The sequence below is a fragment of the Caldicellulosiruptor morganii genome, assembly GCF_026810225.1.
Classification (GTDB): Bacteria; Bacillota; Thermoanaerobacteria; order Caldicellulosiruptorales; family Caldicellulosiruptoraceae; genus Caldicellulosiruptor; species Caldicellulosiruptor morganii.
In genome coordinates, this window is the sequence record NZ_CP113865.1 from 2,103,432 (window position 1) to 2,161,102 (window position 57,671).

At 34.3% G+C, this 57,671-nt stretch carries 44 protein-coding genes, 8 pseudogenes and 1 riboswitch (2 of these 53 cut by a window edge); of the genes and pseudogenes, 17 read left to right on the plus strand and 35 right to left on the minus strand.

From position 1 onward, the window contains the following. The 9 genes and pseudogenes from OTK00_RS10520 to crcB (OTK00_RS10560) form a co-directional block, all read right to left on the minus strand. Positions 1-24, minus strand: the 5' end (the start) of a protein-coding gene (locus OTK00_RS10520; protein ID WP_045168866.1) for a carbohydrate ABC transporter permease. The gene continues 882 nt to the left of window position 1, outside the view; 24 of the gene's 906 nt are visible here — the first part of the coding sequence; the start codon lies at positions 22-24; the stop codon falls past the left edge of the window. A gap of 31 nt (positions 25-55) precedes the next feature. Further along, complete coding sequence (locus OTK00_RS10525; RefSeq protein WP_045168865.1) at positions 56-997, minus strand: ABC transporter permease; 942 nt, start codon at positions 995-997, stop codon at positions 56-58. Positions 998-1,266: 269 nt separating this feature from the next. Further along, positions 1,267-2,388, minus strand: a pseudogene (locus tag OTK00_RS10530) (cellulase family glycosylhydrolase); the annotation flags it as partial. Between the two features lie 249 nt (positions 2,389-2,637). Then, positions 2,638-4,425 carry an aspartate--tRNA ligase gene (gene aspS, locus OTK00_RS10535; RefSeq protein WP_082054599.1) on the minus strand — a complete coding sequence of 596 codons (1,788 nt, stop codon included), beginning with the start codon at positions 4,423-4,425 and terminating at the stop codon, positions 2,638-2,640. Between the two features lie 24 nt (positions 4,426-4,449). Further along, entirely contained in the window at positions 4,450-5,709 is a 1,260-nt protein-coding gene (hisS, locus tag OTK00_RS10540) for a histidine--tRNA ligase (protein ID WP_045168863.1), read from the minus strand. 196 nt (positions 5,710-5,905) lie between these two features. Continuing rightward, positions 5,906-6,136: a type II toxin-antitoxin system MqsA family antitoxin gene (locus tag OTK00_RS10545; RefSeq protein ID WP_045168862.1), complete on the minus strand. Its 231-nt coding sequence runs from the start codon at positions 6,134-6,136 to the stop codon at positions 5,906-5,908. A 3-nt stretch (positions 6,137-6,139) separates the two neighbouring features. Continuing rightward, entirely contained in the window at positions 6,140-6,454 is a 315-nt protein-coding gene (locus OTK00_RS10550; RefSeq protein WP_045168861.1) for a DUF4258 domain-containing protein, read from the minus strand. 104 nt (positions 6,455-6,558) lie between these two features. Further along, complete coding sequence (crcB, locus tag OTK00_RS10555; protein WP_045168860.1) at positions 6,559-6,915, minus strand: fluoride efflux transporter CrcB; 357 nt, start codon at positions 6,913-6,915, stop codon at positions 6,559-6,561. Further along, positions 6,912-7,313, minus strand: a complete 402-nt coding sequence (gene crcB / locus OTK00_RS10560) for a fluoride efflux transporter CrcB (protein WP_045168859.1) — start codon at positions 7,311-7,313, stop codon at positions 6,912-6,914. Before crcB (OTK00_RS10560) ends, crcB (OTK00_RS10555) begins: the two co-directional genes overlap by 4 nt. Before the next feature lie 99 nt (positions 7,314-7,412). After that, positions 7,413-7,477: riboswitch (Fluoride riboswitch) on the minus strand. Positions 7,478-7,612: 135 nt separating this feature from the next. Here crcB (OTK00_RS10560) and OTK00_RS10565 point away from each other — a divergent pair. Next, positions 7,613-8,743: a DUF58 domain-containing protein gene (locus tag OTK00_RS10565; protein ID WP_045168858.1), complete on the plus strand. Its 1,131-nt coding sequence runs from the start codon at positions 7,613-7,615 to the stop codon at positions 8,741-8,743. 46 nt (positions 8,744-8,789) lie between these two features. On the opposite strand, the gene pulA is transcribed toward OTK00_RS10565, so the two are convergent. Then, the gene (pulA, locus tag OTK00_RS10570) at positions 8,790-11,267 is read right to left on the minus strand and encodes a type I pullulanase (protein WP_045168857.1); all 2,478 of its coding nucleotides are present in this window, start codon (positions 11,265-11,267) and stop codon (positions 8,790-8,792) included. A 220-nt stretch (positions 11,268-11,487) separates the two neighbouring features. Between pulA and OTK00_RS10575 the strand changes: the two are divergent. The 3 genes and pseudogenes from OTK00_RS10575 to OTK00_RS10585 form a co-directional block, all read left to right on the plus strand. Further along, positions 11,488-11,709 (plus strand): annotated as a pseudogene (locus tag OTK00_RS10575) (flavin reductase family protein); the annotation flags it as partial. 240 nt (positions 11,710-11,949) lie between these two features. Then, positions 11,950-13,227, plus strand: coding sequence for an RNA-guided endonuclease IscB (gene iscB, locus OTK00_RS10580; RefSeq protein WP_045168856.1), 1,278 nt, complete (start codon positions 11,950-11,952; stop codon positions 13,225-13,227). Continuing rightward, positions 13,202-13,414, plus strand: a complete 213-nt coding sequence (locus OTK00_RS10585; protein ID WP_241765448.1) for a hypothetical protein — start codon at positions 13,202-13,204, stop codon at positions 13,412-13,414. Before iscB ends, OTK00_RS10585 begins: the two co-directional genes overlap by 26 nt. Positions 13,415-13,550: 136 nt before the next feature. Here OTK00_RS10585 and OTK00_RS10590 read toward each other — a convergent pair whose 3' ends face one another. Next, positions 13,551-14,795 carry an IS110 family RNA-guided transposase gene (locus OTK00_RS10590; protein ID WP_045168518.1) on the minus strand — a complete coding sequence of 415 codons (1,245 nt, stop codon included), beginning with the start codon at positions 14,793-14,795 and terminating at the stop codon, positions 13,551-13,553. Between the two features lie 511 nt (positions 14,796-15,306). Here OTK00_RS10590 and OTK00_RS10595 point away from each other — a divergent pair. The 4 genes from OTK00_RS10595 to OTK00_RS10610 all read left to right on the plus strand — a co-directional run bounded on the left by OTK00_RS10595 (position 15,307) and on the right by OTK00_RS10610 (position 19,726). Then, on the plus strand, positions 15,307-15,798 hold the full coding sequence (locus OTK00_RS10595) for a Csac_0668 family 2Fe-2S cluster-binding (seleno)protein (RefSeq protein ID WP_045168854.1): 492 nt from the start codon (positions 15,307-15,309) through the stop codon (positions 15,796-15,798). Between the two features lie 69 nt (positions 15,799-15,867). Continuing rightward, the gene (locus tag OTK00_RS10600) at positions 15,868-17,580 is read left to right on the plus strand and encodes a hypothetical protein (protein ID WP_045168853.1); all 1,713 of its coding nucleotides are present in this window, start codon (positions 15,868-15,870) and stop codon (positions 17,578-17,580) included. 103 nt (positions 17,581-17,683) lie between these two features. Continuing rightward, the gene (locus tag OTK00_RS10605; RefSeq protein ID WP_241765447.1) at positions 17,684-18,193 is read left to right on the plus strand and encodes a nitroreductase family protein; all 510 of its coding nucleotides are present in this window, start codon (positions 17,684-17,686) and stop codon (positions 18,191-18,193) included. Between the two features lie 192 nt (positions 18,194-18,385). After that, the gene (locus OTK00_RS10610; protein WP_045168852.1) at positions 18,386-19,726 is read left to right on the plus strand and encodes a glycoside hydrolase family 28 protein; all 1,341 of its coding nucleotides are present in this window, start codon (positions 18,386-18,388) and stop codon (positions 19,724-19,726) included. Between the two features lie 90 nt (positions 19,727-19,816). Here the strand turns inward: OTK00_RS10610 and OTK00_RS10615 are convergent, their stop codons facing one another. Beyond that, on the minus strand, positions 19,817-21,172 hold the full coding sequence (locus OTK00_RS10615) for a glycosyl hydrolase (RefSeq protein ID WP_045168851.1): 1,356 nt from the start codon (positions 21,170-21,172) through the stop codon (positions 19,817-19,819). 244 nt (positions 21,173-21,416) lie between these two features. On the opposite strand from OTK00_RS10615, the gene OTK00_RS10620 reads away from it, so the two are divergent. The 4 genes from OTK00_RS10620 to OTK00_RS10635 are packed head-to-tail and all read left to right on the plus strand — an operon-like array spanning position 21,417 to position 24,753. Further along, complete coding sequence (locus OTK00_RS10620) at positions 21,417-21,815, plus strand: sigma-70 family RNA polymerase sigma factor (protein ID WP_268760782.1); 399 nt, start codon at positions 21,417-21,419, stop codon at positions 21,813-21,815. Positions 21,816-21,818: 3 nt separating this feature from the next. Beyond that, positions 21,819-22,970, plus strand: coding sequence for an anti-sigma factor family protein (locus tag OTK00_RS10625; RefSeq protein WP_241765445.1), 1,152 nt, complete (start codon positions 21,819-21,821; stop codon positions 22,968-22,970). Between the two features lie 35 nt (positions 22,971-23,005). Next, the gene (locus OTK00_RS10630; RefSeq protein ID WP_241765444.1) at positions 23,006-23,899 is read left to right on the plus strand and encodes an ABC transporter ATP-binding protein; all 894 of its coding nucleotides are present in this window, start codon (positions 23,006-23,008) and stop codon (positions 23,897-23,899) included. After that, positions 23,899-24,753 carry an ABC transporter permease gene (locus tag OTK00_RS10635; RefSeq protein WP_045168847.1) on the plus strand — a complete coding sequence of 285 codons (855 nt, stop codon included), beginning with the start codon at positions 23,899-23,901 and terminating at the stop codon, positions 24,751-24,753. The genes OTK00_RS10630 and OTK00_RS10635 overlap by 1 nt, the downstream gene beginning before the upstream one ends. A 45-nt stretch (positions 24,754-24,798) precedes the next feature. Here the strand turns inward: OTK00_RS10635 and OTK00_RS10640 are convergent, their stop codons facing one another. The 3 genes from OTK00_RS10640 to OTK00_RS10650 form a co-directional block, all read right to left on the minus strand. Next, complete coding sequence (locus tag OTK00_RS10640) at positions 24,799-27,030, minus strand: ABC transporter permease (RefSeq protein WP_045168846.1); 2,232 nt, start codon at positions 27,028-27,030, stop codon at positions 24,799-24,801. Beyond that, a complete protein-coding gene (locus OTK00_RS10645; protein WP_045168845.1) occupies positions 27,030-27,728 on the minus strand; it encodes an ABC transporter ATP-binding protein in 699 nt (232 codons plus the stop codon). The genes OTK00_RS10640 and OTK00_RS10645 overlap by 1 nt, the downstream gene beginning before the upstream one ends. Before the next feature lie 84 nt (positions 27,729-27,812). Next, positions 27,813-28,448, minus strand: a complete 636-nt coding sequence (locus OTK00_RS10650) for a TetR/AcrR family transcriptional regulator (protein ID WP_045170083.1) — start codon at positions 28,446-28,448, stop codon at positions 27,813-27,815. Positions 28,449-28,811: 363 nt separating this feature from the next. On the opposite strand from OTK00_RS10650, the pseudogene OTK00_RS10655 reads away from it, so the two are divergent. Then, positions 28,812-30,253, plus strand: a pseudogene (locus OTK00_RS10655) (transposase). Between the two features lie 255 nt (positions 30,254-30,508). Here OTK00_RS10655 and OTK00_RS10660 read toward each other — a convergent pair. Continuing rightward, positions 30,509-32,401, minus strand: coding sequence for a [Fe-Fe] hydrogenase large subunit C-terminal domain-containing protein (locus OTK00_RS10660; RefSeq protein WP_045168844.1), 1,893 nt, complete (start codon positions 32,399-32,401; stop codon positions 30,509-30,511). A gap of 17 nt (positions 32,402-32,418) precedes the next feature. Then, positions 32,419-33,654 (minus strand): annotated as a pseudogene (locus tag OTK00_RS10665) (IS1634 family transposase); the annotation flags it as partial. Between the two features lie 230 nt (positions 33,655-33,884). Between OTK00_RS10665 and OTK00_RS10670 the strand changes: the two are divergent. Beyond that, positions 33,885-34,976: pseudogene (locus OTK00_RS10670) on the plus strand (IS481 family transposase); the annotation flags it as partial. 769 nt (positions 34,977-35,745) lie between these two features. On the opposite strand, the gene OTK00_RS10675 reads toward OTK00_RS10670, so the two are convergent. From OTK00_RS10675 to OTK00_RS10685, 3 genes are all read right to left on the minus strand, one after another. Continuing rightward, positions 35,746-37,038, minus strand: a complete 1,293-nt coding sequence (locus tag OTK00_RS10675) for an IS110 family RNA-guided transposase (protein ID WP_045168742.1) — start codon at positions 37,036-37,038, stop codon at positions 35,746-35,748. 517 nt (positions 37,039-37,555) lie between these two features. Further along, complete coding sequence (locus tag OTK00_RS10680; RefSeq protein WP_045170080.1) at positions 37,556-37,903, minus strand: hypothetical protein; 348 nt, start codon at positions 37,901-37,903, stop codon at positions 37,556-37,558. 141 nt (positions 37,904-38,044) lie between these two features. Beyond that, positions 38,045-38,329 carry a hypothetical protein gene (locus tag OTK00_RS10685; protein ID WP_045168843.1) on the minus strand — a complete coding sequence of 95 codons (285 nt, stop codon included), beginning with the start codon at positions 38,327-38,329 and terminating at the stop codon, positions 38,045-38,047. 309 nt (positions 38,330-38,638) lie between these two features. Between OTK00_RS10685 and OTK00_RS10690 the strand changes: the two genes are divergently transcribed. Continuing rightward, positions 38,639-39,961, plus strand: a complete 1,323-nt coding sequence (locus tag OTK00_RS10690; RefSeq protein WP_045168842.1) for an ATP-binding protein — start codon at positions 38,639-38,641, stop codon at positions 39,959-39,961. Positions 39,962-40,015: 54 nt separating this feature from the next. On the opposite strand, the gene OTK00_RS10695 is transcribed toward OTK00_RS10690, so the two are convergent. The 3 genes and pseudogenes from OTK00_RS10695 to OTK00_RS10705 all read right to left on the minus strand — a co-directional run. Further along, positions 40,016-40,441, minus strand: a complete 426-nt coding sequence (locus tag OTK00_RS10695) for a PD-(D/E)XK nuclease superfamily protein (RefSeq protein WP_045168840.1) — start codon at positions 40,439-40,441, stop codon at positions 40,016-40,018. A 15-nt stretch (positions 40,442-40,456) separates the two neighbouring features. Next, on the minus strand, positions 40,457-41,329 hold the full coding sequence (locus OTK00_RS10700; protein WP_045168839.1) for a DNA adenine methylase: 873 nt from the start codon (positions 41,327-41,329) through the stop codon (positions 40,457-40,459). Positions 41,330-41,843: 514 nt separating this feature from the next. After that, positions 41,844-42,257 (minus strand): annotated as a pseudogene (locus OTK00_RS10705) (transposase); the annotation flags it as partial. A gap of 803 nt (positions 42,258-43,060) precedes the next feature. On the opposite strand from OTK00_RS10705, the gene OTK00_RS10710 reads away from it, so the two are divergent. After that, a complete protein-coding gene (locus OTK00_RS10710; RefSeq protein ID WP_045168838.1) occupies positions 43,061-44,320 on the plus strand; it encodes a glycosyltransferase family 4 protein in 1,260 nt (419 codons plus the stop codon). Between the two features lie 78 nt (positions 44,321-44,398). On the opposite strand, the gene OTK00_RS10715 is transcribed toward OTK00_RS10710, so the two are convergent. From OTK00_RS10715 to OTK00_RS10735, 5 genes are all read right to left on the minus strand, one after another. Next, positions 44,399-45,409, minus strand: coding sequence for a polysaccharide pyruvyl transferase family protein (locus tag OTK00_RS10715; RefSeq protein ID WP_045168836.1), 1,011 nt, complete (start codon positions 45,407-45,409; stop codon positions 44,399-44,401). Between the two features lie 113 nt (positions 45,410-45,522). Continuing rightward, the gene (locus OTK00_RS10720; RefSeq protein ID WP_045168835.1) at positions 45,523-47,238 is read right to left on the minus strand and encodes an IS1634 family transposase; all 1,716 of its coding nucleotides are present in this window, start codon (positions 47,236-47,238) and stop codon (positions 45,523-45,525) included. 504 nt (positions 47,239-47,742) lie between these two features. Further along, positions 47,743-48,243 carry a VanZ family protein gene (locus OTK00_RS10725; protein WP_045168834.1) on the minus strand — a complete coding sequence of 167 codons (501 nt, stop codon included), beginning with the start codon at positions 48,241-48,243 and terminating at the stop codon, positions 47,743-47,745. 501 nt (positions 48,244-48,744) lie between these two features. Further along, positions 48,745-49,917, minus strand: a complete 1,173-nt coding sequence (locus OTK00_RS10730; protein WP_045168833.1) for a Coenzyme F420 hydrogenase/dehydrogenase, beta subunit C-terminal domain — start codon at positions 49,915-49,917, stop codon at positions 48,745-48,747. A gap of 136 nt (positions 49,918-50,053) precedes the next feature. Beyond that, on the minus strand, positions 50,054-51,334 hold the full coding sequence (locus OTK00_RS10735) for a polysaccharide pyruvyl transferase family protein (protein WP_052670832.1): 1,281 nt from the start codon (positions 51,332-51,334) through the stop codon (positions 50,054-50,056). A 73-nt stretch (positions 51,335-51,407) separates the two neighbouring features. Between OTK00_RS10735 and OTK00_RS10740 the strand changes: the two are divergent. Then, a pseudogene (locus OTK00_RS10740) lies at positions 51,408-51,746 on the plus strand (transposase); the annotation flags it as partial. A 170-nt stretch (positions 51,747-51,916) separates the two neighbouring features. Here the strand turns inward: OTK00_RS10740 and OTK00_RS10745 are convergent. The 7 genes and pseudogenes from OTK00_RS10745 to OTK00_RS10775 all read right to left on the minus strand — a co-directional run. Beyond that, positions 51,917-52,234, minus strand: a pseudogene (locus OTK00_RS10745) (ATP-binding protein); the annotation flags it as partial. Positions 52,235-52,468: 234 nt separating this feature from the next. Then, positions 52,469-52,927 carry an integrase core domain-containing protein gene (locus tag OTK00_RS10750; RefSeq protein ID WP_052670830.1) on the minus strand — a complete coding sequence of 153 codons (459 nt, stop codon included), beginning with the start codon at positions 52,925-52,927 and terminating at the stop codon, positions 52,469-52,471. A 19-nt stretch (positions 52,928-52,946) separates the two neighbouring features. Further along, positions 52,947-53,066 carry a helix-turn-helix domain-containing protein gene (locus OTK00_RS10755; RefSeq protein WP_157841005.1) on the minus strand — a complete coding sequence of 40 codons (120 nt, stop codon included), beginning with the start codon at positions 53,064-53,066 and terminating at the stop codon, positions 52,947-52,949. Positions 53,067-53,148: 82 nt separating this feature from the next. Then, positions 53,149-54,270 carry a glycosyltransferase family 2 protein gene (locus OTK00_RS10760; protein WP_052670827.1) on the minus strand — a complete coding sequence of 374 codons (1,122 nt, stop codon included), beginning with the start codon at positions 54,268-54,270 and terminating at the stop codon, positions 53,149-53,151. Next, positions 54,261-55,745 carry an O-antigen polysaccharide polymerase Wzy gene (wzy, locus tag OTK00_RS10765; protein ID WP_045168832.1) on the minus strand — a complete coding sequence of 495 codons (1,485 nt, stop codon included), beginning with the start codon at positions 55,743-55,745 and terminating at the stop codon, positions 54,261-54,263. Before wzy ends, OTK00_RS10760 begins: the two co-directional genes overlap by 10 nt. Positions 55,746-55,909: 164 nt before the next feature. Beyond that, entirely contained in the window at positions 55,910-57,052 is a 1,143-nt protein-coding gene (locus OTK00_RS10770; RefSeq protein ID WP_268760784.1) for a glycosyltransferase family 1 protein, read from the minus strand. 55 nt (positions 57,053-57,107) lie between these two features. Then, positions 57,108-57,671: the end of a glycosyltransferase family 4 protein gene (locus tag OTK00_RS10775; RefSeq protein WP_045168830.1), read on the minus strand. 606 nt of this gene lie beyond the right edge of the window; the window shows 564 of its 1,170 coding nt (coding positions 607-1,170); its start codon lies beyond the right edge, outside the window — the gene reads right to left on this strand; it ends in the stop codon at positions 57,108-57,110.

Here is a 57,671-nt window from a genome sequence, read left to right on the forward strand (position 1 = left end):
TAAAAACCTGCTCTTTGAATGCATATATCATCACGCCTTTCCACGTTATTGGTTGTTAAAAGAGCGCTTTTTCAGGATCAAGTCTTCGAACAATAAGATTTGAAGTCAAAACAAGTATAAATCCCATAATGGACTGGTAAAAACTTGCTGCCGAAGCCATTCCTATGTCATTCATTCCCATAAGTGTCCTGTACACATATGTATCAATGACGTTTGTAACATCATATAGCGCTCCGCTGTTCATGGGAAGCTGATAGAAAAGCCCAAAGTCTGCATAAAATATTCTTCCTATGCCAAGCAAAACAAGCACAACAACAAGCGGTGACAAAAGTGGAAATGTAATATGTCTTATTTGCTGCCATTTTGTTGCCCCATCTATGAGCGCTGCTTCATAGTATTCAGGATCAATACCTGTAATTGCAGCCAGATAAATAACCGCATTGTACCCTGTGTATTTCCAAAGATTTGCCAAAATAATTATCACAGGCCATGGCTTTGGCTCAACATACCATGCAATTGGCTCTATCCCGAGCTTCGGCAATACCAGTGTATTGAGTATCCCAAGGTCAACACTTAAAAACGCAAACGCCATGTAAGCAACAACAACCCATGATAAAAAATAGGGTAGAAACATTACCGACTGGTAGAACTTTGCCATAAACCTTGCCCTCATCTCACTCAGAGCAATTGCTGTTGCTATCGCAGCTAAATTGCCAAAAACAATGAATGCAAAGTTATACAAGAGAGTATTTCTTGTGATTACGAACGCATCCGGTGTTTTAAACAAAAATTCAAAGTTTTTAAAGCCAACCCATGGACTTTTTAAAATCCCCACATCGTAATGTACATCTTTAAATGCTATGATAAGTCCAAACAGTGGAAGGTAGGAAAAAGCAATTAGAAGAATTACCCCCGGCAGTGCCATTACAAATAAGGGAAAATTTTTGTCAAGTTCTTTAAAAAATTCACTTCGATAAGTGCGCTGATTGTTTTGCATACCATTTATTTCCCCTTTCCTTTACTCCGGCTATTTTTCCTGTTTTTAATGCTTAGATTTGCTTTTGATTATAGTTTACTAACACTTATAGCAAAAATGAATTAAATAAATTGCGCTCTTTTTGTTAAATCTTGATATATAAATTTGCATTATTTTGACCTGTTAAATGGCAAAATAGTATAATTGAGTTGTAATACAAAACAAAAAAGGAGCTATATTGAAATAGCTCCTCAGTTTTCTTCAAATAAATAAGTTTCTGCACGTGTTCATCTTTTTACCGGTTGATAGGGAATACCCTTAATTCTGCATCTTACATACTCACCTGAAATACTGAGCTCTTTAATTTCCCATTTTTTGTCATTCCCGGGGTCCAGGCTTGTTCCCTTTGACCTGCCCTGAATAGCCGGCAAAAATGCCGCAGATACCTCTTTTTTGTTTGATAAAGACCAGTTTACCCAGCTTATATTGTTTGCATTGAGGTACTCAAGCCACTTATCAGCTTCATCAAGATACGGTCCACCATCGCCGCTTGCCTCACTTGTTCCCCACTCTGTGACAAACACAGGTACACCTGCATCTATTGCCCTTTTTAAGTTTTCAAACACAATTCCATCTGCAAAATGCGTTCCTGCATAAAAGTGAAGAGAGTACATAACATTGCTGTCTTTTATCGGATCATCTATGGCAAAGTCCGGACGCTGGGACCAGTTTGGAGTCCCTACAATTATGAGATTTTTATTCCCCATAGATCTTAGCATCTTTATTATGGGCTCAGCATAAGCCTTTATTTTTTTCCACCCTTTTTCATCATTTGAAACTCCCGGCTCTGTTGGGTTTGGCTCATTACAAAGCTCATAGATAATGTGATAATCATTCGGGAATTTCCGGGCTATCTCTTTGAAAAATTCTTTTGCACCTCTGTAAACAGGTGCATTTGGGTCACCGGGATTTAAAACATGCCAGTCCACAATTACATACATGTCATTCTTAATTGCCAGTTTTATACCTTCGATAACCCTGTCTTTAATTTTGGGATTTGTAGCATATCCTCCTTCACCCACATACATTGCCAGTCGAATAACGTTGCATCCCCAGTCCCTGGAGAGAGCCGCAAATGCATTGGGGTTTATTATCTGACCAAACCATTGAAGTCCATGTGTACTCATACCACGAAGCTGAATGGGATTGCCTTTTTTATCAACCAGAATACTTTTCCTGTTTTTCTTTTGCACTCTTAGCATTCCTGCAACAGAAGGTTTTTTAACAGATGCATTCCCAAGCAGATGAGGATACTTTTGTTTTTCATATGGCACGGTTTTGGCTGAAATTGTAGCAAAACAACATGAAAACAAAAGCAGGAAAGCGGTAAAGCATGCAATTATCTTTCTCATACCTTTCCCCCTCTCTTTGCAAATCAAAATGTAATCAGTATCACACAAGATAAGTAAAACTATATTAGTAAAACTATATCAAATTCTTTATCAAAAGAGAAGTAAAAAATATATACTTTTATTGCAAAATTTTGACCTGAGAAGGGATACTTAGCCTGAAAAAACTCACAGAAAATATCCTTAATAAGATAAAAAGCTCACACCCTCTTTTTATCCCTGAACAAAAGAGTGTGAGCTTTTTCAGTATTCTTAGCCCTTTACAACATCCACTTTGATATGAAGCTCTCTTAACTGTTTTGGCTCAACCTCAGATGGTGCATCGGTAAGCGGGCATGAGGAATCTTTCACCTTCGGGAATGCAATTGTATCTCTTATCGAATCAAGCCCCAAAAGAAGCATACATAGCCTGTCAAAGCCATATGCAATCCCACCGTGCGGCGGTGTGCCATACTTGAATGCTTCAAGCAAAAATCCAAATCTGTCCTGAGCGCGCTCTTCAGTAAAACCAAGCGCCCTGAACATCCGCTTTTGCAGATCTGTTGAGTGAATTCTTATTGAGCCGCCACCAATCTCTGTGCCATTTAGAACAATGTCATATGCCTTTGACCTGACTCTTGCCGGGTCTGTCTCCAGAAAGTCTATATCCTCATCCATCGGCGATGTAAACGGATGGTGCTTTGCAACATACCTTCCCTCTTCCTCCGAGTATTCAAAAAGCGGAAACTCTGTCACCCATAATAGATTAAATTTTGTCTTATCAAGAAGGTTCAATTTTCTTGCAATCTCAAGCCTTAAATTCCCAAGAACATCAAATACAAGCTCATCTCTATCGGCTGAGAACAAAAGAAGATCTCCAACCTGGGCATCAAGTCTTTTTAGAATCTCATTTATCTCCTCTTCCTTCAAAAACTTAACAATTGGCGATTTCAAGCCATCGCTTTCCACTGCTATCCAGGCAAGCCCTTTTGCTCCAAAGTTTTTGGCATACTCCACAAGAGCGTCTATCTCACGTCTTGAAAATTTTTCGGCACACCCTTTTGCATTTATTGCCCTGACAGAGCCACCCTTGTTTGCTGCATCTGAAAAGACTTTGAACTCACAATTTTTTGCAATGTCAGTAAGATTGACAAGCTCCATGCCAAAACGTGTATCAGGCTTGTCTGAGCCAAACCTCTCCATTGCCTCTTTGTATGTCAGCCTGGGAAGAGGAAGTTTCAGGTCTATTCCAAGCATTTCTCTGAAAATTGTCTGAAGAAGCCTTTCGTTTATCTCAATAACATCATCAACATCAACAAAAGACATTTCTATATCAATCTGGGTAAACTCGGGCTGCCTGTCTGCACGCAGGTCTTCATCCCTGAAACACTTTACAATCTGAAAATACCTGTCAAATCCCGCTACCATAAGAAGCTGTTTGAAAAGCTGTGGCGATTGTGGCAGTGCAAAAAACTTGCCGGGAAAGATTCTACTTGGAACAAGATAGTCCCTTGCACCCTCGGGTGTTGACTTTGTGAGCATAGGCGTTTCTATTTCAACAAAGCCATTTTGGGACAGGAAGTTTCTCACAACCTGGTAAAGTTTGTGCCTGAACATGAGATTTCTTTGCATATCAGGTCTTCTGAGGTCAAGGTATCTGTATTTCAGCCTTACAGCTTCATTTACGTTTATCCCTTCTTCAATTGGGAATGGCGGTGTTTCTGACCTGCTGAATATCCTGAGCTCCTTTGCCCAAACCTCAACCTCACCGGTTTTGATTTTGGGATTTATGGTCTCAGGCGGTCTTTTCTCAACAATTCCCCTGACACCAATACAGTACTCACTTCTCAGTGAATCTGCCCTGTCCAAAAGCTCCTCGCCCATCTTCTCATCGAACACAACCTGAACAATTCCTGTTCTGTCCCGCAAATCCACAAATATTATACCGCCAAGGTCACGTCTTGTATCAACCCAGCCAGTCAGGACAACCTCTTTACCAACATCCTCAAGCGATACCTCACCGCAGTACTTGGTCCTTTTGAATCCCTTAATACTTTCCAAAAACATCACCCTCTTTGCAAAAGATTATATTTTGCTCTTTATATGCTCTGACAGTTTGTTTATCTCAACATACTCTTCAGCAGATGTTTTCATGTTCTTGAGCTTGCAAATACCCTTTGAAACTTCATCCTCTCCAATTATAACCGAAAACTCACATCCCATTTTATCGGCATACCTCATTTGAGCTTTAAGGCTTCTTGAAAGCTCTTCAATCACAGTCGAGATGCCAGCAGATCTCAAATCACGTGCAATCTCAAATGCCTTCTTTACTGCTAAATCCCCAAGGGTTGCTATAAAAACCTGCGGAACCTGCGGTTTTTGAGGAATCAAACCTTTCTGTGAAAGAAGCATTATAAGTCTCTCAACCCCGATCGCAAAACCAATGCCAGGTATGCTGCCTCCACCTATCTGCTCTATTAAGTTATCATACCTTCCCCCACCGCAGATTGCAAGCTTTTTGTCAGCAACCACGTCAACAATCTCAAAAACTGTTTTTGTATAGTAATCCAATCCTCTTACAATGTATAGATCAACTTTGTAACAAACTCCCGCAGCATCCAGATACCCTTTTAAAGCTTCAAAATGAGTTTTGCACTCATCACAGAGATACTCTATTGGTTTTGGAGCCTCTTTTGCAATCAGCCTGCAGCTATCTTCTTTGCAGTCCAAAATTCTCATCGGATTTTTATCAAGCCTTTGCCTGCATGTCTGACACAGGCTATCAATGTGATTTTGAAAATACTCTTTGAGCTTTGCAACATAATCCTTTCTGCAAACAGGACATCCTATGCTGTTTATGTTAACAACAATGCTGTCAAGCCCGAGAGATGCAAAGAAATTGTAGGATAGTGAAATAATCTCTGCATCTGTCACAGGTGATTTTGAACCAAAGTTTTCAATACCAAACTGATGAAATTCCCTGTACCTTCCACCCTGTGTGTTTTCATACCTGAATGCTGAGATAATGTAATAAAGTCGCTGTGGCATTGATCGTGAGGCAAAACCATGTTCAATGAACAGTCTTGCAACAGATGCAGTGCCCTCCGGACGCAATGTTATGCTTCTTCCACCTTTATCTAAAAAGGTGTACATCTCTTTTTGGACAATGTCGGTTGTCTCACCAACACCCCTGTGGAAAAGCTCTGTATATTCAAATGTTGGAAATCTTACTTCTTCATACCCGTAGAGCTTGCAGATCTGTCTGAATTTATCTTCAACATATTGCCAGATATAACTTTCTTCCGGCAGGACATCCTTTGTTCCTTTTGGTGCCTGGATTTTCATAAACAGCCTCTCCTTAAAGGTAATTTAATTTTGATTTTTTACAATATTTAAATTATATATTACCTGAGAAGAAAGTTTCAATCTCTAAAAAAACAAAAAGCTACAGAATGGTTAAAAACCTATATATCTCCTGTAGCTTTCTTGGTGTAATTTAAGCATCCAATCTTACAAGGGATAATCCAATTTTTGCAATTGTCTACGCAGCAACATCTGAATAGTTTGCTATAATTATCTCTGTTCTGGTTTTGAGAAGTTCATCCACTATCTTTTCAAGCTTAAGTGCTGTTTCATCATCAAGATAAGCTTCTCCGCATTGTCCACATACAAGGGCTGGAACGTTTTTTATAATCACAGTTTGGTTACCAACATCAACAATATGTTTAATCTTTCCTTCTTTCATTTCTGTTCTACACAATGGACACTTCATTTTTTATTTCCTCCTCGTCTTAAAATCATTCATCCATTCGTCCTCAGAAGGTAAATATGCAGTTATAAGCCATAAAAAACCATCCCCAACTGCACAGACTACATGAAGGGGTGAACCATTTTTAGGTATCCAAGATATTAAACAACTCGGATAAGGATAATCATTTTCATACTGCTCTATAATTTCACCTTTTAGGATACATTCTAGTACATTTTCCCTTGTTATATTTCTTTCTCTCATCCTCTGCAACATATGAGCACGCCATTTAATTTTTTTCTCATTTACGAATTTTCTTATTACTTCTATAGACAAAGGCATTATTGTTACTTCACACCCTGTTGGTTTTGTTGTATCTAAATAATATTCATTCTTGATTATACCACATTTTTATATCTTTTATATCTACTATCTTAACAAAAAAGCTAAATAACTCCCGCCAGCCAGATCCCTGCACCTGCTGCCAGTATGCCAAACACAACAGATAGGAACACATACAGAAAAGCCTTTCTATACTTTGATTTTTTTATGTACCTTGATGTCTCAAACATAAAAGTAGAGTATGTGGTAAATCCCCCGAGCAGGCCTGTTGTCAAAAACAGTTTGTATCCCTGTGGTAAATGCTTGGATGACAAAAAGCCTATGAAAAAGCACCCAGCTACGTTTATAAACATGGTTGATACCGGGTGCTCTCTTGCCATAACTTCCCTGAAAATCTTGGATACTATATATCTTAAAACTGCACCCACTACCCCGCCAAGTCCAACAATTAAAAGATTCATACCTCTTGAGCCACCTCTTCTTTTTGCCTTCTTGTTGCAACAAACTCTGCTGCCTCATACCCAAGCAGTGCTGCAAAAAGCCCGAGCAAAATTGAAAGCACAGGATATATAAAAGCAACTGCCGCCTCACCTTTTGAGATAAGCTTTACTATCTCAATTACAAATGTAGAAAAGGTCGTAAAGCTGCTTATAAAACCAGTTGTAATCATGTGGCGTAAAGAAGGTCTTATTTTTATATGATCAATAGTAATCTGTGCAACAAAGCACAAAACAAAACTTCCAAGCACGTTTATAAAAAGCGTTGCTACTGGAAAATCGGCTACATAAAGCTGTGAAATTAAGTATCTGCTTATTGCACCAAAAAATGCACCAACTGAAATTGCAGCAATGTTCTTCATCCTTCAGCCTCTCCCTTCTGTTTGTCAATCATTTTGTTCACAATTTTTCCCTATAAACAAAAAACTCCTACAAATATTACGCCTCTTCACAAAGACGCAATATCTGTAGGAGTCATCAGCCATCACTGGCATTTTGTTGGGCGGACTCCATCGCCCTGCTGGTTTTATTATAGCATGGAAAGCAGAATATGTTCAATGTCATTTTTCAACAAAAATTTTTGCAAAATTCTTTGTTTTGATATTCAATATTATAGTTTATAATAGAAATAATCAAAAATGAAAAGAGGTAATAAACTTAAATGGAAACGTTCTGGTTATTTTTGATATGCTCGCTGCTGTTCGCGTTGAACTTCTTTGTCACAAAAAGGTATGGGCTTAGCAATGTGGAGTATGAGATTTACTTTGAAGAGGAAAAAAGTGTAGAAGGACAGGAAATCTATATTGTGGAGAGAATTTACAATGGAAAGATTTTGCCTCTTCCATGGGTAAAATCCGAGTTTGAAATCTCTTCATCTTTCTGTATGGAAAACTCTAAAAACTACATTATTGGAGATAAACTGAGATATATCTCTATCTTTTTCCTGCTGCCATATCAGCAGATTGTAAGGCGTCATAAATTTGTAGTAGCAAAACGTGGTTTTTATAAACTGGATAGAATCTATCTTGTAACAGGCGATTTGTTTGGTCTGGCAACCGCTGATAGATGCTACTATGTAAATGATACTTTGACTGTATACCCTGCATTTCTGGATCTGCAAAAACATCTCATGCCCCGCTCAAGTTTGTTCGGCGAGACAATTGTCAAAAGACATTACTATGAAGACATCTTCCATTTTGCCGGAATAAGAGAGTATCAGAGCTATGATGCTTTTAACAGAATAAACTGGAATGCAACTGCAAAATACAATGTTCTTATGGTAAACAAATACGAATATACTTCATCCGGTGATGCAATCATTCTCCTGAATGTTCAAAGTTCGGAGTATGAAAGAAAAGAAGTTTTCAACAAAGATATCATAGAATTTGGAATAAAAATAGCAGCTTCGCTTGCAAATGAATGTTTAAAAGCATCAACCCCTGTGGGATTTGCTTCAAACTGTTTCGATGAAGAAACCGGTCTGCCTCTTGAGATTTTACTCCCCTCTCAAGATGCAAACCAGCTTCTAAAAGTGTGTGAAATACTGGCACATATCAAAATTCAGGCAAACCAATATTTTGAGGTTTTGCTGTATGATGTTTTAAGAACATACAACTTCAGAGAACTTTTCATAATTACATGTTTTATCAATAAAGAGATGGAAGAATGCATAAGACTTTATGCATCCCTTGGAATAAAATTTACACTGATTATGCTTGAACACAGCACAAAAGCCTTTGAGTTAGAATCAGAAAATGTAAGAGTATTCCTGGCAAAAGAAATCCTGAATTAAAGCATTCTGAAGTTCTTCCTGTTATTTTCCTGTTATTTTTTCTCATTTACTTCTGGTATGCAATGAAAAGACTCACAGGTGCAATTTCAAAACTACCTATTGCTTCTTTTTCACATGCATCCGGGAAAACAATGCCATCATTGGCTTTTATATACCATGTGCCTTCTGGAAGCTGCAAAACCTTTTTCTCTCTAAACGGATTGTAAGCAACAACTATCTTTTTCCATTCATCATACGGATATGCTATCAAAAAAGCAACAACTCCATCAGGTGCAGCAATAAACTTTAAATACTTTTTTATTTCACCGCTTGATTTCATCCTGAAAGCTATGTGCTTTCTTCTTAAGTTTATCAAATCACAGTAAAACCTGAAGGTATCAAAAAACTTTTCTTTTAAACTCCAGTCAATTTTGTTCAGGTCATCACCTGCATTGTATGTGTTTGGATGACCACCTTTGCTCCTGTTAAATTCCACACCGCCATGCAAAAACGCAATTCCCTGCGATGTGAGAACAATTGCACTGGCAAGCCTGGAGGCTCTGTCAATCCAGAATATATCTTCACCCACCATAGTTTTTTGAAGCTTGTCAAAAAGTGTCAGGTTGTCATGGCATGAAACATAGTTTACACATTCATCGGGTTCTTTTGCAAAGTCGTCAATTGCAGCTTTAATACCCTGCTTCAACCTTTCAACATCTGACAGATTGCCGTGGACATATCCTGTTCTGTAGCCGTCAAGGTCACCTCTTATTGCATCCCTGATTCTGTCATTGAAAAGTCCTATTGAATATCCCTGATGGCAGGTGGACAAAATGGTAGCCCTCTCCTCAATAAGGCAGAGGCTGTCGCCCATCACCCAGCCCTCACCGTAAATCAAGGCTTTGGGGTTTCGTTTTCGCACCTCTTTTGCAATCTGTCTCATTGTCTTTGAGTCAATAAGCCCCATAAGGTCAAACCTGAAACCATCTATGTGAAATTCCTCTGTCCAGTATATAATGGTGTCAAGAATGAATTTCCTCACCATGGGCTTTTCTGTTGCAAGTTCATTTCCGCATCCTGTTGCATTGGAATAATCCCCATAATCATCCACCCTGTAAAAATATTCAGGTACAATTTTGTCAAAGATAGAAAATTTTCCGCCTTTTGTATGGTATGTGTGGTTGAAAACCACATCCATTACAACCCCAATTCCATTTTCATGAAGCTTTTTTATCATAGATCTTAGTTCTTTCAATGCTTCTGTTCCACCACTTTTTGTTGAAAACCAGTATTCGGGGCACTGGTAGAGCACAGGATCATAGCCCCAGTTGTATTTCTTATCCGGGTTTTTATCATCAACACTTCCAAAATCTGATATTGGTAAAAGATGAACATGGGTTATTCCAAGCTCTTTTAGGTGCAAAAGCCCGGTGGAAATCTTTTCTTTGTAGTATCCCTCCTGACAAAAACCCAAAAACTTTCCTCTCAAAGTTTCATCAATTCCAGAGCTTTGGTCTATTGTAAAGTCTCTCACATGCATCTCGTAAATTATAGCGTCATTTTGTTTTTCAATATTATCAACAAAAGTATCAGCCTGCCAGCCGTCTATCATGGCATCTGCCGGGTCAAATATATGGCTTTTTCCGGAGTTTGAAGAAGATGCTTTCGAGTATGGGTCCGGGACGTGATATACAATATAACCCTCATCTTCTTTATAATCATGATGCCAGACTTCATAAAGATAAAAATAACCTTTCAGATCCCCGGTGAGGTAAATATTCCAGGTACCGTTTTCTGACCTTGCCATTTCCTTTTCAAACTTGAAATCTTCATGCTCATCAAAAACTTGAATTTTTACTTTATGAGCTGCTGGAGCCCACAGTCTAAAATATGTTCCATATGGTTCATATTTAAAACCCAGATCACCGGGGTAAAAGTACTCACTTGTTGACAGAATCTCTCGCGGACGTGCATATATATGCTCATTCTTATAGACCACTTTGTATTTCAAATTTGCAAATAGCTTCCTTGTGGTGGTAATTTTTATAATATTGGTAAATGCTGCTTCTCTATCGAAGTACTCGGTAATCTCAATATCATTCCCATATCCATGTGGATACCAGAATTTCCTGTCCGCTCCTTCTGCAAACTTAAATTTCTGTCCAATTTTAACATCTCTCAAATCTTTTATAAGTTCATATCTGCCTCTTAGCTTTGAGTACGAAAGCTCCCATTCAGGTGAGATGCTCCAGTTGTTCATATCCCCAACAACAAAAACCGATCTTGCCATGGGCTTTCTGTAAAAATCAAAATGCCCCTCTTTTAAAACAAATCTGATTTTCCCTTTCTGTTCGCATATCTCATAACCTCTTGCTTCTGCTTCAAATGGGTTTTCTGAATGTGGTATGAGTTTTTCTACCTTTTCGATCTTTATTTCCTGATCATCCCAAAAAACCTTAAAGTCATCTTTTTTAATTGAATGAACCATTTGATCAAGCACAACGTTTATCACGTTAAAGTCATCAATATACGCTCTCACTATCATCAAGCTCACCTAATTTCTTCTAAAATTTAGTTTAGATAATAATAAAAAGATTATTCTAATTCATCCTTCTCAATTTTTAATACCCCAAAAGCTTCGCTGAAAAAACAAAAACATTTAAATTGAAATGATTTGAAAACTAAAACTCATTGTAGTATATTTAAGTTTTAGAAAGCAATTGTAAATCTTAAGAATTCCAAAATTTCTACCGGGGTGATTTATCATGGCACATAAAATAGTCAGGATTGAAGACCTCAATATTAACCCTTTTACTTTGATTGGAAAAGAGTGGATGCTCATTACAGCAGGTAACATTGGCTCATTTAATACAATGACTGCAAGCTGGGGAGGTCTTGGCTATATTTGGGAAAGACCTGTTGCATTTTGTGTAATAAGACCACAGAGATTCACAAGAAAGTTTGTTGAAGAAAGTCAACTACCCACCACCTAAAGAGGTGGAGGCTTGGGGAGAGCCTAAGCCATAGTTGACTAGCCTCAGCCAGTGGAGAAATTTTAAGCGGGCTACGTTAGGCAAGTTAAGACACCCTGGGGTGCTGCTCAAGCTCCAGGCTCTGTCGCACAGGCTTAAACAGTCCTGAGGGGTAGGGATAAGTAGCCTGTGCATAGCAAGCCTGCCTAACATTGGCGATGAGCACCTTACTCCTAACAAGGAGGCTTACCGCACATGGTGTATGTTATCTCAAAAGAAGGCAAACCACTTATGCCAACAAAAAGACATGGTAAAGTCAGAAAACTTCTAAAACAAGGACTTGCAAAGGTAGTCAGACGTGAACCTTTCACAATTCAGTTGTTATACGATACCACTACTTATACACAACCTGTCACAGTAGGTGTAGATATAGGTTCAAAGGTAGCAGGGATATCAGCAATAACAGAAAAAGAAGAGGTGTTCAGTGCAGAAGTTGAACTCAGACAGGACATAAAGAAACTTTTGTTAGAGAGAAGGGAACTGCGAAGAGCCAGAAGATACCGCAAGACAAGGTATAGAAAGCCAAGGTTTCTGAATAGACGTAAACCTGAAGGATGGCTTGCACCAAGTTTGCAATGGAAAGTAGATGCTCATTTTAGATTTGTCAACTTTGTAGCTAAAATACTGCCTGTCACTAAAGTTGTAGTTGAGATAGCACTATTTGACATACACAAAGTAGTCAACCCTGAAGTGGAAGGCAAAGGGTATCAGGAAGGTCCACAAAAAGGTTTCTGGGATATAAGGGAATTCTGTTTATGGAGAGCTGGATATAAATCTGAACTGTCAGGTAAAAAAGGGGTATTGGAAGTTCATCATATTATTCCACAAAGCCAGGGTGGTCCAGATAATCCATCTAATCTGATTGTATTAACGGTTGAAGAGCACAAAGCAGTTCACGAAGGAAAATTAAAAATACCTGAAAGTAAGTTGGCAAAAGTTAAAATTTTCAAGGATGCAAGTCATGTATCAACAATAGGGTGGCATATAGTGAACAAGTTAAAACAACAATATGATGTTGAGATAACATATGGAAGTATTACTAAGCAGAAAAGGAAAGAGATAGAATTACAAAAAACGCACAGGAACGACGCATTTGTAATAGCAGGTGGCAATAAGAATATAAAAAGGGCTGATGAGTGGTACTTTGGCAAGTTTTTCAGAAGGCAAAATCGTTCTTTACACAAAACAAATCCGATTAAAGGTGGTAAAAGACCAGTTTCTACGATTAAAGAAGTAAAAGGTTTTAGGAAATTTGATAGGGTATTGTATAACGGACAGGTTGGGATAATTTATGGGTTAAGGAGTACAGGATATTTTGACATAAGGATTTTGTCAGGCGAAAAGATTCATTCATCAGCAAAGTGGAGTGATTTAAAACTTTTAGAGAAAGCAAAAACATTGATGTTAGAGAGGAGGGTACAGCGCACTTGTCTCCATCTTGCAGAAGATGGAGTCTCCTGCGCTGAAGTTTGATGAAGAATTCAAAACTGTGTTTTTTGATGAAGCCATGCTTGTTTTTATTTGTAAAAAGATTTATTTTCAGGATATTATCCCTGAAAATTTTCTGGACAAAGCCATTTACAATTTTTATTCTGCAGGGGACTATCACAGAATGTTTATAGGAGAGATTGTCAAAGTGCTAAAAAGACAAACGGTATAATGTCAAGGGGGTTTTTTAAAAAAATTTTTTAGATAATTAGGGCAAAAAAGGCAATAGAATACCGAGCCGCTCAGCCTGGAAAAATTTAACTGGCAGCTTGTTTTGAGAAGATTATTAAATTAAGAAATGGGATTAACTAAGTATTGTAAACATCACCTCTTTCTTGATATATTTGACCTTTGCTGAGCATTGCAAAGATCAGAGGAATTAATCGTCTTGCGGTGAGGACGAGGGCACGTTTATGCTGATGTTTGGTAACCTCTGAGAACTTCTTGTTGTAGAAGGCTTTATAACGGACTGTGTGCACCCTAACACAGTTAGCAGCCTCAACAAGATAGTATCTCAGGTATTGGTTACCACACTTAGCCAATGAGGTTTCCTGGGCATTGAAATTGCCTGATTGGTATTGAGTCCAAACAAGGCCGGAGTATTTAGCTAAAGCAGCTTCATTTTTGAAGCGCTTGATATCACCGATTTCAGCGATGATGCCGGCTGCAAGAACATCTCCTATGCCAGGGATGGTGGTCAAGGTTTGGGAGAAAGCTTTAAGAAGTTTTGAGATTTCTTTGTCGAGTTTTTTAAGTTGTTCTTGCATAAATCTAATGTTTTCAAGAGTCATAGACAAAGCTAAGTCATTTGCCTCAGCCAACAGAGGATGTAATCTGTATGAACGATTAGCAGCGGTTTTAAGTATTTCAGCGATTTTATTGACATCTGATAATCTGTTGTTGCCGTTGTCAGATACAAATTTAATTAAATCTTCTAAAGGCATGGAAGCAATATCATCTGGGGTGAAGTTTTCGATGATAGCGCAAGATGCCTTACCGAAGATATCAGAAAATGGGCAGTCTTGAGAATAAGTGGAGAATTTAAGGTATATGAGATTGAGAGCTCTGTTTTTTTCGCGAGTTAGATTATGAACAAGGTGATAGCGCATTCTGGTAAGGCGTTGTAGTGCAGCATATTTGAAGTCAGGCAAAGGTGTTGGATTTAGCTTACTGAACCTGACGCATTCAGCAATAACGACAGCGTCGATGTTATCTGTTTTAGGCAAGAAAGTGTAGATCTTTTTAAATCCTTTGACGATGCTTGGGTTGAGCACGTAAAAGGTTGGTTTGTAAGGTAGTAATTCAGAAGAGGAAGCAAGATACAAATGCAGATGCCAACCGTAATGTGAAGTTGCTTCCATGCCGAATTTAACGTAGGACAGATTATACTGGCTGAGGCAGTCAATGACTCTTTTGATTAATTCATTAGCACCTTCTTGATCGTTAGGCAAGGAAAAGGGTTTTTTAATCAAGTGATTTCCGGCATCATCGATGAAGAAGATAGAATTTGACTGACTACTGATATCAATGCCCACGATTAAAGTATTTGGCAATTTAAAGGCCTCCTTTCTAAAGTGTGTGGTGTTAGAAAAAAGTTTTGCCCTTTATCCCTGGGGATTACATGTAATGCAGCCTCGCCGATATTAGAGCTACGGAGCAGTTTACAGGGTGCACACATCTGACATGCTCAAATCAGATGTGGTAAACTGACCGTGCACAGCAAACGAGTAAACATTACTCATGTAATCCTTTGGGGTTCAGTCTTTCTCAAGCTGTGGCGTGCAGATATCAAAGCACGTCCAGCAGGAGGTGGTCAAAAAATATCCAAATAAACTAAATCAGGCTTAAACTTTTTCTGATATTAGTTTACCAGAGATAAAGGGCAAATTTAAACTGTAGCAGTCAATTTTAATATTCAATTTTTTAAGAAGTGAATGTGTTAAGAAAAGCTTTGTTATCAAGGTCAGTTTCCAGTAATCAATTGGTACTAATAATTTAATGTACCAATTGAGATATGAAGTTTTAAGTGATTTGATAATCATATTATACGAGGAGGAGTAAAAAATGGAGTGCTGCACAAACTCCTGCTGCACATCATGCTGTGAAAGCAGTTTTGCTAAGGCTTTTTCTCAAGTCTGCCCTGTTTGCAAGCAGGAAGGAATACCTGTAAAAAACTTTACAGTGAGGCATATTGTTTTGGAAGAGTATTTGCCTCAAGTAGGAACTAAGGATTATTTTTTGTGCACAAACCCGGAGTGTGATGTGGGATACTACCAGGGGGAAAATCTCTTTTACAAACAGCAGCTAAGGGTTCCAATCTGGCTTAAAAAAGATGCAAATCCCAAGTATGTATGCTATTGTAGCAGGGTTACAGAAGAGGATATAATTGATGCGGTTTTGAAAAAAGGAGCAAAAACTTTGGGTGATGCATGTAAAATCACAGGCGCAATGACAGAGTGCAAATGTGAGATAAATAACCCAACCGGAAAGTGCTGCACAGATCTTGTAAAAGAGGCATTTGATAAGGCTATGAAAATAAAAGAAGGGAAAATGTAAAATGCGCTGAGTAGTTCAATATTTTTTGTAATCGATTTACTAAAATTCTGAAAGGAAGGTTTTTTAAAAATGGCATACCAGAACTTTAAACTGGCAATATACTGTCCTGCTGGATTTTTGAAAAATGCAGAGTTAGCAATGCTTGAAAAAGATCTGGAATTTTTCAAAAAACATTTGGACATTTCAAAGGTATATCTTGAAACACATAGAGGTGCAGATACCGTTCCAAGAGAGAAAATGCTCAAGATAAAGGAGTTTTTTGAAGAGAAAAACATTAAAACCTCCGGAGGAATTACTGCAACTGTGGTATTTGGAAATGAAGAGCTTGATTATTATAGAATCTTTAATACCTTCTGTTACACAAACCAGAAGCATTTAGAAAAACTAAAAGAAATTGTCCAACACACAGCTTCTCTGTTTGATGAAATCATTTTAGACGATTTTTTCTTCACTGCCTGCACATGCCCATCATGCATTAGAGCAAAAGGAAACCTTAGCTGGAGCAAATTCAGATTAAATCTAATGACAGAGGTTTCAAGAGAGTATGTGATAAAGCCTGCAAAAAGTGTCAATCCAGACGCAAAAATAATAATCAAATACCCAAATTGGATAGAGTCTTATCAAGAAACAGGGTACAATCCTCAAACTCAGGCAGAGATCTTTGATTATACCTATACGGGTACAGAGACACGCGACCCTGCTCACACACAGCAGCATCTTCCAAGGTATGCAAGCTATTCACTTTTGAGATGGTTTGAAAATATAAAACCAGGTAAAAATCTCGGTGGCTGGTTTGATGCTTTGGACTGCATATACAATATTGGCAGCTATCTTGAACAGGCAAATCTAACTGTGTTTGCAAAGGCAAAAGAGATAACCTTGTTTGCCTTCCCATACCTGAGAAACTCTGTATTTGTCCCTGCCCTTGGCTTACAGCTTCAGCAGCTGGATGAGATTTGCAAACACATTGAAAATCCTGCAGGAATTCCTGTTTACCATCCATTTAATTCACACGGTGAAGACCACATTTATGACTACTTAGGAATGACTGGAATACCCTTTGAACTTACACCTCATTTTCAAAACAGCAGTACTGTCTTTGTTACTGCTGACAGTGCGCATGACACAGATATATTAAATAAGCTCAAAAATCACCTTCTGGCAGGAAAAGATGTAGTAATGACCTCCGGTTTTTTAAAAGCTATGCAGGGAAAAGGTATTGAAGATTTGACCTCTGTGAGAGTAACAGATAAAAAGGTTTTAACAAACTTCTTTGCAATCAAAACTGAGGTTTGTTCATTTTCAAAGTATGTATATGGGAAAAAGGAAGTGCTGATGCCCATTTTAGAACATCGCACAAATGCATCCTGGCAGGAGATTGTTGCAATCTCAGGCGAAAACAACTTTCCTGTTCTGATGAAGGATAGCTTTGGAAAAGGGACTATTTATACATTGACTGTGCCTGAAAACTACTCTGATTTCTACAACTTGCCGGCTGAGGTGCTGACAGAGATTCGAAAGGTTTTTATGAAAAATTTTGATTTCTACATTGAAGCAGGAGAAAAGATAGCTATTTTTGTATATACCAACAACACCTTTATAATAGAGTCTTTCCTGCCCTACAGAACCAGGGTGAACTTGCACATCAAGGACAAAAACAAAAAACTTATTGATCCTCTAAAAGCATGTGAACTTAAAATCTCTATGATATCAGAAACAGAAAATATCTATGAAATCAACTTAGAACCAGCAAGTTACAGAGTTTTGAAATTAGAAAACTAAATTTTTAAAACTTTTCTGGAAGGAGAGTGCTTTTGAAAATGATCAGTGTCTTTGAAAATGAAGTAACAAAAACCATCAAAGAACGCCGAAGTGTAAGGAGTTTTTGCCCAACCATGTTGAAGAGGAAAAAATAAAACTTCTGCTTGAAGCTGCAATCTTTGCCCCATCTGCTGTAAATGGTCAACCATGGTTTTTTACAGTGGTTCAAAATGTTGAGATTTTAAACAAAATGAATCAGGAAATAAAAAACATTATACTTCAGTCTTCTGATGAAAACCTGAAAAACTTTGCTTCAAAAGAAGATTTTAATGTTTTCCATAATGCCCCAATGGCTATAATTGTCTCGGGAAAAGAAAACAGTCAGTCTGCCCAGGTTGACTGTGCAGCTGCAACCCAGAATATTCTCCTTGCAGCAAAATCGCTGGGATTGGCTTCATGCTGGATTGGATTTGTTGGAATACTGTTTTCAAGTTCAAAAGCCCAGGATTATATAAAACTTCTCAAAATTCCTGAGGGGTTCAAACCTCTGTGGGCAATTGCTCTGGGATACACTGAAAATTATCCCAAAACAGCACCTGAGAGAAACTGGAGTGTGGTTGAGTGGATAAAGTAGGTTATTTTTTTCAAACCTTTCAAGGATTGTAGTGGGGCCTTATGCTCCTTTTTTTGTTTACTACAATATGTTCAATCACTGTTATTTATAACCACCAAAATTTAATATTTTCTCAAAATTATTGGGAGGACTTTGGTGATTTTTTAGGTTATTTTGAATATATGAAATAAAAGCAGTTAGGAGGTAGAACCTTTGAAAGTAGTCATTACTGACTTTGGGGCAAAACCAGATGGTTTGAGCTTTTGTACAGAGGCAATACAAAAGGCCATTGACACCTGTTTTGAAAATGGTGGTGGAGTTGTAGTTATACCTGCTGAAATTTATTTGAGCCGCCCTATAAGGTTAAAATCTAATGTAACCCTGTATTTAGAAGAAGGTGCTGTAATCAAAGCAATCAACAATATTGAAGATTATTATCAAATTGGTTATTACCATAACGAATGGGGAGAAGTTACTTCCTTTTTATATGCAATGAATGAAAAAAACATAGCAGTTGAAGGAAAAGGTACAATTGACCTTTCCGGAAGCAGTTTTATGGACTTTTCAAAAGCATTCAACCAGTTTGAAGAGCTATCCCAACTTGATAAAGATCAATTTGAAGAGACAGAATGCAGGCCCATTCACAGACCAAACCAGCCCATATTCTTTTATAACTGTGAAAATATCAGTCTGAGCGGTATTTCAATTATCGACTCACCTTGCTGGACAGTTTGTATTCATTCATCAAAATACATCAAGGTTAATAACATAAGGATTATGAACAATCTCAGAGTCCCAAACAGTGACGGAATACATCTTTGCTCATGTGAAAATGTAATAATAACAGACAGTTTCTTTACCTGCGGAGATGATTGTGTTGCTATATCTGGCATCACAAACTGGGAAAAACCATGTGAAAATATAATTGTATCAAACTGCATAATGCAAACACGCTCAGCAGCGTTGCGGATGGGACACCTTGATAGTAAAGTAAAGAATGTGATTGCTTCCAACCTTATCATTCTGGATTCAAATAGAGGAATTGCAATATTTGCAAACGGCAAAAACGGGTATGTCAAATCAGTTACAGTTTCAAATGTTGTAATGACAACAAAGATATTTGCTGGTACATGGTGGGGAAAAGGTGAGCCAATTGTAATTGCCTCTCCCGAAGAAGGCAATTTTATTGAAGATGTCTCTATTTCCAATGTAAAAGCTTATTCGGAAAACGAAATCTTAATCTATGGTAAAGATAACAATATCCGAAACATCTTACTTGAAAATATTGACATACACCTTGGCTTTGGCAAAAACAGGCAACTATTTTGTAAAAAAATTGACATTCTCCCAAGCGAATGCCCACCTTTCCCTGACTATATGAATAAAATTCCATGGATTTTTGCAAAAGATATTTTGAACCTCAAACTTCAGGATATTAACTATGGATATAATCTGCAAAGCTCAAAAAACAATTTTGATATAGAGGGAATCTTTGAAAATGTTAAGAATTCCTTCATTTCTGGTATACGAAAGATTGATTATTCCACAAAATAATAAACTTATATTTCCTGTATAAATTTAAAGGCTGCCATTTTTAAATAGCCTTAGCTTCTCAAAATGGCAGCCCTGATTTATTTCTTTTTCTCATCTCCTGAACAGGTCAAATCTATCCAGTGTAATTACGTAAGGATGGTTATAAACATTTTTCAAATGTTCAAATGAATTTATTCTGCCATCAGTTGTGAATCCTCCCCACCAGGGCATAAACCAAAGCCAGTAAGTCTTTGAACTCTGGAGCTTATCCGGGTCAGGAATTGGTCCGTCTTCTGTCAAAGCTATGGGCTTTTTACCTCCTGTCAGTTCATAAATATAATTATACCAAAACGAAATGGGACCATAGTTTTGAGCCGGGGCATAAAAATCAACCCCTGCAATGTCATAGTACTCCTCTTCTATTTTCCAATCAGGATGTGGCGTATTCCAAACCCATATGAGATTGTTTAGCTTGAAGTAATTAGTATATACATCATATAAAAGATAATAAAGTTCTTTATAAGCCTTCGGACCTTTTGCACCCCACCAGAACCATCTGCCGTCAGCTTCATGAAGAGGTCTGAAGATAACAGGCACATCTGCATCTGCCATGACTTTTAGCCACTTGCCAATTTCATAAATATCCTCCATCAGCAGCTTGTTTTCTTTAGTATCCGGACAGAGAGCAGCCTCTAAATCAAAGTCAGTGTTTTTGGTATAAAATGTCTTGTCGTTGCCTCCTGTTGGAGAGAACCAATGCCAGCAAAATGTCACAATTCCACCTGATTCTCTGTGCCACTTAATTGCTTCTTCGACAGAACCCCGATTTAACATCACCTCAAACATTGCATCGTAGGTCATATTATTGGTAACAGTGTGCTTTGTATAGCTTAGAAAATCAAAGCCACGAAGAGCTGGTCTTTTGCCTGTTTGATATTCTATATAGGAAATTTCAGACCCCACTGCTGTGTTTGTATGTTGACCGGCAATAATTGCCCTGCTATAAATTTCTGAAAAATATTCTATTAATTTCTTGCATTTATCAGAGGCAAGTTGATTTGTAAGCTTAAATAAAGGAGTGCCTTCTTGTAAATGTATTTTTTCAAGCTCAATTTTATATATTTGAGCAATCCCCCAGCCTGCATAAAATTTTATTCTCTTCTGTCCGTTTTCTAAAAAAACCTCTCCAATCTTTAATTTTGAAACTTCATAAGATTCAGAATTCAGTCTCACATCGCCATAGCACAATCCATCTATATCTACAAGAAAGACAGCTTTCGCATACTTTTCTGCTTTGTAATAAAGATATAGAGCATAGTAGCCGCTTTCTTTTATGTCCAAACAAAATTCTATTTCAAACTTATCTGATTCAGGCACAGCACTATAAACATACTCATCACTGGTATCCTCTTTGATAATTTTTACTCCATTCAATATTGCTTCTTTTATACCCTTGCTGATTTTCATCTAAGTTTCATTATCCTCCCATAAAAATTATTTTTCTAAATTTATAAGCAGTATACCAAATACATTCTTAATCAGCATGCAGAAATTTTCGAAAATATTTCATATTCTTTAAAACATGTCACAAATCCGGCTCTTAAATTGTTTATAATATTAGAAAACGAAAAAACAAGGGGGTTTTGAGGCGCTGGATTTTGAGCAAATTTACTCTAAATACTACCAAAAAGTGCTAAATTATTTAACATTTATGCTGAAAACTCCAAAAGAGGCAGAAGACATTGCACAGGAAGTTTTTTACAAGCTCATTAAAAATCCCCCTCGCGAGGATAATATTCAAGGATGGCTTATTACTGTTGCAAAAAACCTTGCAATAAACTACCTAAAATCACAAAAAAGAATTTATATTGGAGAAGAAACTATCATCTGTTCTCAAACCTCACAAGATGATATTGAAATACTTCAGGTCAAAATGACACTTGAAAAACTGCCTGATGAACAAAAAGACCTGCTACTTTTGAAATACTCTGGATATACATACGAAGAAATAGCAAAAATTATGAATATAAACCCAAACTCGGTTGGGACTATGATTGCAAGAGCTCAAAAGAAGTTCAGAAAAATTTATGAGGAGGGGGAAGGAGAGTGATGTATGATGTGCTATAGCGAAGGGAAGCTTCAAGAGCTCATTGATGGGGTGCTTTCCAAAGAGGAAAGTTTGCAAGTCAAAAAACATCTTCTTTTGTGCAGAAAGTGCAGAAAACTCTACAACGAACTTAAAAAAACAAATGAGTTTGTATCTTTGAAAATGCAGAAAGTGCTCAGTTCAACCACAAATAATAAAAAAGGAGGGCTAATGGTTATGATTAATAAAAACAGAAAGATTATTTTTACAGCAGCTGTAGCAGCTGTTTTTTTGGTCAGCATAATTTTTACACCATTTGGAAAAGCTTTATCAGATGCCCTGAGGATTTTCAGAGCAGCGTCTGTTGAGCCAGTTGCAATTACTATTTCTGACCTTCAGGAAATTGAAAGCAAGCTGCAGCAGATTAATGCTAATTCTACAATTGATTTGAAACAGTTTGGGAAAATTGATTTTAAAAGCTCAGAAAATCACAGCCTATTTGTGGAATCATTGGATTCAAGTGAGTTTGAATCTGCAAAAAATATTCTCAAAAAATACAATATAAGCTCTGATGAGATAGCTTATTTCTGGCAAAAAGAAAACATTAAAAGTATGATGATTAATGAGAACCCAAATATAGAATTAAAATTCAAACTTGATATTGACAAAATAAACCAGCTCTTAAAATCACTTGGTTCCAAAAACCTGCTACCTCAAGCACTTGACCAAAAAGAGTTTGTGCTTACCATGGAAGGTGCTCTTAATTTAACCTTCTATCCTGTAAAAAATTCTGAAGAGTCCAAAAAAGACAATGTATATATGATACCTTCATTGGAAATAGGAATTATAAAAGCTCCAAAGTTAACAACCCCTGTTGAATTAGATGAGGTTAAAATATATGAAACAATAGCAAACTTACCATTTGTTCCAAACAGTATTAGGTCTCAGCTTCTTTCAATCAAAGACCCTCTTTCAACACTCCCAATTCCTGTGAATAAGAATGAATATGATTATAAGAAAGTCAGTATAGCAGGCAATGAAGGACTCATTGTTTACCATAAGAACAATCCCAACGATAGTGCTATTTTGTGGGTAGATGACAGCAAGAGTATAAAATATATTAAAGCAGAATCTGCTTCCGAGCAAAAGCTTGTTGAACTTGCAAACTTACTGAAATAAACCGAAAACAGAAAAGGCAGGGATGATATTTGATATTGAAAACAGAAAACCTTACAAAAGAGTATTCATCCAAAAACGGTTGTTTTAATATAAATCTTGAAATAGAAAAACCTATGGTGTTTGGCCTTTTAGGTCCAAATGGTGCTGGAAAAAGCACACTTGTAAAAACCCTTGTGGGACTTTTGAGACCCACAGGGGGAAAGGCTTTTTTGCTTGGAAAACCTCTTGATGATATTGCTATTAAATCAAAAATAGGTTATCTTCCTGAAAATTTTAAATACCCTGACTGGATGACAGCTTATGAGGTTATGGAATTTCACTGTCAGCTTCTCAGAATGAAAAACTACAAAAATGAGATTTATTCTCTGCTTGAAAAGGTAGGTATAATCGAACACAAAGACAAAAAGATAAGGTCATTTAGCAAAGGAATGCAGCAGAGGCTTGGACTTGCAGTCAGTATGTTAAATAAACCCGAGATAATATTCTTGGATGAACCAACCTCGGCACTTGACCCAGTTGGCAGAATTGATGTGAGAAATATAATAATTGAGCTAAAAAAACAGGGAACAACAGTGTTTTTAAACTCGCACCTTTTGTCTGAGGTTGAAAAGGTTTGTGACAAGGTTGCAATAATTAACAAAGGCTACATTGTTGCAATGGGAACAATTGATGAGCTGACAAGAAAAGCTTTAAATGTAACTTTTGTGCTGGATAAAGTAGATAGCAAATTATTTGAAATTATGAGTTTGAAAAATATAAACGTCTTGACTCATTCCCAAAATACCTTAGAGGTGGAACTTCCTTCGCATGAAGACATACCCATTCTTGTTGAAGAATTTGTGAAAAGTGGTTATAAGATATATGAAGTTAAAAAATCCCAGGAGCTCGAAAGTGTGTTCATGCAGGTTATAGGAGAGGGGTTTTTCTGATGACGGCAATAATAAGATACTCTTTTAAAGAATTTGTAAGAAAGAAGATATTTTTGATTACAATTTTGATGTCAGTAGCCTTTTTGTTTTTGTACATCTGGGGGTTAAAAGAAATAGCAGAAAATCTAAAACAGCAAAGCGGTATGATGACATTTGCAATGCAGCAGGTTACTGTATTTTCATCGCTTGGTTTTTACTTTTCGCACCTGATGGTTGCTTTTCTGGTTGTGTTTGCAACATCAGGGATAATTTCGTCTGAGATTGAAAATTATAATGTTCACACAATCATTGTTCGTCCAATTGCACGCTGGAAATATGTACTTGCAAGGTACTTGGGTGCTTTAATTTTTATAACCTTATATTCAACTGCAATATTCTTTAGCATCTACACTATCAATAAGACTGTGGGATTTTCTATTGATCACCCAATCTCAAAGATAGTTTTGGGATGGCTTCTGTTTGAATTAATTGCTGTTGTGCTTTTAACTGTTACAACATTTTTCAGCACATCGTTTTCAACTCTTGCAACAGGGATACTTGTTGTACTTCTGTTTGGATTTGCTATGATAGGAGGTTTTTTGGAGCAGATTGGCTATGCAATAGCAAATTTTTCAAAGGCATCAACAACGCTTCAGACAATCGGTATTGTATCAAGTTTAATCTTGCCAACTGACAATATTTATCGTGAGATGGCAAATATTCTTTTTAAATCCAATTTAATTGACTTTTCGACCATTGACCCATTTGCGGGAATATCAAAAAATAGTATTTACATGAGAATATACTGGTTTTTCTATATATTTGTCCTAATATACCTAACTATTAAAAAGTTTGAAAAAAAGGATTTGACATAATAAATGGGGCTGTGCTTTCCTCTTTTCAAGCCAGCCCCATTGATATCAATCAACCTGCTGTCTTAATATCTCAACCGGCATAACCTTTGCTATTTTCTGCCTTGCCAGAAATCTTGAAATTAAAAAGACCAAAAGAAGTATGGCAAATGTAGACAGGATGCTATTTACACTCAAATCAAGGCTCATTGCAAAATCGATATCTCTTGTTGCTGTGCTCATAAGCCAATCCATTGTAAACCTGGATAGTGGAATTCCTGCAGCAAATCCTACAAAAAACGAAATATAATTAAAGCCAAGAATCATTTTAAAAATACTTCCTTCTCTGTACCCCAGCATTTTCAAAATACCAATGTTCTTTTTGTTTTCATTTAGAGTCAAAGTAGATAGAACATACACAATCAAAAGAGCAAGAATGGCAGCAATTAGCGCCATCACGCCTATACTTTTTGACAAATCCCCGGCAGATGATTTTATTGTATTTACAAGTTCAGCTTTTGCATAACTTTCAAAAATCATGCCCGGTGGAATCTCAAGCTTTTCCTTTGAAAATATCCCGGCATATTCTTCACTTCTGTATCCAAAAATCCTGTTAAAACTCTCAAGCTCCATATACCCGTTGTTCCCAACCGGAAGGTCTGCTACTTTCCCTATTTTTAAAGTATATTCTTTGCCTGTAAATTTGTTCTTCAGTTTAATCCTATCACCCTCGCCAACCCCAAGTTTGTTTGCAAGCGGCCTGGTTATAATAAGCTCACCTGACACAGGAATTTCTTTCCCTTTCTCATCATACAGCTCTATCATCTCTGAGCTGCTTTTTATTCCATAAATTGCTATGCCAAGCCTGGTACCTTTTACGTCAAAATACAAAAGGTTGAATGGTTCAGCTTCAGAAATCATATTAATCTCGGAATGTTTTGATATGGAGTTTAGCAAATAAAGATAACTGTACTTAAAATTCTTTTCATATGTTTTTTCTATTGCCGTAACAATTGCATCCTTTGCAGTCAAGCCGTACATCATCAGGATTGTTGAAAAGATTATTCCAACTGCTAAAATAAGTTCTCTGCCCATATGCCGCCAGCCATACTTTAGCATAATCCTTGTTTTAAACTCAAATCTATCAAAAAACTTTATTGAAGGAAGCTTGCCAAACTTTATTTCATCAATGCCATGAAGCATCTGAACAATTGTGAGCTTGAAAAAGTTTTTGATTGCAAGGTAGCCTGAAAGAAAGATAAATATTGCTGGCATAAGCATTGCAACAAATACATGCTGCCATGGTAAAATTGACTTTATCTCTGGTAATGTAAAGTATGACCTGTAAAACCTGGCAAAAGGCGCAGCTTCAATAATCCCAAGCAGCACTCCAGAAACAGAACCAAAAAGCCAGATATAAAGCGGAAATTTCATAAAAACCTTCAGCACATCTTTCTGTGCATATCCCATCGAATAGATTGTGCCAATTTCAGCATGCATGGTGTTTATTACCCTTCGCATGACAATAAAGAGTATAAAAGATGATACAAAAATTATAAAAAGACTGAGTGGCAAAGTTAGGTTCTTTGCATTTTTAACTTTTATCTCTGTATACATTATTCGTGGATTCTGGTCTCTTTGCATAAACTTCAAAAGTTCCCAGTTGCTATTTAAAAACTCTTTGAACCTGTCAATGTCTTTTATCCTGCCTTTAAAACAGTAATAATGAACAGGAAAAGTGTTGAAAAGTTTCTTCATCTCATTTCCATTCATAAGAGCAAAGCCAAAATGCTCAGGGTCAGGTAAAAAATCCTGGTCATTTTTAATAATGTAAATATAATCTGGAAGATAAGCAATACCAGAAACCCTGAAATTCTGTCCACCTATATTAAGTACAGAACCTATTGTGAGATTGTGCGCTCTGTAAAATGCAGGGTCTACAAGTATTTCACCTTTTGATGGCATTCTGCCCTTTTCGATATATGGTTTGTTTATTTCCTCTGGTATTGAGAAAACTCTGAGTACAAAATTATCTTCCTGAGCATCTACAAAAAGCCTCTCTTCTGCTCTAATACCAAATCTATCTTTTAAAAGCTTTAAATCAACCTCTTTTGCAGTAATAAAATTCCCATCTTCCTGGTTGTATTTATCCTTAAACACTTCATAGTTATAATCTATATCTTGCATTGACACAGCAAAAAGCGTATATGTCATTGTGGCAATAGCAACAAGCAGCATTATAGATAAGAACTGTAAAAATTCTCTTTTAATCATTCGCAAAGGAATTTTTTTAATCACCATCACCATGTCACCTCTTGACTTGAGAGCTTTTGATGATTTTCTGAAAATTCTACAAGTTTGCCTGATCTGAGTCTCAATGTTGCATCCGCCATTTTGGAAATAGCAAGGTTGTGTGTAATTATCAAAATGGTTGTGCCAAACTTTTTGTTTACATCTTCTAAAAGTTTTAGCACAAGTTTGCTGCTGTCATAGTCAAGCGCACCTGTTGGCTCATCGCACAGAATTAATGCAGGATTTTTGACAACTGCTCTTGCAATTGCAACCCTTTGCTGCTGCCCGCCTGATAGCTCAAATGGGAATTTGTCTTTTTCAGAATCTACTCCCACCATTTTCAAAACCATGTCAACATCCAGGGGGTTTTTGCTGAGCTGTGCACTTGAGAGCACATTTTCATAAACAGTAAGCCCATTTATGAGGTTGAAGAACTGAAACACAAAACCAACATAATCGCGCCTGTAATCAGAAAGCCTTTTTTGGTCCATAGCAGTTATCTCTTTGCCATCAACAAAAACCCTGCCTTTATCCGCTCTGTCAAGCCCGCCAAGGATGTTAAAAAGTGTGGTCTTACCCGACCCGGATGGACCTATCACTGTGTAGATCTTTCCCTTTTCAAGTTCAAAACTAACATCGTCAAGAGCCCTAATTTCGCTTTTGCCCATCCTGTAGATTTTAGAAAGATTTTCTACTTTGATAAACACTGAGGTTCATCTCCTTAACCTTTTATTTTACTACTATATATTATGACTCATTGGTCATATGACTGTAAAGTCACATTTATATTTCTACTTTTTACCAATTCCTTCTTTTATTAAAATCCAGAACTGCGACATAGCATTTTTGAAATAATCTATATCGATGTCAAGTGTAGTTGACATGTTTTGCAAAGCCTGTTCAACTATAAATTTTTTCATATAAAATCCTGCACCCTCTAAAAATATAGCAATTACAGCTGGGTCAATGTCATCTCTTACAATTCCTTTTTCCTGATTGTATTTTATAACCTCTATTAGAAAGTCTCTTGACTGTTTTAGAAACTTCTCATTTACCTCATCTCTAAAAGGTGCGTCATGTGAAAAAAATGCACGTTCTATGAGCATATATTCATACTTTAATTCTTTTATCGCAACCCATATACTTTTCAATGAACTTTCGTAATAATCAAAAATGTTTATATGAACCATATCAAGCTTCTCAAGAAGTTTTAAAAACCTCCGGTAAGAAATTTCTATTGCGTAAAAATACATATCCTTTTTGTTTTCAAAATACTGATACATACTCCCCTTTGCAACACTGCACTCTTTTGCAACATCCGATATATCAACCTCATGATAGGGCTTTTGTGAAAAATGTTTTATTAACGTGTTTGTTATAAGATTTCTCTTCTCTTCCGGAAGGTTTAAAAATGTCTGCTTGGGCATAAATCTCACCTCAAGGTTATTATGACTTTTTGGGCATGTGATGTAAAGAAAAAATTTATTTTGATTAAGATCTGGCACGCAGTATATAAATAAAATAACAAGAAGCGAATCAGTTGTATAAAACAAATGGACCTTTGCAAACCTGGTTTGCAAAGGCCACCACTCTCAATTAAGCAAAGCAATTAAAAGCTGTAACTTCCTTGACTTTTCATCCCTTAGTTATATTTTTCTAGCCTTTTGCATAAACGCTCAAGATGAGCGTTATCAAGCTTTTCAAAACTTTTAAAAAAGTCTTCCTTCCTCCTCATAGATAGTGTAAAATCTATCTATATAAAACATACTTTCTATGAGGAGGAAGATAAAATGTTCAAAAGTCAAAACAAACAACTATCTTTTTTAGATCTCTATGAGCACGTTAAAAACGTTGCTTCTTAGTAACCCACACACTTTGCTCGGCTTTTTCAGCAATTTCATTGATTTAAACCAGTTCATACCTACATCCTTCTTCAAAACTTACTACAAACACTTCGGAAGACAAAGAGATTTCTCTTTGCAATCTATGCTCTGTGCTTTCTTTGTACAAAAAATACTCAAACTCCCTACATTAACTCAGCTGCGCGCTATCCTACTCAACTCCTACAAACTCAGAATCTTTTGCAACTTCAATAAAATTCCTTCTATCTCTACCTTCTCAAGATTCAGAAAAATCTTCTGCCATGAGATTGAAAAACTCTTCTACAATATCGCAAACTATGCCCATAATATCGCCCTTAAAATAAACCCTGACCTTGCTTCTACTATCATCTTCGATACTACCGCTTTAGAACCCAAGGTCAAAGAAAATAACCCTAAATTCATTCAATCACAACTTAAAAAAACTAAGTCACAAAACCCTGACCTACAATCTCATCTTGTCTATTCCCTCACATATTCTAACCTCCCTCAAACTGCTTCTGCTTCACCATATATCACTCGTATGTTCGCTAACGGTCATTTCTGCTATGCTTACAAATTCTCTATACTAACTAATGGCTTTGGTATCCCTCTTGTAATCTCACCTGCTTTTACTTTCCCTCAAGCTGATACATCTGATCCATCCTTTGCTAAAGCTATCTCCGATTCAAAAGCTCTTATCCCTGCTCTGATTACTTTGAATAAAAACTTTCAATACTCTTTCTCAACCTTCATTGCTGATAGTGCTCTTGACTCATATGCAATTTACTCTACTTTAATCAATAACTTTAAGTTCTTCTTATGCCATTATCCCTATAAACCCAAGAAACTCAAAATCAAATTCAACCTCACCCACTTCCGACCCAAATATCTCTATATCTCCAGAAGGTGTGACCTTTTTGTAATAAGAAGAGCAACCCTTTTATCCGTGAAGGCTTTTGTAATGGTAAAAACGCTTGCTACGTATCAAGTGGCGTTGTCCTTGCTCTCAAATTAAAGATGGTAAACGCTTTTGCAACTGCCCTCATCCCTGTACTTCTTCTAAGTCTGGTAGAATGTTTTATACCTACCCAGACTCTGACCTGCGCAACTTCCTTGGCATAGACAGAAATTCTAATGAATTTGAAAAACTCTACAAATCAAGAGTTACTATAGAACAAACTATCTTCCAGTTAAAGTCTTCCCTCGGTCATGATACATTATTTTTCCATGACCATACTTCACTTTTTTCTGACCTCTTGCTCTCCGCCATCTGTATGCTTTTGATTTTTATTCTCTCTTACTTTATCTTAGAATCTCACAAAAACATTACTTACAAAAAACTTCAAAAACTTAAAAAACTTATAGTATAAGCCTATCTTCAGCTTCTAACACAAATTCCTTTTTGCTTATGCTGCATAAACTTTCCTCTTCATCTAAAAGCCCTTTAGCAATCACTTTCAAAAGGGTTTAGGATTACTTTGTCTTCTTTTAGTTTGGTATCACTTACCATTTGTCTGGTATATGCTTTTATTGTTTGCAATGCTATATATTGGCATCTGTAAATACTCTTATCTATCATCTGCCTTGTTACTTATTACTTCATTTCCATTTTATTGCTCATGTTTTCAGCTATTTTGCAAACGCCTATTATATTTTTCTTCTAATACACCTTCCTGTTGAATTAATGCATTGAGCCGTGAAATTTCAGCTGAAATTTCCTCACTTTTTGCCGTTAGCTCCTCACTTAAAGCACTCTCATTTACTAAAGAGCTGTTTATACTTTCAATTGTACTCAGTATACTTTCTGTTAAATTAGGAATCTCGTTCATTAAGTTAATCATGGTATCGAATTCTTTTTTCACAACAGACGTCTCGACTTTCATTCTATCTGCAAGTTTTCGTATTTCTGTAGCTATAACAGAAAAGCCTTTTGACTCGGTTATCTTTGAAGCTTCAATAGAAGCATTTAAAGCATAAAGAGATATACTACTTCCAATATCCTGGAGTATATTGTTGGTTTTGTTTAGAACATCTATTTTCGAAGACAACTCTTTACTAATATTATCAAGCAACTTAATCTGTTCTAATATACCAGAAACCGCAGAAGAGATATTCTCAATTTCTTTAGCATTCTCACTATATCCAACTGCTATTTCTTGCATACTCCTATCTACAACATCTGTTGCAAATGCCACTTCTTTTATTAACTTTTCAAGTTCAATTTTAGTATTGTGTATTTCATCTAATAACTTGTTAATTTGGGTATTCTTGTAATGCAACTCCTCATTTTCAAGAGACACTTTATCTTTTAAGTAATTAACACAATTTTCTTTCCTGTTATATCCATAATAGATTGCAATAGCCATTTCTTCGCAAGAATCATGTCCACATGCGGAGCAATTCAAATTTCTCCTTTCAGGCGTGGTTTTTAGCATTTCATTGTAGATGTTTTCTAATACATCGGCAGAAGGTTTTTCTAAATACTTGCGCTTGTTTTGGTATGTTGTTATATAGTCCTCTAATTTAAGTTTCTTATCAAAAAAATTAAATAGTCTTTTACTTTTGTACTTGTTAAATGTTCTCTTCTTCATAACATCAAATTCATAATCTATTACGTCGATAGGAGTATCTAATTTAGTAGCTGTTCCTTTATTACATCCCTCGTGGCAGTTTAATATGTCAACAATTAGAGGTTTTTGATTGTCTGGAGTATTCAAATAGTCTTTTTCTAAATACTCAAATACTATATCACCCTCGATCTGTTTTACTTTTGCATCTTTGAAATATGCATTAACATTTTCTTTTAAACCACCTGGTCTGCTAAAAAGTTTTCCTAAATATCCTTCAGCATAATCAAATTTTCCTGTATCAGCAGCCTTGTTGTATATATCACCAAATTCTTCTATTAAAGAAACATACGTTACATTCAACTGGACAATATCAGGAAATCTTGCTATTTCGTCTTTTTTAGCAATACATGGAGAAATAAAAACTATTGGTTCGGTTTTTTTCAAATATTTTCTCAGATAAATGCTTACACACATCATTGGACTTTGGACAGGAATTAGATAATCAAGTAGTTGAGGAACATGTTTTTCTATGTAATTAACTACTACAGGGCATGGCTGAGCAATAATACTTTTTTTTGAAAAACGCTGAATATACCTGATATAAGCCCAAGTGGTTATATCTGCACCAAAAGAAACGTCGTAAACCTCTTTAAATCCAATTTCTCTCAGAGTATTTATGAGCTTTCCTATTTTGAAATTAGCTCTTGCAGAAGGAGCAACAACTGCAATAGGTTTTACACCAGAAGCTAACATCTCTTTAAGCAAAGTAATATCATCTTTAAATTCCCTTGCTCCATGTTCACAGTATTTTACACACCTTCCACACTTGATGCAAAAATCATTGTCTAGTTCAATATATTCTCCCTTAATAGTATTAGCAAATTGCACAGGACATACACGTATACACTTGTAACACTTTACACACTTTTCTTTGTTGATAGCAATCATTAGATATTCCCCCTCTCTTTACTGCTCTTATTTACCCGCTTTAAAAACTTCTTTCCTCCCCTTTTCTCTAAAGCCCTGATTTTACTCGGCTCCTCTAAAAGCTCTTTTGCCTTCTTAATAAGCCTTTCCCTATCCTGCTTGTCTTTTTTAGCTCTCTTGCTTGAATAGGTTATCACCATCTTCTCTTCTAACTTGTACTTTTTGCCGTTTTCATCTTTTACACAATTCTCATAATCTATTACTTTAAATTTAAATTCTTCTCCATAAATGCTTTCAAAATCCTTTTTTGCTAAGTATTTATATCCATCATCGTTAAATACTTCTTCTAAAACCATTTTGCTCATGTTCTTAAGCCTCGACGCCACAATATAGTCGTATCCTGCTTCCTTTATTATCTTAAGATTTAAGCTTTTGTTTATGCCTTTATCTGCTACTATTACAACTTTGTCTATACAAAATTTCTCCTTCAGTTTCTCTAAAATTTTTATAATAGTCTTGCTATCTATAGTATTACCAGGAAAAAGCTCATACCCAACAGGTCTTCCTTCTTTATCTATCAGCATTCCCATTGCTACCTGTACTTCATTGACTTTGTTGTCTTTGCTAAATCCACACATCCTTAGACTGTCCGCTTTTACCCTCTCAAAGTAAAAAGTTGTAACATCATAAAACACAACATCTACCTGAAAGTTAAACAATGTCTTGTTCATCTGGTAAAGATAAATCTCCAGTTCTTCCTTTGCTTCTGCTAATATATCTAAGCTTCTGTAAAGATGGTTTAAATCAATTTCCTGCAATGGAAAACCAAAATATTGATGTCTCTTTTCATATGTTTTAAATTTACTAACTGGTTGCAGTAGTCTTTGAACTGTCATTAAAAAACTTACAATGTCAATATCAAATTTGATTTTGTATCGTCTTAAGCAGTATTCTTCTAAGAATTTGTCTATTTTAAAAAGTTCCCACAGTTTGCGACAGACAATATGTCCGTAGTTCAATATTGTTCCTTCAGAAATATTATCTTTTGTCAATTCCATGGTGGCATTTTTATTTTTTTCTTTAGCAAATACTTCATAAAGTTTGTCTACTACATTTACAAAAGTCTCATTATTTTTTAAAAGATCATGTCTACCGAGGTTAAGAAGGACTTTTTGTTTTATTTTGCCATTTTCTCTATAATTATGGACAATTTTAACATACTCATATCCATCAGCTTTAGTAATTTTAACAAATAAGAGAGACCACTTGAGAATGTTTTTGGAATATCATACTACAAAAATATCAATAAATCAAGTTATATGTAGATAAAAATCTCGAATAGGTGTGAAGATATTTACCATAGCGAAAGAATGTGCGAAAATAATGAAGAGAAGGTCATAAAAAGAATAGAGGCTGCCTCCATCTTGTTTGATATAATTAAAAAGTGTAATATTTCATTCAAAAGAAACATCAAAAAACTACCAGGATGGGAGGGCAGCCTACTATGAATATTATATCATACCATGAGTTAAGAAAAATATCTCCTGAAAAAGCAAGAGAATTACTCCGAAAAGTGTTTGAAGTAAATAACAAAAACGTATCAAAAACTGCTAAAATATTAGGTGTATCAAGAGCTACTATTAGAAGGGCAATTTACGGTCCTCTTGAGGATAAATCCAGAAGACCTAAAACTTGTCCAAGAAAACTTTCTTCTGAACTTGAAAATCTCATTATCCAAGAGGCTAAAAGAACAGGATTTAGATACAGACGTCTTTCACTTTATTTGTTCAGAAAATACGGAGTTAAAATAAGTGAAAACACGATAAAGTCAATTCTTAAAAGAAATGCTGTACCAAGAAAGACAAGAAAGGCAAAAAAAGGTGAAAGAAGTTTGTATGACTACGAAACTCTCATTCCATTTTCTGAATTTCAGCTTGATACAAAGCATCTTTTAGACAAAGATAGTCTTCCAAAAGAAGTATATGAACATATCAAAAAATACAATCTCCCACTCTATGAGTGGAACATGATAGACGTTGCAACAAGAACAAGATTTACAGCTTATTCTTATGAACTTTCTTCTGCCTTTGGCTTTATGTTTGTATCCTTGGTTGCATTATGGCTAAGAACTCACAATGTCAGAAGCCAAATAAGAATAAGGTTAGACAATGGAGCAGAATTTTGTGGAGGAAGCAAAAGAAAACTAAAGGAGTGGAATGAGATGCTGTCATTTCTGGGAGTAGAACTAACTCCTATTCCACCAAAAGCTAAACACTTGATGGGTATAATTGAAAATTCACACAGAGCAGATGATGAGTATTTCTTAATGATTCATGCGGAAAGATGTAAAACAAAAAATGAATTTATTCAAAGAGCCCAAAGATGGCAGGATACATGGAATTTTTTCAGACCTCATAATGGTAAAGGAATGAATGGGAGGACACCATTTGAAAAATTCAAAGACTCTAAAACTTTGGTTTCCTCCCATGTATTTCAGTTTCCTACTTTACTTCTTGATGACATTATGAAAAAGGTAGGTACTTTCTATTCTCTGTTCTGTAATAAATTAGGTGGTAAATATGTCTTCACCACGTGCCTTGAAAATTACAATGTTCACACAATCATTGTTCGTCCAATTGCACGCTGGAAATATGTACTTGCAAGATACCTGGGTGCTTTAATTTTTATAACCTTATATTCAACTGCAATATTCTTTAGCATCTACACTATCAATAAGACTGTGGGATTTTCTATTGATCACCCAATCTCACAGATAGTTTTGGGATGGCTTCTGTTTGAATTAATTGCTGTTGTGCTTTTAACTGTTACAACATTTTTCAGCACATCGTTTTCAACTCTTGCAACAGGGATACTTGTTGTACTTCTGTTTGGATTTGCTATGATAGGAGGTTTTCTGGAGCAGATTGGCTACGCAATAGCAAATTTTTCAAAGGCATCAACAACGCTTCAGACAATCGGTATTGTATCAAGTTTAATCTTGCCAACTGACAATATTTATCGTGAGATGGCAAATATTCTTTTTAAATCCAATTTAATTGACTTTTCGACCATTGACCCATTTGCGGGAATATCAAAAAATAGTGTTTACATGAGAATATACTGGTTTTTATATATATTTGTCCTAATATATCTAACTATTAAAAAGTTTGAAAAAAAGGATTTGACATAATAAAAGACCAGCTAATTAAAGTCAAGAGTTTTTTTAAAAAATTTTGACACCATTTTATGGTATAAGATTCTTTAAAGAGGGCGCAAAAAGGTAAGCCATCCATTAGAAGTTGACATAACATATGGAGGCTGAGTAGTGTTATTGTTAACTAATGTTTCGTAAACAGAACAATTGTTTATGCACTACAAACTGCAGTTTTATTAAAGTATTTTTGAATATGTTCTTCTGGAGTTCTAAGTTCAAAAGGTTTTTTATCGCGCATAACAGCAAAGATAATACAAATAATTTTTCTCATAACAGCACCTAATGCAACTTTTTTGGGCTTTTGTTGGCACTTTTTCTGATAGTATTCGAATAATACAGGATTACAAGGTTTAGAATTTCTTTTTGTTCTGATATTGGCAAGAGCAATTGTAAATAAGATTCTTCGCAAGATTTTAGAACCACGTTTAGACATTTTATTTTTTGTGCCAACAAATTGCCCCGATTGATTTACGGAAGGATCTACACCAAAGAAAGCAACAAGCTTGTTGGGTTTTGAAAATTTTTCGAAATCACCTATTTCAGCAAGGATAGTTGCAGCGGATAGAAAACCTATGCCGGGGATAGATTGAAGGAGGTTAATATTTTCCATGAGTGAAGGCTGAGATTGCGAAGATTGCTGAACAAGTTGATTTATGGCTTCAAAAATTTTGTCGATATTCTGCTGTAAATTCAGGACCATGTTAATATAGACTTTAAGCATAGTAACAGTTGCTAAGTCTGATATAGAAAAAGGTTGAAACTGTTTAGCTTTTGCGACAAGTAATTCATATTTTTCTTTGGCCCATTGATAGCTTTTTTTAGAGGTTAGCTGAATGATGGAAATAAGTTTTTCGCTGTCAGCGCCTAAGATATCGGTTGGAGTTGGGTAGTTTTCAAGTATAGCCAAGGATGTTTTAGAACAAATGTCAGGGAAGACCTCTTTGAAATTGAGCATAATTTGATCGACGACAGAAGTAAGTCTGTATTTGTAAGAGGTTAGTTCATCACTGAGGTTGTAATACTGGCGGCATAGGTTTTTCAAGCAGTCGAGGATTTCAGATGAAGGTTGTACTACAGTAGAGTCAGTAAGTCTAAAAGTTAATGCAATCCACAGGGCATCGGTTTTATCATTTTTTACTTTTCTAACTCCCGCATTTTTGATAGAATTAGATTGGATGGGATTGATAATTGAAACATCCCAGCCATTAGAAGTAAAGAAGCGGGAGAGGATTTTGTGGTAATGCCCTGTGGCTTCCATGACGATGATAGGGCGTGCTGCGAAATCCTCTTCAACTTTTTTAAGGATTTCAATAGCCCTATCAAAATCAGAGGGATTATTGTGACGGATAGTCAAGCGGGCAATTATTTCATTTGTAGGAGATATAATCACCATTTCGCTGAAATACTTGGCTACATCAATCCCGGCAATAGGTTTTAGATTCATAGCAATTAAACCTCCCTGCAAGTGATTTTGAAATTGAATTAGGGCATGAGTTTTCCATTCCGAGCAAAGGTAAGTATACAACCTTGCACGTGATGCGAGGAACCAGCTTTGATTAGGATCTAAGCTGGCCTCAACCAGCCAAATAGTTTAGACTTACCTGGAATGGAATAATAATCTTTTTCACGGGTATACGGAAAGAAGTTCCGTTCCCAGGGGGCGCGTACAGGTAAATTCCATGCCCAGATAGAAAGAATTATATCAAAGTTAGAATGGCTGGCAAGAGGCCAGCGTTAAAGTGGCTAAAGATTAGAAGCCACAAGCAGCAGGAAGAGACTTTGCGCTGCTTTCCTCTCAAAGAGGTAGTATTTGAGATGTTATTTTAAGGATGAGACTCAAAATCTTATGTTAACCGAAACTTTGGTTGTTATTTTATTAGAATTTTTTTGATGTGTCTTACGAAAATAATTATACAAGGGGCTGTGCTTTCCTCTTTTCAAGCCAGCCCCATTGATATCAATCAAGAACTTTTTTGATTTTTCAGCTCTTCCAAAACCTCATTCGGATTCACTCCGAATCTCTCAAGTGAAGCAAGAATCCCCAGACACACTGTAATATGAGCAAAAACCCTTTCTGCTAACTTTTTCCCTCTCTCAACTGTAGAAAATTCTATGTAGCTTTGCAATTCGCTCTCCACATCCTCTTTAGAAGAGATGAACATTTCTTTTAGCTCATCAAAAGACCTTGCAACAGGCCCAAGCTTAATATAAGTCCTTTGTGAACTCTTAGTAGCAGTCCACTTTAGATACAAAATAATAACAGCAATGCCCCCTACAAACCCGGTTATAAAAATAAATGTGTTATACAAATCATCACTCCCCTTCAAACTTGATTATACCACATCAAACAATCTGTTTTTTTATACGAATTACAAATTGTTTAAAGAATAACTACATTTTATTAAACTCACCTCCTCTCTTTTATGTTATTTTAAATTTTTGCAGGAATTTTAATACATTCTGATAGGAACTGTGCTGCGCCCGTTTAAGACAAACCTGTCATGCTGCCAAATGGACTTGAACAAGAAAGGCAAATCGTAGAACTTCCTTTGAAGATGAGGTTTTTGCTTGTAATGATGCAGACAGAACGGTTTTGTTGAAGATTCATTGTATTCTATAAGCCATTCATCACAGATAGTTCTCACTCTCACAACCCAGGGTGTAACCTCATACACTCTAAATCCGTACTTCTGAGCCAGCCTTGTTGCTTCTTCGAACAACCAGTTCTGGCTCAAAAAATCACATCCTTTCTTTTGATATTTTATTTTCAATCTTCTAAAAACTTTTTACTTTTTTCCTTTTAGCACTCTGCCCTCCTTTCAAATCACAATCTGTTTTTTATACTGCAAAAAGTAGCCAATTTTTTATTATATGCAAAACGGTATTATAAAAAAGTTCAAATTTTATGCGAAGTTATTAAACAAGAATTGGCTTGAAATTGAAACAGGGTAATTTAAAATAGTATAATATCCTGTTAGTAACTCATTTTTCAAACGTCCAAACCATCTTTGTCAAAATAAATAGCAAAGGAGACAATGTAAGATATGAGTGAAAAAATAAAGATTTACAGATTGTGTTTCGAAAGTCTAAAAGTTTACCGGAACCTTCTTGAGGATATGGTGCTTAAAAATCTGTACAATCTTATTTGCCACATTGACGACCAGAATCAGGATTTTAAAAAAGTTTTAAACCTGTACAGTACATTTTACTATAATCTTTTAGAAGCGGGTAAAGGATGCAGTCTTAAAGAATATATTATCGAAAAGATTTTATTTGGTGAAAATACTTTTGCAAAATTAGCATCAAATGCTATCGGTAAATCAATGATAGACCAGTTTATCAAAAAAGCTGCAAGCTGCGATTTGGACTGTCTTGAGTTCATCTCAAATTTCTCTGCAAAAGAAATAGAAGATTATCTAAAAGAATCTTCTGCTATACCCGATTTTTTAGCCGAAAGTTTTCTGGATGTCAAAGGTACAAATACTATGCCGCAAAATGCCAATGATAATTTTATAAAAATCATCATTGAAAAGTTTTTGAATGTATCCCCCTGGAGCAGTTTAATTGAAGATCTTATAGAATTTTACAAACAAAATGGTTATGGGATTTTTGCAAGATACAAAGGCTTTTCATGGGATGGTGAAAAGCTTATCGGCATTGAGAATTTAGATCCAGTAAGACTTGATGATCTTGTAAACATTGAAAGGCAGAAAAAGATTGTTGTCGAAAACACTCTGGCATTTTTAAGAGGTCAGAGAGTCAACAATATTCTGCTATATGGCAGCAGAGGAAGTGGTAAATCTTCAACTGTTAAGGCAATTTTAAATGAATTTTATCATATGGGTTTAAGAATGGTTGAAGTTTTTAAAGACCAGCTTTATACCTTCCCGGAGTTAATAAGAATATTAAGAGATGTGCCACTTAAGTTTATAGCCTTTGTAGATGATCTGTCTTTTGAAGACATAGAAGAAAACTACACCAAACTGAAAGCCATTTTGGAAGGATCTTTGGAAGTAATGCCCCAGAATGTTGTAATATATGCAACATCAAACAGAAGACATTTTGTAAAAGAAAAATTTGATGACAGAAACACCTTTTATAGCGATGAAGTGCACTTTAAAGACACCCTGGAAGAAAAACTTTCTCTTGCTGACAGGTTCGGAATAATAGTAACATATACCTCTCCAACCCAGCAGGAATACCTTTCAATTGTTGAGGAGATTGCAAAGAAAAGGAGAATTGAAATTACAGAAGAGCTCTACAATCTTTCTCTGCAGTGGGAGATGAACTACAACGGCCGCTCAGCAAGAACAGCCAAGCAGTTTGTTGACTGGTACGAAATGCAGATTAAAATGGAAAAGGGCTAAGGCATTGGCAGATTTGCACTTAGCCCTTTTGAGTTTTTTAATATCTCTATACTTTTATAGCAATTTTAAATTTGCTCTTTTGACAAAATCTTCAAAAGATATTATTTCTACTAAGTTTCCCTCTTTTATGTAGTCAACGTGCTTTTGATTTAGATAAAAATCTTTTGCTTTTTCAGTATACCCTGTTCCGCTGATTACAATGTAAGCTTTTTTATATTTTGAATTTTCTTTCAAAATTTTCACTAAAGTGATTATCTCATAAACTATTTTTTGCTCTGCAGTCCCACGTGTTTGCTGCCATTTAGCACTTATAATTATCTCATCATTTAAAACAAAGTCAGCTCTATATTTATTCCCAAAGAGATCATTGCCAACTACAAATTGTCCCTTAAAAGCACCAGCATAATTTTGCAATAAAGCCTGTTCAATAAGCTTCTCATGAACTTTTCCAGTTCGAGTACCTCTTCCACCGGGTGACACAATAACACCTTCTTTTCAATAATTAGTTATAATAACTTCTTTATGCCCAGTCCTTCTTTCTGCACTTGAATTAATAAGCCTTTTTGCTTCTATTACCTCAATGTGGTAACTTCTATAAAGATCTCTTATAAATTCTGAATCTGAGTTGCTTATCATAACAAAACAACCCTTTTTGCTCAGGTTATCACAAACATTTTTCAGTCTTACTTGCTCCTCTTTTGTAAAACCTGCAACTGTGTAGTCAGTAAAATTAGCTGTTTTTGATACAGGCATGTATGGAGGGTCAAAATACACAAAATCAAATTTTGAAGCTTTCTTCACCGCTTCTTCAAAGTCTGCATGTAAAATTTCAACAGATTGTAACATATTTGAAAAGGCAAATACTTCTTCTCTACTTGGCATTTTAGGATTTTTATATCTTCCAAAAGGAACATTGAATTCGCCTTTGGAATTCACCCTGTAAAGCCCATTGTAACAGTGTCTGTTCAAATAGATCAATAACACTGCTTTGAGTAAGTTTTCATTTTCGATTGCATCTACATTTTTTATTTTAATAGAATTGTAAAGCGCCCTTGCTTTGTAGTAATCCTCTTCGACATTCTTAAAATCTAAATTTTTTATATAGTAAACCACTTCATCCGGATAATATTTAATTGCAGTGTAAAGGTTTATGAGTTCAAGATTAATATCAGAAACAATGGCATTCTTTAAAATTCCTCTATTATAAAGCTCTATCAAAAGTGCTCCGCCACCCAAGAAAGGCTCAAAATATGTGGAAAAATGGCTTGGCAGCTTATTAAGTAAACTCATTATTATCTGCCTTTTGCCACCCGCCCATTTCACTATGGGCACAATTTTTTGATGGAAAGAAGTAATTTGAGTCCTCATTGCAAAATCATACTCCAGATTTAAAATTAACTTTTGTTTTAATTATACCATACATTTGTTTGGTGTGCAAGAAATAAATTTTTCTTCTCTAAATTGCAATACTAATCTAAATTGCAATATTAAATGCAACACTTTTTTGTGATGAAACTGGAAATTATAACTTGATTAAAGCAACAACTGTGTATGATATTAGCTGCCAATATTTGACAGCTTCCCTGCAGGAAAGCTGGCGGCTGCTATTTTGTACTATATTTCCCTCTATCTATATACGCCACCTCCTATGCCTCTACCAAAAATTTCTCTATTACCTCTGTTTCGCATATTTCCTTCATCTCCACTAAAAACCTTTCTATACTGCTCTTGTAGTTGAATATCCTCCTTAAGAAGCCTGTTGTACCAATCTTGTATCCTCTTTATTGCCTCTCTCGATATTTTCTTTTATTTCTTTACCCTTAGGTAAAAAACGCCTTATCAATCCATTCATGCGCTCATTTGTCCCCCTCTCATACGCTTTGTATAGCGTCTTTGTACAAACCATTTCATCTTTCCTAAACCCAAGTTCCTGTCTACAATATCCAACTACTGCATCCGGTGATCATTTATCTTTCAGTATCTTTTCTTCTGCAAACTTTAAAAAGCTTTCAACCTTTAAAAATTTACTCTTTCTACCGCATTTTGCTCTGTTTTTCTCATACATAGCCTGACAGCTTTAGGCAAAATATTTTTCATATGTACTCAAATCACTCTTCATTTGAGTCACTGTGCCTCTTTTAACTTCTCTTGAAATTGTACTTACATTCCTGCCTATCTTCCTTGCTATCTCTCTTAAGCTCTTACCATCATTTAGTAATATTTCTATTTTACCTCTCTCTGCTTCACTTAGGTGTTTAAAACTCCTCTTATTTGTGGTATTATTATTACAAGCCATAGCTTCAAACCTCCTGTGTATGGTTTTGTCTTTTCAACTAATATCATACACAGTTTGAAGCTATGGCTTCAATATTTATTGCCCCTGTTGCATTTAATTTTACAACAAACATACAACAAACATTGAGAATTTGGATGAATAAAACTCTTGACAGGTTCTTTAAAAGATGTTTAAAATAAAATTGTGTATTTAACTAAAGGAGAACAATTTAAAAAAATGTATCATAGTTTATAATAGTTAAGAATATGATAACCAAGCAAATAATTAACATGTACCACATATCCTTATAAACTAAATTTAAACAGAACCTGGCTAAGATTTGTTGGATTGCTATTTATTTAAATGACCAGAATAAAAATACAATCAATAATTTTTGCCTATCTGTCCTGCTATCTTGTCTTGCAAATTAATTGATTCATCCTATAACAGATTTCACTTAGATCATTGGTTTTAAATAAGCTTTTTTGAAAGTTTGATAATCCAAACCATCAAAAAGTCTTGGTTCATCCTGCTTAAAGGAAGAAGAAAAGTAAATTTAATTAAAAATGACTCTTAGAATAGACTTCAAGCTTTTTATTCCAAGAAAATCATCTGAAATTTTTTCTGTTTCTTTCAACTGACGGATATTTACACATCAAGTCAGGATTAATTTGAAAATCAAACAGTCTACATGCTATGTTGTTTTAATTTTGATTGATTTGGGGTCGGTAAAAATATTCTATGCATTATTTTTTCTTGGCAAATAAGTCAAGACTTTGCATTAAAAAAATATAGAAAATTATGGTAACAAGGGGACAGGTTAAATGAACATTTTGTTGTCTGCTTATGCATGTGAACCAAATAAAGGTTCTGAACCAGGGTTTGGTTGGAATTGGGCATGTCATTTATCCCAGAGAGGGCACAAAGTTATAGTTCTAACAAGTGAAAGATATAGAACAAGTATTATCGCAGAAGTAGAATTACATAGAGAAAAATATAAAAATCTTTATTTTATATATGTTAAAGAACCACCTTTAGAAAAAATTTTTGGAAAGAATGAAATAACAATAAGATTAAGGTATATAATGTGGCAATACAAAGCATTTAAACTGGTCAAGAAACTAAAGCTTGAAAATGAGGTTGATATTATCCATCATGTAACATGGGGAAGTTTGCAAATGGGTTCTTTACTGTGGAAATTGAATAAACCATTCGTATTTGGTCCTGTTGGAGGCGGTCAAACATCATCAAAAAAATTTAAAAAATATTACGGTATTAAATGGTATATAGAAATATTAAGAGATTTTTATACCAAATACTTTTTTAGATTTTTTTCAACTTCAAAAGCAGCCTCAAAGAGTGATCTAATACTTGTGACCAACGAAGAAACTCAAAAACTGGCACAAAAAATGAAAGCTAAAAATACTAAGTTAATGCTTGATAGCGCTTTAAAAGAAGAGTTTATCCCCGAACAGTTTATTGTTCGTAGCAGTGGTTTGCATAACAAAAAAACAACTGTTTTATGGGTTGGCAGGCTTTTAAAAAGAAAAGGTGTAGGTTTGTTGATTGATGTGGCAAAAAAAATAAAGGGAAAAAATATTGAAATAGTTGTAGTAGGTGATGGTGAGGAGAAAAAACTTATAGAAAATGAATTGCAAAAAGACAATAATTTACCAATCAAATTAATAGGACATGTTAAATGGCAGGAGATAGCAAAGTGGTATTCAAAGGCAGACATATTTGCTTTTACAAGTTTGAGAGATTCATTTGGTATGCAACTTTTAGAAGCAATGGCATTTGGACTACCTATTATTTGTTTGAATCAACATGGGGCACGTAATTTTGTTCCTGATAATGCAGCAATAAAGATAGAGGTAGAAAATAAAAGTTTGGATGAAATAATAGAAGAATTCGCCAGTTCAATAATGATTTTAGCTGAAAATTATGAACTTAGAATCAAATTGGGTCAAAACGGTTATAGATTTGCACTTGAAAATACCTGGAATAAACGAGCAGAAGAGATAGAAAAATACTATTATTCTATAATCTACAATAAAAATTTGCAAAATAGTGTCGTTAACTGATAATAAATCACCCCGGCGTAAAATACCTGAAAGCAATAAAATAAAGTATCATTAAACAAAAAAATCAGCTCCTCCATTTTATAATGAATTTAATAACTTTACAAACTCGAGCTCATAAGCTCGAATATTATATTCATCTATCTTTACATCTGTTCTCCATTCACTGTTGATGAACAATGGCAGCTTGTCAATTTTTTCTCTCTCCAGGATAGGAATATTATGCTCTTTATTAAATGATTTTGCTCTGTTGTCAATAGCTATAATTAATGTTCTTTTCTTAAATTGCAAAGCTCTAATACCACCATGAAGTCTTGTCCCCACATAATCTATGTTCTCCTCTTCTTTCAATAACTTATCATACTCATTCAAATTACGAGCAAGGACCTCCACCTTTTTAATATCCCTGCCAAGCAAATCTTTCAAGTAATCGTAATCACTTATTCCCTGTGGCCATGCAAAAATCTCATTGTAATTTTCCAGTAATATTTCTATCATTTTTTTGTCATAAAAATAATCTCTATCATAATCGCTGACAGTAAATATAACTTTTTTACTTTTTTTTGTTGGTATGTTTTTACAATGGTTTTTATTTAACTTCCACAAAGTAGGACATCCAGTATTAACAACATTATCAACACCCCACTTTTTTAAAATATTTTTGGAAATTTCATCACGTACACTGTGGATAAATTCCCGGTTTATAATTCTCTGCCACATATAAGTTGAATAAATTCTTCTTATCAGTTTAAGTTTACTTTTCTGTGAAAATTGTGTTCCGACACCAAGTAAAATAATATCTTTTACATACCCCAATTCGTAAAATGCTATCCTCCAGCAATTAAAATGTTTAAATGGAGTAAAAAGCATATTAAAAAGATTTGTTCCACACAAAATTTTTAAATCCGATTTAGTTAATATACGCTTCTGCTCTGCAGTAAGAGGAAGATGAGTAGGCAAATAATAAATTTCAATATCTTCTTTTTTTAGCTGATTCATTATTCTATCAAACCACTCTTTAATCGATTCCATAATTATTTCATCACCCAAGTTGTCACTGCCTATACTTGTATCCAGCAAAGTTATTATCATTTTATGTGATTACCTCCTATTTTGCACAATTATCTTGACTTTGTCAGTTGAAAATTTAAAAAGCTTGAGAGTACTGGGATTGGAAATAAAAGAGTGGGAAATTTGTCACTACACTATTTCCTTACCCCATATTTTTCTATTGCTTCCTCTATCATCATCAAATTCTTTGGCATATCTATCTTCATAACCTGTAATATCTCCTTCGCTTCTTGCTCTATCTTCGCCTTCAGTAAAATCTTCTTCCCTTCTACATCTATTTGCATAAAATTCATCGAATTTATTGCTTCCTTTATTTTTTCACTACTCATATCTTTTCCTTTTTCTCTTAATTTAAATTCCAATGTCCTTTCTAACAGAAATACCAAAAAACAAACTACAAAATGTCCTCTTATTCGTTTCTCGGTCCAATGAAAAATGGGTCTTACCTCCAAGGAACTTTTCATCACCCTAAATGATTCCTCTATTTTCCATAAATCATGGTATGCTCTTAAAATCTCTTCAGCTGTCATGTCTAATTTACTTGTTTGAATTGCATAATACCCATCAAATCTTTCATCTTCCTTTATCGCTTCTTCATCAAGTTGATACTCCTCTTTACTGCTCTTATTTACCCGCTTTAAAAACTTCTTCCCTCCCCTTTTCTCTAAAGCCCTGATTTTACTCGACTCCTCTAAAAGCTCTTTTGCCTTCTTAATAAGCCTTTCCCTATCCTGCTTGTCTTTTTTAGCTCTTTTGCTTGAATAGGTTATCACCATCTTCTCTTCTAACTTGTACTTTTTGCCGTTTTCATCTTTTACACAATTCTCATAATCTATTATTTTAAATTTAAATTCTTCTTCATAAATGCTTTCAAAATCCTTATTTGCTAAGTATTTATATCCATCATCGTTAAATACTTCTTCTAAAACTATTTTGCTCATGTTCTTAAGCCTCGACGCCACAATATAGTCGTATCCTGCTTCCTTTATTATCTTAAGATTTAAGCTTTTGTTTATGCCTTTATCTGCTACTATTACAACTTTGTCTATACAAAATTTCTCCTTCAGTTTCTCTAAAATTTTTATAATAGTCTTGCTATCTATAGTATTACCAGGAAAAAGCTCATACCCAACAGGTCTTCCTTCTTTATCTATCAGCATTCCCATTACTACCTGTACTTCATTGACTTTGTTGTCTTTGCTAAATCCACACATCCTTAGACTGTCCGCTTTTACCCTCTCAAAGTAAAAAGTTGTAACATCATAAAACACAACATCTACCTGAAAGTTAAACAATGTCTTGTTCATCTGGTAAAGATAAATCTCCAGTTCTTCCTTTGCCTCTGCTAATATATCTAAGCTTCTGTAAAGATGGTTTAAATCAATTTCCTGCAATGGAAAACCAAAATATTGATGTCTCTTTTCATATGTTTTAAATTTACTAACTGGTTGCAGTAGTCTTTGAACTGTCATTAAAAAACTTACAATGTCAATATCAAATTTGATTTTGTATCGTCTTAAGCAGTATTCTTCTAAGAATTTGTCTATTTTAAAAAGTTCCCACAGTTTGCGACAGACAATATGTCCGTAGTTCAATATTGTTTCTTCAGAAATATTATCTTTTGTCAATTCCATGGTGGCATTTTTATTTTTTTCTTTAGCAAATACTTCATAAAGTTTGTCTACTACATTTACAAAAGTCTCATTATTTTTTAAAAGATCATGTCTACCGAGGTTAAGAAGGACTTTTTGTTTTATTTTGCCATTTTCTCTATAATTATGGACAATTTTAACATACTCATATCCATCAGCTTTAGTAATTTTAACAAATAAGAAAGACCACTTGAGAATGTTTTTGGAATATCATACTACAAAAATATCAATAAATCAAGTCATGTTAGGATAAAAATGGAAGTTATTTGTCCCTACATGACAAAAAATTTTTTATTTTTTTTGGTCCGCAAACCCGCATAAATTAAAACTTTTACATTTTTTGGACCTCAAAAACTGACAAAGTCAAGATAATTTAGCTAACTTTTCATCTTTTGTTCCTTTTACAAAAAGGTAATGCAAAATTTAAGAGTCTATGGTAATATTGTATTGAGCTATTTCCTATCCCTCCAGTTAGATTTTTGTTCTGTTTCTATTTCTATTCTAACCAGAGGGTGGGGAATGGCTCAACCACTTTTTACACAATTATATAGACTTAACTGATTTTAGAGCATAAAAAATTAAAAGACAATAAATAATATGTAACATAAGAAAATTTAAAGGAAAATTTCAAAGTAATGCCATCGCCCAATTTTTTTAGAAAGTTAAAAAATGGACTTGTGATAGGCATTTTTCTGTGGGTGATTATAATCGTTTTGATGAAGATTCTGTTTTAGTCTTTTGACATATTTTGAAGATTAATTCATAAATTATAATTCCTGTAAAAGCTCCAATACCATCAATTAAAACATCAGTTGCTTTTGCACCTCTCCCTGGAACAAAAACCTGGTGTATTTCATCAGTTGCAGCATAAAGAAAGCAAAACATTAAAGAAAAGAAAAAGGCTTTGCAGCCTTTAATTCCACTTATTACAAATGCATTGATCACCAATATACCTAAAACCAAATACACTGCCACATGGGCATATTTTCGTATAACATCATTGAGCTTTTTTAATGCGTTTCTTCTTGGTTCAATTTGAATGTTGGGAATACTTACCTTTTGTGTTGCCTTAACAACTTGCTTTGTCACACTTTCGCTAAGCCTATTGGAGTCTTTTGCAGGCTGGGAGGATAAAGAGAATATAATTAGCAACCATAGGATGACAATTATCCAAGATAGTAATTTATGTGTTTTTTTGTTCATACTATAAAAGTCCCCTTTTTAGTAAGATTATATTATATATTTTAGTCATAGTCTAAAAGATAGTTTAAGATAGTCTTAATAAATTAGAAAGTATTGATAGTTATTTTTTATATTAAAGATTGACTGACAAGATTCGTAAAAATAATATTGATTCTTATAGCTTTTATTTAGATATTCCTCTCTTAAGCGGTTTGCTTATTTATTAATAAATATATTTAGTTATAACGTAAATAATTTAAAAAAATCTAATATCATTGCCATTTGTATATATTATCTTAACAATATTACAAAAATTACTAATCGCAATACAATTGCCTTCTATATACCTGTTAACTACATTTCTATCACCTATTATCGCACCATTCTCAATCGTTGAACTTTAAGTATTGTAACATTACAGCCTATCCATCATACATTGTTCTTGATGACAACTGGCTTATCTTCATTATTTATTTCATCTTTACTCCATTATATTTTTAAATTGCATACTCTCATCTCTCCCTACGTATCTGCATGTAGCATTTTTTTCAACTTATTTTTTGCAAAAGCATAGATTTTACTCAATAACCGAATTATATCATTTTGAGTTTTAATTTCTTTATTAACTACTTCATTGAATCCATTTTTTCTTATCATTTCTATAATGTAATCTCTTTGCTTAGGTCTTTTATAATAACCTGAACAAATGCGAATGTTATGCTCAATAGCTTTATCTTTCTCAACTTCTTTTAATTCAATTCTATTGTTCCTTCTCAATTCTTCAATGACATGTATTCCAACTGAATTATTTGCAATAATTAAAGAAACCCCCTCATCTTTTATATCATATTCTTTTTCAATCCCCCAGAAATCCCCGAGTGTAATATCACCCTGTCTTGGTAATCTGCTGAACGGACAAGAATAACAAGCCTCATTTAGATAATAATTCTTTAAATATCCTACAAAGAATTTATCCCTATAATGTACATTAGAAAACTTTCTTTTTTTGCCATAATAAGTTAAACTATAGTTTCTCCAGCCGGTAATTTTATCTCGAAAATCCACTTTCTTAATCTCATCATTAAAAGATTTTACAAAAGATTTAAAAGGAATATAAGAAGATACACCATGACATATTAAATCACAAGTTATTAGTCTCTGATTATTGACAAATTTTTTCAAACCCGCAACTTGACATGGAGTGCCTACAAAAAGAACAATTTTTTGAGTATTTTCTAAAACTTCTTTGATTTCTCTGTAAACCAAACCTACTTTACTTTGAATATATTTAGATCCTCTCAATAAATACAATTTATCGACTGAATCTACCTTAATATGTTCTACTTCCAGAAACTCATCCCAAGCAGCCCCATATACTATGCCACCATTTTCTAAAACGTACAAAGCAATTTCGCTAAAAACTCCACCCGATGAAGAACTTTTTCTAATCTGTTTGTTTCTACTCCACCCCATATAGAACTTAGGTTCAGCGTTATTTAAATATTCAGGATATAAAGCCGGGCATTTTTCTACACAAATTCCGCAATTAGCGCATTTTTCCTTTGAAATAAAAGGCTTATAAAAACCATCATCAGTCATTTCTATCTCAATAGCTTGATTTTTGCAAACATTGTAACATGCATAACAACCTGTACACATTTTTTTACTTATTAAACTTAATTTAATTCTATCCATAAAATTTCACCTTTTCTTATGTTTTAAATATGTAATTTATTATTAAATTCTCTAATTTATTCCAATAAATGCTAAATAATTAATTTTTGTCTTATCTATTCCTAAATAATATTCTGCATTATATTATTACATTCAATTACAAATCTTTGAAAATAATATTCAATACTTCCCGCGCCTTTTCTGAATATTCTGGCATTTTCCCCTTCAGTAATTCTCTTAAATAATTTTCGTTTTTGATTATATATTCAAAAGAGTCAATTAAAAAATCTTCCTTTGCATTCCTTATGTCAACCACATAATTTTCTTCCGTCCCGAATATATCCCTTGCAATTCCTTTTGCCTTAGTACTATATGCGATAGCAAGTGTAGGCACACCTGTAGAATAGGCAGCTATTGTTGAATGAGTTCTTGCTCCGACAAAAAAGCGAAGTTTACTTATGATATACTTCAATTGGGAGGCTGTATACTTTTTTTCAATAATTCTAATTCTTTCTTTACCTCTTTCCTTATATTTATTGTAAATATAAGATAAAATATTAAAATCATTTTGATAAACACTATTTTGCTGCATAACATGAGGTATCAGCACAATATTAAAATTTGTTTTTTCCAAAATAAATTCAATAAATTTATATATTTCTTTCTTCGTTTTTTCAGCTTCACTTGTATAACTCAAAGCTAAAGGACTTAAATTTATACCGACACTATTTTCTGGAACAAATTCATCAACACTTTCTATTGTAAGTGTAAAAGCTGGATCAGGATATAAATAAATATTTGAAAGACCCTTTTCTTTTAGCATACCATAAGATATCGATTCTCTTGTAATAATAAGGTCAAATAATTTTAAATCCTCCAACGTCTCTTCATCTAAATTAAACTCTTCAAATGAAGCTCCCCAAATAACTAACTTTTTGTTTAGAGCTTTTACTTTTTTATCAATACTATTTAATAGGTAAATTAAATTCTTATCATAACAGTAATTATCGCCACCAATAGAAATGCAGATATCACTTGATCCAATATACTTAGTCAAATGGGATGTCTTTAGGTTCGCTGATAAATTATACTTTTTGCACATTTGAGCAATTTTGGCTAAATATTTATTAATTGAAAGATAACTCGGAATATGCCTCACATAATAATCTATTTTTATGTCATTTCGCCTTTTATCATTTTTATAATCAAACGTAGCAAGTATAAACTTTACTTCATCATTTATTTGTCTTATTGTCATTTCTGTTATACTCTTAACAATCGCTTCGCAACCTCTATTATAAAATGAACCTTGACCAAATAAAAACACATTCACTTTCTTACCTCCAAAATTGTATTTTAATAGCCTTTTGTAAAAACGCTCAAAATGATCGTTATCAAGCTCTTTAAAACTTCTAAAAAAGTCTTCCTTCCTCTTCATAGATAGTGTAAAATTTATCTATATAAAACACACTTTCTATGATGAGGAAGATAAAATGTTCAAAAACTAACACCAACAATTATCTTTTCTCGATCTCTGTGAGCAGGTTAAAAACGTTGCTCTCAATAAACCACACACTTTGCTCGGCTTCTTCAGCAATTTCATTGATTTAAACCAGTTCATACCTGCATCCTTTTTCAAAACCTACTACAAATACTTCGGAAGACATAGAGATTTCTCTTCGCAATCTATGCTCTGCGCTTTCTTCGTACAAAAAATCCTCAAACTCCCTACATTAACTCAACTGCGCGCTATCCTACTCAACTCCTACGAGCTCAGAATCTTTTGCAACTTCAATAAAATTCCTTCTATCTCTACCTTCTCAAGATTCAGAAAAATCTTTTGCTCTGAATATGTTTGCTAATGGCCATTTCTGCTATGCTTACAAATTCTCTATTCTAACCAATGGCTTCGGTATTGTCCCCACTTTTGATAATATTTTTTCCCCACCTGTGCTCAAAAAAATTAATTTTCAGTACTTAACTGATTTTTGGAATCATCTGTTAAAGCTTTTATAACACCCTACCTTTGCTTCATTCTATAACTTTCACCTTTGATAACTACAAAATGACAGTGATGTACAAACCTATCTAATATTGCTGTAGCTAATACTGGGTCATAAAATATCCTTGTCCACTCTTCAAATACCTTGTTTGTAGTTATTATTATAGATCCTCTTTCATATCGCTTTGATATTATCTCATAAAAATCGTCTACACTGCTTTGGTTCAATTTCCTTAAGCCCAATTCGTCTAATATCAACAAGCCCACATTAACATAGTTTTTTAGCTTTTGTTGATATGAATCATCCGCTCTTGAAATATACAACTCTTCTAACGGATTAACCCCCGAAGTTTGGACAAAATCTCTCTAAATCTACGAATATCTTAAAATATCATTTTAAATTACATTATTATTAATTGGTTTTGCATACATTAACCGGTTGCCCCTTACATTGAGCATCGAAAGGCTATGTTCCGTTACCTTGAAGGCCACCATATAAGGCCAGCTAAAACCAAGGCTACCATGCCTGCCCTCAATGTAAAGGTTACGTTTTGCCTACATTACTATAGGCTATAGATATATAGCCATGCTTTCGATTTCCTTACCTTTATTTAGTTCATAAAATATTTCTGGTGCTTTATATTTTAAGCTGGAGTGAAGCCTTTTTGTATTGTAGCGCTTCATAAACCTTGCAACTTCAGCATAGGCATGTCCAAAACTACAAAACTCGTGGATCCCTAAGCATTCATCCTCAAAGATTCTGTGAAATGCTTCTATATGTGCATTTTTATTAGGAGTCCTGCAAGGAATTCTTTCAAGATATATATTTATTTCTTTGCAGCTTTCCTCAAAAAGGTTACTTGTAAACTGAGGTCCATTATCAGTTCTTATTACTGGTTTTACATCAGCACTAAAGAGCTCCCTTTTTAAAAGACAACGCTTCAAAAGTCTTACAGCATCTATGCTTTCGCACCTGTAGCCTATGTGATACCCTATTATTGATCTGTCAAAAACGTCAATTACAGACAATACAAAGAAAAACTTGTTTTCACCTTATTGTTGTTGGAGCAATGCCATGATTTCTTGCGACTAATGACATATTACCTGTTTCTTCAACTTCTTCTAAAATTTGTTGCTTTAATTCTTCTGAATGAGCTTTACCTTTCATCTTAGACTCCCCTTAAACTTGTTATTTTTATTTTACCTAAAAGTTCATAGATTGTCCAAAATGATTAAGGGGCTTAAGAGTTTTATCTAGTTAACTCAACTATATCCTTACTAAATCTACTAATAATATCTAATTTTAGTATCCAATAAATAAAAATTCGTAAATTCCACTTAAGCGGGTTAATAACCATTCCCATAATATATCCGTAAATAATTGGTATTATAAATCTCTTTTTATATAAATTTGATAATACCATTAAATTTATTCTACTATGTAAAAGTTTCTTATTTAATATTTTCCTAATTATTTGTTTAATTATTTTATCATTTGCTAAATCTAATAAAGCTTCCCTTCTTTCCTTCTTACTATTATACAAACCTTTTGAATATATATACTGTATGTTTCGCAAAATACATTTGCCTATTTCTGCATATAAATCATTTTGATATTCAATTGGATTAATACCAATTCGTTGCATATAGGAAATAGTATTATTAAGCTTTCTTAAGTAAACCTCATGATAATTCTTTATTGGTTTACGCATTGCACTATAGTTTAATAGGTAATAATTGTAAAAAGCACGTGGCACCAATACAATTTTATGGGCTGAAGGGAAAATTAATCTGTTAAATTCTAAATCTTCACCTTGTTTTAAGTCAACCGGAAATTCAGCACCAATTTCTTCAATAAGTGTCCTTCGATATAACTTATTACAAGGTGAATTCCCAATTACTGTATCTTTGCATAATAAAGGAATTATTTCCTTTTTTAATCTGTTATCGTTATATACTTCTAAGTTCTGTGTTATTTGTTTTATTACTCTTCCTCTTGCCGCATGATATATAATTCCGCTTATTACTATATCTGCATTATAATCTTTAGCAATCGCATAAAGAACACTATACATTTCTTTGTCAACCCAATCATCACTATCTACAAATGCAATATATTCTCCCTTTGCAATTTTTAATCCAATATTTCTAGCTATACTGACTCCCTGTCGAACTTTATTATGAATAACTAAAATTCTTTCATCTTTTTTAGCGTAAAAATCTGCTATCTCCCCTGACAAGTCACAAGAACCATCATTTATAAGAATTATTTGAATTTCCTTTAAATCCTGTTCTATTAAAGAAGTTATGCAACGTTCCAAATAACTTTGTGAATTATAAAATGGAACTATAATACTTACTTTTATTGGCACGTTTTCACCTTCTTCTGAACCTTTATATTATATCTATAACTTAATTTATCTTGGTAAAACTTCTTTATAATATAATAAGCTATTAAAGGAAAAATTATATTATATAATATCTCCCTAGGTATTGGATAATATGCATTGCGAACTGTCCATAACAGGTTAGGAATAAAACTATACAATAAAACTGAAACAAATGGATTTTTTATTTTATAAATATATGAAGAAAAAAATGCTATTAAAAAACCAATACCAATAAAAAACATCCAAGATAACCATCCAAAGTTATAAAATGCTTCTTCAATAATTGAACCACCAAATCTTACTCCAACAATATCGGAAATAATCATAGGTACATTTGCTTTTAGCATCGCCTGATTAGGGCTATTAACATTAAAATTAGGTACAATCATAAAAATCGAATATAAATAACTTATTCCTTTCCCATAAGGCAATATATAAGGTATTAGACAGATAGCCGCTGCTGTTGGGCCAATAGCTGTACCTAGTTCAGTTATAATTGATAAAATCGGATTTTCTTTAACTGCTTCAATAAAAAAGAATGAAATATTGGACACCCATTCTGTCAAGGGAAATTCTCTTACTAGACGTATTAAAACTAGTATACTTGATATTGGATAAAACAATATAATGCCAAATAAAAAAACCCTTTTTGAAATTGGTTTAATAAAATTATGCCAAACCCAAATCAAAGTTATAACTTGTAATAAAAGAAAACCTCTCGCACCCCAGAATATCTGTAAACCATAAAAGATCATTCCAAAAATAAAAATAGTTTTAGAAATACTAATTTGTTCCTTGTATGCAATCATCAAAGTTATTAAACCTATAAAGAAATATTGAGCTATTTTCTCATCAACAGATTCCAATCCATATCGAACATTGCTATAGACACCAATATATCCTCTAATACTAGCTAGTATAAAATTATTGTAAAAAAGTGACAAAGATGATTTAATTGAAATAATTACTAATAGCCACCCCATATACCGTAATATATTATAAATGTCGTTGTCATATACATTATTTCTCTTTTGCGCAAAATTTCGTGAAAATCCAAATAGATAGTAAACTAATACTCCTAAATGCATTCCCATTAAACAATATAAAGATAATATTGTTGCCTTTATAATAATACTACTGGAGTAGTAGTCGATCATTTCTAAAATTCTAGGATTGTCATAATGGAATACAACTCGTAACGTTAGTTGACCAAATAAACATATAAAGTACATTATTAAGTACATGACATATGGACTACCTAATTTTTTTTCAAAAATATACGCTGTTAAAAAACACCAGATAAAAACGATTATAGATATAAAATATGTAAAAAGCAAACTATTTCCCTGTAGATCTAAATTAGTTAAAATAAAAGAAACAAACACAAATAAAATAATATGTATTATCATAAGCACCAATAATTTATTATTTTTTACTCTTTTTGTGTCATATTTCAAAACTTATCCCCCATTTTTTTACTATATTTTCTCATAAGCAATCTATATTCTATATTATTTTTTATATAAGATTTTTATATAAAAATTTTAGTAACAAAGATATACTAAAAGTTAGTAACATTTATATAAAATTTTTTATTTTTTAAACATTAATAATAAAATTATCAATCCATATAAATCTTTTCGATCTCTTTAACAACTTCATCTACATCAAATTTTCTTTTTTTATAAGCTTCCCGTATTTTACTGAAATTTTTTAACTTAGTTCCCGCTCTTTTAACTATCTTATCTACCCATTCTTCAACCGGGGCATCCAAAGAAACAAATTCAATTAAATTTAAACCAAAATCCACTTCTCTACTAATCCTGTCTGACACAATACATGGTGTTCCAGCCGCTTGAGCTTCTACCAATACTACTGGTAGTCCCTCATAGAGAGATGGCATTATAAAGACATCAAACATATTCATAAGTTCAGGAATATCTTCTCTTATGCCAAGGAATTTAATATATTCATTTAATTCTTCTACCTTTACAATATTTTCAATATCCCTTCTTAATTCACCATCACCAACTAACACTAAAAAAATATTTAAAGAATTAGCTTTTACATATTTCATAAGTTGAACTAAAAATTTATGATTTTTTGGCTGAGAAAATCTCCCAACATGTCCTAATATAATTGATTCTATTGGCAAATTCAATAAGTGTTTTAATTCGATTGCATTTTTTTCAGACAACAATTCATATTTACTTAGATCAATTGCATTTTGAAATATAAATACATTTCCAGATTTCATTGAAGACGTCCCAAACAAGAAAGCTCCTGCTTCATTACTACAAGCAAGCATTTTGGTTGCAAAGATTCTTATCAAAACACGCATAATTCTAAAATATAACCTTCTCAGAATATTATTTGTACTCATATCACTAGTGGTATGGGAATGACAAATACGTTTACGTATACCTGCAAGAAATGCAGCAAATGCAACTATTCCTGAGTGAAATTGAGTGTGAGCATGTATTGCAATAAAAGGGCCGTATTTACGCATAACACGCATCATGTCATAAATATGCTTTATTATTCCTACACTCTTCGGGGGATCAATATGAATTATTCTCCCTCCTAAAGATCTAATTTCTTCGTCATAATGATGTTCTCCTCGTTTCATACACAAAAAATCGAATTGTATTTTGGTCCTGTCGATTTTTCTATAAAAATTCATTATCATTGTTTCCGCCCCACCACGATCCATACCACCTACAACATGTAATACACGCAACGGCTTAGGCTGCAAATCATCCACCTCTTTGCAAAACATATCTATTGCTTCTTATTTTTCAGAAAGTTTTTCTTCATATTTAAATCGAATAAGTAACAAATTCATTCAAAAATTTTTCTCTTCTTTCATCAAGTAATTCTTTTACATAATCTTTTGACTTTTCAAAATTCCTTATTGCTTGTTCTTTCATTAAATCTTTATCATTCACTAACTCTAATATCTTAAATGCAAGTCCTCTAAAATCCTTGGGTTTAATAACAAAATTATTATCTATAAGCTCAGGTATTCCCCCTACCCTTGTACCAATTGCAGGACAGCCTCTGCTCATTGCTTCAATTAAAGCACGTGGCAATCCTTCTTGTAAGCTGGGTATCAAAAATATATCAATGTTATCCAACCAGTCAAAAACAGGCTCTCCTGAAGGTACTACACCACAAAATGTAACTTTTTCTTTTATCCCAAGCCTTTCAGCAAAATACTCAAGTTTTTGTTTGCTTCCTCCTCCAAGACATAAAAGGCGAAAGTCAAATCCTTTGTTTTTCAATAATGCCAATGCTCTAAAAGCTGTTTCATGTCCTTTATATTTGATATCAAGATTACCTATAATCCCTAAGTTTATAGGTCTATCTTTCATACTTTCAAT

What these genes read in the sequence shown, in the direction of transcription:
- OTK00_RS10525 (WP_045168865.1), bottom strand. Translation starts at nt 997, where the DNA reads ATGCAAAACAATCAGCGCACTTATCGAAGTGAATTTTTTAAAGAACTT.
- hisS (WP_045168863.1), bottom strand. Translation starts at nt 5,709, where the DNA reads ATGAAAATCCAGGCACCAAAAGGAACAAAGGATGTCCTGCCGGAAGAA.
- OTK00_RS10545 (WP_045168862.1), bottom strand. Translation starts at nt 6,136, where the DNA reads ATGAAGTGTCCATTGTGTAGAACAGAAATGAAAGAAGGAAAGATTAAA.
- OTK00_RS10550 (WP_045168861.1), bottom strand. Translation starts at nt 6,454, where the DNA reads ATGCCTTTGTCTATAGAAGTAATAAGAAAATTCGTAAATGAGAAAAAA.
- crcB (WP_045168860.1), bottom strand. Translation starts at nt 6,915, where the DNA reads ATGAATCTTTTAATTGTTGGACTTGGCGGGGTAGTGGGTGCAGTTTTA.
- crcB (WP_045168859.1), bottom strand. Translation starts at nt 7,313, where the DNA reads ATGAAGAACATTGCTGCAATTTCAGTTGGTGCATTTTTTGGTGCAATA.
- OTK00_RS10565 (WP_045168858.1), top strand. Translation starts at nt 7,613, where the DNA reads ATGGAAACGTTCTGGTTATTTTTGATATGCTCGCTGCTGTTCGCGTTG.
- pulA (WP_045168857.1), bottom strand. Translation starts at nt 11,267, where the DNA reads ATGATAGTGAGAGCGTATATTGATGACTTTAACGTGATAAACGTTGTG.
- iscB (WP_045168856.1), top strand. Translation starts at nt 11,950, where the DNA reads ATGGTGTATGTTATCTCAAAAGAAGGCAAACCACTTATGCCAACAAAA.
- OTK00_RS10585 (WP_241765448.1), top strand. Translation starts at nt 13,202, where the DNA reads ATGGAGTCTCCTGCGCTGAAGTTTGATGAAGAATTCAAAACTGTGTTT.
- OTK00_RS10595 (WP_045168854.1), top strand. Translation starts at nt 15,307, where the DNA reads ATGGAGTGCTGCACAAACTCCTGCTGCACATCATGCTGTGAAAGCAGT.
- OTK00_RS10600 (WP_045168853.1), top strand. Translation starts at nt 15,868, where the DNA reads ATGGCATACCAGAACTTTAAACTGGCAATATACTGTCCTGCTGGATTT.
- OTK00_RS10615 (WP_045168851.1), bottom strand. Translation starts at nt 21,172, where the DNA reads ATGAAAATCAGCAAGGGTATAAAAGAAGCAATATTGAATGGAGTAAAA.
- OTK00_RS10620 (WP_268760782.1), top strand. Translation starts at nt 21,417, where the DNA reads ATGCTGAAAACTCCAAAAGAGGCAGAAGACATTGCACAGGAAGTTTTT.
- OTK00_RS10625 (WP_241765445.1), top strand. Translation starts at nt 21,819, where the DNA reads ATGATGTGCTATAGCGAAGGGAAGCTTCAAGAGCTCATTGATGGGGTG.
- OTK00_RS10635 (WP_045168847.1), top strand. Translation starts at nt 23,899, where the DNA reads ATGACGGCAATAATAAGATACTCTTTTAAAGAATTTGTAAGAAAGAAG.
- OTK00_RS10640 (WP_045168846.1), bottom strand. Translation starts at nt 27,030, where the DNA reads ATGGTGATTAAAAAAATTCCTTTGCGAATGATTAAAAGAGAATTTTTA.
- OTK00_RS10650 (WP_045170083.1), bottom strand. Translation starts at nt 28,448, where the DNA reads ATGCCCAAGCAGACATTTTTAAACCTTCCGGAAGAGAAGAGAAATCTT.
- OTK00_RS10660 (WP_045168844.1), bottom strand. Translation starts at nt 32,401, where the DNA reads ATGATTGCTATCAACAAAGAAAAGTGTGTAAAGTGTTACAAGTGTATA.
- OTK00_RS10675 (WP_045168742.1), bottom strand. Translation starts at nt 37,038, where the DNA reads ATGAATCTAAAACCTATTGCCGGGATTGATGTAGCCAAGTATTTCAGC.
- OTK00_RS10690 (WP_045168842.1), top strand. Translation starts at nt 38,639, where the DNA reads ATGAGTGAAAAAATAAAGATTTACAGATTGTGTTTCGAAAGTCTAAAA.
- OTK00_RS10700 (WP_045168839.1), bottom strand. Translation starts at nt 41,329, where the DNA reads ATGAGGACTCAAATTACTTCTTTCCATCAAAAAATTGTGCCCATAGTG.
- OTK00_RS10710 (WP_045168838.1), top strand. Translation starts at nt 43,061, where the DNA reads ATGAACATTTTGTTGTCTGCTTATGCATGTGAACCAAATAAAGGTTCT.
- OTK00_RS10715 (WP_045168836.1), bottom strand. Translation starts at nt 45,409, where the DNA reads ATGATAATAACTTTGCTGGATACAAGTATAGGCAGTGACAACTTGGGT.
- OTK00_RS10725 (WP_045168834.1), bottom strand. Translation starts at nt 48,243, where the DNA reads ATGAACAAAAAAACACATAAATTACTATCTTGGATAATTGTCATCCTA.
- OTK00_RS10730 (WP_045168833.1), bottom strand. Translation starts at nt 49,917, where the DNA reads ATGGATAGAATTAAATTAAGTTTAATAAGTAAAAAAATGTGTACAGGT.
- OTK00_RS10735 (WP_052670832.1), bottom strand. Translation starts at nt 51,334, where the DNA reads ATGAAGAGGAAGGAAGACTTTTTTAGAAGTTTTAAAGAGCTTGATAAC.
- OTK00_RS10755 (WP_157841005.1), bottom strand. Translation starts at nt 53,066, where the DNA reads ATGAAAGGTAAAGCTCATTCAGAAGAATTAAAGCAACAAATTTTAGAA.